This is a genomic window from Kitasatospora sp. NPDC004723, from assembly GCF_040609255.1.
GTDB lineage: Bacteria > Actinomycetota > Actinomycetes > Streptomycetales > Streptomycetaceae > Kitasatospora.
On record NZ_JBEXJT010000024.1, the window covers coordinates 1 to 53620 of the forward strand.

57 protein-coding genes are annotated in these 53620 nt (G+C 74.2%); 23 read left to right on the top strand and 34 right to left on the bottom strand.

Translation table 11 applies throughout. From position 1 onward, the window contains the following. Positions 1-117: 117 nt before the first annotated feature. The 4 genes from ABZW10_RS22320 to ABZW10_RS22335 form a co-directional block, all read right to left on the bottom strand. Positions 118-756 (bottom strand): FMN reductase, encoded by a 639-nt coding sequence (locus ABZW10_RS22320; protein ID WP_355368620.1) that lies wholly within the window; start codon positions 754-756, stop codon positions 118-120. Continuing rightward, positions 753-1877: an LLM class flavin-dependent oxidoreductase gene (locus ABZW10_RS22325; RefSeq protein WP_355368622.1), complete on the bottom strand. Its 1125-nt coding sequence runs from the start codon at positions 1875-1877 to the stop codon at positions 753-755. The genes ABZW10_RS22320 and ABZW10_RS22325 overlap by 4 nt, the downstream gene beginning before the upstream one ends. A gap of 45 nt (positions 1878-1922) precedes the next feature. Next, positions 1923-3185 carry an MFS transporter gene (locus ABZW10_RS22330; RefSeq protein ID WP_355368624.1) on the bottom strand — a complete coding sequence of 421 codons (1263 nt, stop codon included), beginning with the start codon at positions 3183-3185 and terminating at the stop codon, positions 1923-1925. Positions 3186-3298: 113 nt separating this feature from the next. Then, positions 3299-3895, bottom strand: a complete 597-nt coding sequence (locus tag ABZW10_RS22335) for a helix-turn-helix domain-containing protein (protein WP_355368626.1) — start codon at positions 3893-3895, stop codon at positions 3299-3301. A gap of 150 nt (positions 3896-4045) precedes the next feature. Here ABZW10_RS22335 and ABZW10_RS22340 point away from each other — a divergent pair, with 150 nt between their 5' ends. Next, positions 4046-4831 carry a protein phosphatase 2C domain-containing protein gene (locus ABZW10_RS22340; protein ID WP_355368628.1) on the top strand — a complete coding sequence of 262 codons (786 nt, stop codon included), beginning with the start codon at positions 4046-4048 and terminating at the stop codon, positions 4829-4831. Positions 4832-4926: 95 nt separating this feature from the next. Here the strand turns inward: ABZW10_RS22340 and ABZW10_RS22345 are convergent, their stop codons facing one another. Both ABZW10_RS22345 and ABZW10_RS22350 read right to left on the bottom strand, forming a co-directional pair. Beyond that, positions 4927-7479: a collagenase gene (locus ABZW10_RS22345; protein WP_355368630.1), complete on the bottom strand. Its 2553-nt coding sequence runs from the start codon at positions 7477-7479 to the stop codon at positions 4927-4929. Positions 7480-7911: 432 nt separating this feature from the next. Further along, on the bottom strand, positions 7912-8484 hold the full coding sequence (locus ABZW10_RS22350; RefSeq protein ID WP_355368632.1) for a DoxX family membrane protein: 573 nt from the start codon (positions 8482-8484) through the stop codon (positions 7912-7914). A 192-nt stretch (positions 8485-8676) separates the two neighbouring features. Between ABZW10_RS22350 and ABZW10_RS22355 the strand changes: the two genes are divergently transcribed. Then, positions 8677-9273 (top strand): TIGR03086 family metal-binding protein, encoded by a 597-nt coding sequence (locus ABZW10_RS22355; RefSeq protein WP_355368634.1) that lies wholly within the window; start codon positions 8677-8679, stop codon positions 9271-9273. A 133-nt stretch (positions 9274-9406) separates the two neighbouring features. Next, entirely contained in the window at positions 9407-9952 is a 546-nt protein-coding gene (locus ABZW10_RS22360) for a hemerythrin domain-containing protein (protein ID WP_355368636.1), read from the top strand. Positions 9953-9961: 9 nt separating this feature from the next. On the opposite strand, the gene ABZW10_RS22365 is transcribed toward ABZW10_RS22360, so the two are convergent. From ABZW10_RS22365 to ABZW10_RS22395, 7 genes are all read right to left on the bottom strand, one after another. Further along, positions 9962-10687, bottom strand: coding sequence for a VOC family protein (locus tag ABZW10_RS22365; protein ID WP_355368638.1), 726 nt, complete (start codon positions 10685-10687; stop codon positions 9962-9964). Positions 10688-10917: 230 nt separating this feature from the next. Further along, entirely contained in the window at positions 10918-11694 is a 777-nt protein-coding gene (locus ABZW10_RS22370; RefSeq protein ID WP_355368640.1) for a hypothetical protein, read from the bottom strand. Positions 11695-11797: 103 nt separating this feature from the next. After that, positions 11798-12646 carry a class I SAM-dependent methyltransferase gene (locus tag ABZW10_RS22375; protein WP_355368642.1) on the bottom strand — a complete coding sequence of 283 codons (849 nt, stop codon included), beginning with the start codon at positions 12644-12646 and terminating at the stop codon, positions 11798-11800. After that, positions 12643-13737: a dipeptide epimerase gene (locus tag ABZW10_RS22380; protein WP_355368644.1), complete on the bottom strand. Its 1095-nt coding sequence runs from the start codon at positions 13735-13737 to the stop codon at positions 12643-12645. The genes ABZW10_RS22375 and ABZW10_RS22380 overlap by 4 nt, the downstream gene beginning before the upstream one ends. After that, complete coding sequence (locus tag ABZW10_RS22385) at positions 13734-14924, bottom strand: pyridoxal-phosphate dependent enzyme (RefSeq protein ID WP_355368646.1); 1191 nt, start codon at positions 14922-14924, stop codon at positions 13734-13736. The genes ABZW10_RS22380 and ABZW10_RS22385 overlap by 4 nt, the downstream gene beginning before the upstream one ends. Continuing rightward, entirely contained in the window at positions 14921-15817 is an 897-nt protein-coding gene (locus tag ABZW10_RS22390; protein WP_355368648.1) for a DUF364 domain-containing protein, read from the bottom strand. The genes ABZW10_RS22385 and ABZW10_RS22390 overlap by 4 nt, the downstream gene beginning before the upstream one ends. Next, positions 15814-17190 (bottom strand): ATP-grasp domain-containing protein, encoded by a 1377-nt coding sequence (locus tag ABZW10_RS22395; RefSeq protein ID WP_355368650.1) that lies wholly within the window; start codon positions 17188-17190, stop codon positions 15814-15816. Before ABZW10_RS22395 ends, ABZW10_RS22390 begins: the two co-directional genes overlap by 4 nt. A 215-nt stretch (positions 17191-17405) precedes the next feature. Between ABZW10_RS22395 and ABZW10_RS22400 the strand changes: the two genes are divergently transcribed. The 5 genes from ABZW10_RS22400 (at position 17406) to ABZW10_RS22420 (ending at position 22905) form a co-directional block, all read left to right on the top strand. Then, positions 17406-17978, top strand: coding sequence for a GNAT family N-acetyltransferase (locus tag ABZW10_RS22400; RefSeq protein WP_355368652.1), 573 nt, complete (start codon positions 17406-17408; stop codon positions 17976-17978). Between the two features lie 112 nt (positions 17979-18090). Continuing rightward, positions 18091-18756 (top strand): TetR/AcrR family transcriptional regulator, encoded by a 666-nt coding sequence (locus ABZW10_RS22405; protein WP_355368654.1) that lies wholly within the window; start codon positions 18091-18093, stop codon positions 18754-18756. A gap of 215 nt (positions 18757-18971) precedes the next feature. Further along, positions 18972-20495: an MFS transporter gene (locus tag ABZW10_RS22410; protein ID WP_355368656.1), complete on the top strand. Its 1524-nt coding sequence runs from the start codon at positions 18972-18974 to the stop codon at positions 20493-20495. Positions 20496-20726: 231 nt separating this feature from the next. After that, entirely contained in the window at positions 20727-22415 is a 1689-nt protein-coding gene (locus ABZW10_RS22415; protein WP_355368658.1) for a ubiquinol-cytochrome c reductase cytochrome b subunit, read from the top strand. A gap of 49 nt (positions 22416-22464) precedes the next feature. Beyond that, the gene (locus tag ABZW10_RS22420) at positions 22465-22905 is read left to right on the top strand and encodes a PPOX class F420-dependent oxidoreductase (RefSeq protein ID WP_355368660.1); all 441 of its coding nucleotides are present in this window, start codon (positions 22465-22467) and stop codon (positions 22903-22905) included. Between the two features lie 72 nt (positions 22906-22977). Here the strand turns inward: ABZW10_RS22420 and ABZW10_RS22425 are convergent, their stop codons facing one another. The 5 genes from ABZW10_RS22425 to ABZW10_RS22445 form a co-directional block, all read right to left on the bottom strand. Beyond that, the gene (locus ABZW10_RS22425; protein ID WP_355368662.1) at positions 22978-23187 is read right to left on the bottom strand and encodes a hypothetical protein; all 210 of its coding nucleotides are present in this window, start codon (positions 23185-23187) and stop codon (positions 22978-22980) included. Continuing rightward, a complete protein-coding gene (locus ABZW10_RS22430) occupies positions 23184-23453 on the bottom strand; it encodes a DUF1876 domain-containing protein (RefSeq protein ID WP_350545708.1) in 270 nt (89 codons plus the stop codon). The genes ABZW10_RS22425 and ABZW10_RS22430 overlap by 4 nt, the downstream gene beginning before the upstream one ends. Before the next feature lie 116 nt (positions 23454-23569). After that, positions 23570-24298: a hypothetical protein gene (locus tag ABZW10_RS22435; protein ID WP_355368665.1), complete on the bottom strand. Its 729-nt coding sequence runs from the start codon at positions 24296-24298 to the stop codon at positions 23570-23572. Further along, a complete protein-coding gene (locus ABZW10_RS22440; RefSeq protein ID WP_355368837.1) occupies positions 24295-24855 on the bottom strand; it encodes a sigma-70 family RNA polymerase sigma factor in 561 nt (186 codons plus the stop codon). Before ABZW10_RS22440 ends, ABZW10_RS22435 begins: the two co-directional genes overlap by 4 nt. A gap of 106 nt (positions 24856-24961) precedes the next feature. Beyond that, a complete protein-coding gene (locus ABZW10_RS22445) occupies positions 24962-25573 on the bottom strand; it encodes a hypothetical protein (RefSeq protein ID WP_355368667.1) in 612 nt (203 codons plus the stop codon). A 180-nt stretch (positions 25574-25753) separates the two neighbouring features. Here ABZW10_RS22445 and ABZW10_RS22450 point away from each other — a divergent pair, with 180 nt between their 5' ends. Beyond that, a complete protein-coding gene (locus tag ABZW10_RS22450; protein WP_355368669.1) occupies positions 25754-26146 on the top strand; it encodes a thioredoxin domain-containing protein in 393 nt (130 codons plus the stop codon). A 93-nt stretch (positions 26147-26239) separates the two neighbouring features. On the opposite strand, the gene ABZW10_RS22455 is transcribed toward ABZW10_RS22450, so the two are convergent. After that, the gene (locus ABZW10_RS22455) at positions 26240-27196 is read right to left on the bottom strand and encodes a YafY family protein (RefSeq protein ID WP_355368671.1); all 957 of its coding nucleotides are present in this window, start codon (positions 27194-27196) and stop codon (positions 26240-26242) included. Between the two features lie 236 nt (positions 27197-27432). Here ABZW10_RS22455 and ABZW10_RS22460 point away from each other — a divergent pair, with 236 nt between their 5' ends. From ABZW10_RS22460 to ABZW10_RS22470, 3 genes are all read left to right on the top strand, one after another. Further along, on the top strand, positions 27433-28176 hold the full coding sequence (locus ABZW10_RS22460; protein WP_355368673.1) for an alpha/beta hydrolase: 744 nt from the start codon (positions 27433-27435) through the stop codon (positions 28174-28176). A 171-nt stretch (positions 28177-28347) separates the two neighbouring features. Then, complete coding sequence (locus tag ABZW10_RS22465; protein ID WP_355368675.1) at positions 28348-29811, top strand: NAD(P)/FAD-dependent oxidoreductase; 1464 nt, start codon at positions 28348-28350, stop codon at positions 29809-29811. Positions 29812-29987: 176 nt separating this feature from the next. Further along, the gene (locus ABZW10_RS22470) at positions 29988-31112 is read left to right on the top strand and encodes an exo-alpha-sialidase (RefSeq protein WP_355368677.1); all 1125 of its coding nucleotides are present in this window, start codon (positions 29988-29990) and stop codon (positions 31110-31112) included. 39 nt (positions 31113-31151) lie between these two features. Here ABZW10_RS22470 and ABZW10_RS22475 read toward each other — a convergent pair whose 3' ends face one another. Together ABZW10_RS22475 and ABZW10_RS22480 are read right to left on the bottom strand one after the other, a co-directional pair. Then, entirely contained in the window at positions 31152-31601 is a 450-nt protein-coding gene (locus ABZW10_RS22475) for a hypothetical protein (RefSeq protein ID WP_355368679.1), read from the bottom strand. Positions 31602-31641: 40 nt separating this feature from the next. Further along, positions 31642-32793, bottom strand: coding sequence for an epoxide hydrolase family protein (locus ABZW10_RS22480; RefSeq protein ID WP_355368681.1), 1152 nt, complete (start codon positions 32791-32793; stop codon positions 31642-31644). A 180-nt stretch (positions 32794-32973) separates the two neighbouring features. Between ABZW10_RS22480 and ABZW10_RS22485 the strand changes: the two genes are divergently transcribed. Beyond that, positions 32974-33750: a GNAT family N-acetyltransferase gene (locus ABZW10_RS22485; RefSeq protein WP_355368683.1), complete on the top strand. Its 777-nt coding sequence runs from the start codon at positions 32974-32976 to the stop codon at positions 33748-33750. A 79-nt stretch (positions 33751-33829) separates the two neighbouring features. Here the strand turns inward: ABZW10_RS22485 and ABZW10_RS22490 are convergent, their stop codons facing one another. Continuing rightward, positions 33830-34690, bottom strand: coding sequence for a DMT family transporter (locus ABZW10_RS22490; RefSeq protein WP_355368685.1), 861 nt, complete (start codon positions 34688-34690; stop codon positions 33830-33832). An 81-nt stretch (positions 34691-34771) separates the two neighbouring features. On the opposite strand from ABZW10_RS22490, the gene ABZW10_RS22495 reads away from it, so the two are divergent. Together ABZW10_RS22495 and ABZW10_RS22500 are read left to right on the top strand one after the other, a co-directional pair. Further along, positions 34772-35635 (top strand): MurR/RpiR family transcriptional regulator, encoded by an 864-nt coding sequence (locus ABZW10_RS22495; RefSeq protein WP_355368687.1) that lies wholly within the window; start codon positions 34772-34774, stop codon positions 35633-35635. Between the two features lie 182 nt (positions 35636-35817). After that, entirely contained in the window at positions 35818-36846 is a 1029-nt protein-coding gene (locus tag ABZW10_RS22500) for a LacI family DNA-binding transcriptional regulator (protein WP_355368689.1), read from the top strand. 36 nt (positions 36847-36882) lie between these two features. Here the strand turns inward: ABZW10_RS22500 and ABZW10_RS22505 are convergent, their stop codons facing one another. The 5 genes from ABZW10_RS22505 to ABZW10_RS22525 all read right to left on the bottom strand — a co-directional run bounded on the left by ABZW10_RS22505 (position 36883) and on the right by ABZW10_RS22525 (position 42412). After that, on the bottom strand, positions 36883-38205 hold the full coding sequence (locus ABZW10_RS22505) for an NAD(P)/FAD-dependent oxidoreductase (RefSeq protein WP_355368691.1): 1323 nt from the start codon (positions 38203-38205) through the stop codon (positions 36883-36885). 139 nt (positions 38206-38344) lie between these two features. Further along, positions 38345-39385 (bottom strand): ABC transporter permease subunit, encoded by a 1041-nt coding sequence (locus ABZW10_RS22510; protein ID WP_355368693.1) that lies wholly within the window; start codon positions 39383-39385, stop codon positions 38345-38347. Then, on the bottom strand, positions 39382-40311 hold the full coding sequence (locus tag ABZW10_RS22515) for an ABC transporter ATP-binding protein (protein WP_355368695.1): 930 nt from the start codon (positions 40309-40311) through the stop codon (positions 39382-39384). The genes ABZW10_RS22510 and ABZW10_RS22515 overlap by 4 nt, the downstream gene beginning before the upstream one ends. A gap of 18 nt (positions 40312-40329) precedes the next feature. Next, a complete protein-coding gene (locus ABZW10_RS22520; protein ID WP_355368697.1) occupies positions 40330-40770 on the bottom strand; it encodes a GntR family transcriptional regulator in 441 nt (146 codons plus the stop codon). A gap of 106 nt (positions 40771-40876) precedes the next feature. Next, positions 40877-42412 (bottom strand): DUF2079 domain-containing protein, encoded by a 1536-nt coding sequence (locus ABZW10_RS22525; protein ID WP_355368699.1) that lies wholly within the window; start codon positions 42410-42412, stop codon positions 40877-40879. Positions 42413-42610: 198 nt separating this feature from the next. Between ABZW10_RS22525 and ABZW10_RS22530 the strand changes: the two genes are divergently transcribed. After that, positions 42611-43669: an acyl-CoA desaturase gene (locus tag ABZW10_RS22530; RefSeq protein ID WP_355368701.1), complete on the top strand. Its 1059-nt coding sequence runs from the start codon at positions 42611-42613 to the stop codon at positions 43667-43669. 61 nt (positions 43670-43730) lie between these two features. Here ABZW10_RS22530 and ABZW10_RS22535 read toward each other — a convergent pair whose 3' ends face one another. Next, entirely contained in the window at positions 43731-44243 is a 513-nt protein-coding gene (locus ABZW10_RS22535; RefSeq protein ID WP_355368703.1) for a GNAT family protein, read from the bottom strand. Between the two features lie 88 nt (positions 44244-44331). On the opposite strand from ABZW10_RS22535, the gene ABZW10_RS22540 reads away from it, so the two are divergent. Then, positions 44332-45459, top strand: a complete 1128-nt coding sequence (locus ABZW10_RS22540; protein ID WP_355368705.1) for a hypothetical protein — start codon at positions 44332-44334, stop codon at positions 45457-45459. A gap of 106 nt (positions 45460-45565) precedes the next feature. On the opposite strand, the gene ABZW10_RS22545 is transcribed toward ABZW10_RS22540, so the two are convergent. Next, entirely contained in the window at positions 45566-45931 is a 366-nt protein-coding gene (locus ABZW10_RS22545; RefSeq protein WP_355368707.1) for a nuclear transport factor 2 family protein, read from the bottom strand. 239 nt (positions 45932-46170) lie between these two features. Between ABZW10_RS22545 and ABZW10_RS22550 the strand changes: the two genes are divergently transcribed. Both ABZW10_RS22550 and ABZW10_RS22555 read left to right on the top strand, forming a co-directional pair. Then, positions 46171-46545 (top strand): YciI family protein, encoded by a 375-nt coding sequence (locus ABZW10_RS22550; RefSeq protein ID WP_355368709.1) that lies wholly within the window; start codon positions 46171-46173, stop codon positions 46543-46545. Positions 46546-46649: 104 nt separating this feature from the next. Next, positions 46650-47915, top strand: a complete 1266-nt coding sequence (locus ABZW10_RS22555) for a DUF6596 domain-containing protein (protein ID WP_355368839.1) — start codon at positions 46650-46652, stop codon at positions 47913-47915. A 21-nt stretch (positions 47916-47936) separates the two neighbouring features. Here ABZW10_RS22555 and ABZW10_RS22560 read toward each other — a convergent pair whose 3' ends face one another. Further along, the gene (locus tag ABZW10_RS22560) at positions 47937-48452 is read right to left on the bottom strand and encodes a MarR family transcriptional regulator (RefSeq protein WP_355368711.1); all 516 of its coding nucleotides are present in this window, start codon (positions 48450-48452) and stop codon (positions 47937-47939) included. A gap of 133 nt (positions 48453-48585) precedes the next feature. On the opposite strand from ABZW10_RS22560, the gene ABZW10_RS22565 reads away from it, so the two are divergent. Further along, the gene (locus ABZW10_RS22565; protein WP_355368713.1) at positions 48586-49368 is read left to right on the top strand and encodes a class III extradiol ring-cleavage dioxygenase; all 783 of its coding nucleotides are present in this window, start codon (positions 48586-48588) and stop codon (positions 49366-49368) included. A gap of 73 nt (positions 49369-49441) precedes the next feature. On the opposite strand, the gene ABZW10_RS22570 is transcribed toward ABZW10_RS22565, so the two are convergent. Next, on the bottom strand, positions 49442-50101 hold the full coding sequence (locus ABZW10_RS22570) for an NAD(P)H-binding protein (protein ID WP_355368715.1): 660 nt from the start codon (positions 50099-50101) through the stop codon (positions 49442-49444). 126 nt (positions 50102-50227) lie between these two features. Between ABZW10_RS22570 and ABZW10_RS22575 the strand changes: the two genes are divergently transcribed. Beyond that, a complete protein-coding gene (locus ABZW10_RS22575) occupies positions 50228-50818 on the top strand; it encodes a maleylpyruvate isomerase N-terminal domain-containing protein (RefSeq protein ID WP_355368717.1) in 591 nt (196 codons plus the stop codon). A gap of 7 nt (positions 50819-50825) precedes the next feature. Here ABZW10_RS22575 and ABZW10_RS22580 read toward each other — a convergent pair whose 3' ends face one another. From ABZW10_RS22580 to ABZW10_RS22590, 3 genes are read right to left on the bottom strand one after another with little or no spacing between them, the layout of a single operon-like run. Next, complete coding sequence (locus ABZW10_RS22580) at positions 50826-51218, bottom strand: VOC family protein (protein ID WP_355368719.1); 393 nt, start codon at positions 51216-51218, stop codon at positions 50826-50828. A gap of 40 nt (positions 51219-51258) precedes the next feature. Continuing rightward, positions 51259-51795, bottom strand: a complete 537-nt coding sequence (locus ABZW10_RS22585; RefSeq protein ID WP_355368721.1) for a GNAT family N-acetyltransferase — start codon at positions 51793-51795, stop codon at positions 51259-51261. Continuing rightward, a complete protein-coding gene (locus ABZW10_RS22590; protein ID WP_355368723.1) occupies positions 51792-52250 on the bottom strand; it encodes a group II truncated hemoglobin in 459 nt (152 codons plus the stop codon). The genes ABZW10_RS22585 and ABZW10_RS22590 overlap by 4 nt, the downstream gene beginning before the upstream one ends. A gap of 140 nt (positions 52251-52390) precedes the next feature. Between ABZW10_RS22590 and ABZW10_RS22595 the strand changes: the two genes are divergently transcribed. Together ABZW10_RS22595 and ABZW10_RS22600 are read left to right on the top strand one after the other, a co-directional pair. Next, positions 52391-53176, top strand: coding sequence for an SDR family oxidoreductase (locus ABZW10_RS22595; RefSeq protein ID WP_355368725.1), 786 nt, complete (start codon positions 52391-52393; stop codon positions 53174-53176). 43 nt (positions 53177-53219) lie between these two features. Then, entirely contained in the window at positions 53220-53582 is a 363-nt protein-coding gene (locus ABZW10_RS22600; protein WP_355368727.1) for a MerR family transcriptional regulator, read from the top strand. Positions 53583-53620 lie beyond the last annotated feature (38 nt).

Genomic DNA, 53620 nt, shown 5'->3' on the forward strand with positions numbered 1-53620 from the left:
CGCCTGCGAAGACGAGCGGCGGATACGAGGCGAGCTCGGCAAGGGTCTTGCGCAGAGCCTCTTGGTCCGGCCATTCAGGCTGCTGCGCCGCCCCGCCGTGTACCCCCCCCGCCGCCGTCAGACCCGCAGGGCCGCCAGCTGCTCGGCGAACGGCACCACGGTCTCCGCCCGCTCCCCGCCGTCCGCCGCCGGCCCGCTGGGGGCACGGCCGGCGAGCAGCCCGGCGAGTTCGCCGGCGGCCCGGTCGATCCGGCCCGGGAGCCCGTCGGTGAGCCGGTCGCCCGTGCCGCCCCAGTCGTCGGTGGCCGCGTAGACCGAGGTCGGGACGACCACCGAGCGCAGGTAGCCGAACAGCGGCCGGACGGCGTGCTCCAGTGCCAGCGAGTGCCGGGGCGTACCGCCGGTGGCGGCGATCAGCACCGGCTTGCCGGTGAGCGCGTCGGGGTCGAGCACGTCGAAGAACGACTTGAACAGCCCGCTGTAGGACGCGGCGAAGATCGGCGACACGGCGATCAGCCCGTCGGCCCGGGTGACCGCCTCGATCGCCTCGCGCAGCGCGGGGCCGGGGAAGCCGGTGACGAAGTTGTTCGCGATCTCGGTGGCGAGGTCGCGCAGTTCGATCACCGTGACGTCCGCCTCCCGCCCGTCGAGGGCGAGCCGGCGCACCGTCGACTCGGCCAGCCGGTCCGCGAGCAGTCGGGTCGAGGACGGCTTGCTCAGCCCGGCGCTGATCACCACCAGTCGGTACGCGGTCACTTGGTCGCCTCCGTGTTCTCCTCGGTGTTCTGCTCCTGCTCCCGGCGGACGCGGTCGGCCGCGACCAGCGAGGCGTGGGTCGGGGCGTCCGGGACCTCGGCCGGGCGGCCCTTGGCGAACTCCTCGCGCAGCACCGGCACGACCTCCTCGCCGAGCAGGTCCAGCTGCTCCAGCACGGTCTTCAGCGGCAGGCCGGCGTGGTCCATCAGGAACAGCTGGCGCTGGTAGTCGCCGAAGGTGTCGCGGAAGGTCAGGGTCTTCTCGATGACCTCCTGCGGGCTGCCGACGGTGAGCGGGGTCTCCGCGGTGAACTCCTCCAGCGACGGCCCGTGTCCGTACACCGGCGCGTTGTCGAAGTACGGGCGGAACTCGCGCACCGCGTCCTGCGAGTTCTTGCGCATGAACACCTGGCCGCCGAGGCCGACGATGGCCTGCTCGGGGGTGCCGTGCCCGTAGTGGGCGTAGCGCTCGCGGTAGAGGTTGATCAGCTTCTTGAAGTGCTCCTTGGGCCAGAAGATGTTGTTCGCGAAGAAGCCGTCACCGTAGTACGCGGCCTGCTCGGCGATCTCCGGGCTGCGGATCGAGCCGTGCCAGACGAACGGCGGGACGCCGTCGAGCGGGCGCGGGGTGGCGGTGAAGGACTGCAGCGGGGTGCGGAAGCGGCCCGACCAGTCGACCACGTCCTCGCGCCACAGCTGGTGCAGCAGCGCGTAGTTCTCGATCGCGAGCGGGATGCCCTGGCGGATGTCCTTGCCGAACCACGGGTAGACCGGGCCGGTGTTGCCGCGGCCCATCATGAGGTCCACCCGGCCCTCGGCGAGGTGCTGGAGCACCGCGTAGTCCTCGGCGATCTTCACCGGGTCGTTGGTGGTGATCAGCGTGGTCGAGGTGGAGAGGATGATGCGCTCGGTCTGCGCGGCGATGTAGCCGAGCAGGGTGGTCGGCGAGGACGGCACGAACGGCGGGTTGTGGTGCTCGCCGGTCGCGAAGACGTCCAGGCCGACCTCCTCCGCCTTGCGGGCGATGGCCACCGTGGCCTTGATCCGCTCGTGCTCGGTCGGGGTGCGGCCGGTCGTCGGGTCGGGGGTGACATCGCCGACGGTGAAGATTCCGAACTGCATGTTGCTCACCACACTCCAGGTTGAATCCCGCAGGTGAAACCTGGTTCAGGATCCGATCGTCAAAGTTTCAACCACTTTAGCATCCGCCACCCGGGTGTTATTCCCCTCCGCGCCCGGCCCCTGTTCCGAGGCCGCACCGCGCCCCGCGGCCGCGGGAGCCGCGCGAACCGCCCGGCGGGCGCGCAGCGCGTCCGGGAGCAGGGTCAGCAGGCCCGCGACGGCCAGCGCCACCCCCAGCCAGAGGGCGGCGCGCAGGCCCCGGGCCTCGATGGCGAGCCCGCCGAGCAGGGAACTGAGGATGACGCCCAGCGTGATGAAGGAGTTGTGGAGGGTGTTCACCAGCGGACGGGCGTTGCCGATCCGCTGGACCCGCGAGGCCATCGCCGGGTTCATGGTGACGCCGACCAGGCCGACACCGAGCAGCAGGCCGACCGCCGGCACCCGGAGCTGGGCGAAGAGCGCGAGACCGGCCAGGAAGACGGTGTTCAGCGCCAGGCCGACGGCGAGCACCGGCAGCGCGTACCGGTCGGCGAGCCGGCCGACCACGGTGTTGCCGACCACGGTCGCCGCACCGTAGGCGACGAGCAGCAGCGGGACGGAACCGGCCGAGAAGCCGGTGATCTCGGTCAGGACCGGGTTGACGTAGCTGAACAGCGAGAAGGTGGCGCCGATGATCAGGGTGCTGGTGACGAACGCCAGCCAGAGCCTCCCGTTGCGCAGAACGCCGAACTCCGCGCGGAGCGAGCCACCGCCCTCGGCATGGTCGGCGTCCGGCACCCCGGCGAGGGTGGCCAGCGCGACCGCCACGGTGAGCACGGCCACCGCCCAGAACGCCGCCCGCCAGCCGAGGTGCTCCCCGACGACGGTGGCCAGCGGCAGGCCGAGCAGGGTGCCGAGCATCAGGCCGTTCATCAGCACGGCGATCGACCGGCCGCGCACCTCGGGGCGGGCCAGCTGGGCGCAGAGCGAGATCGAGATGCCGAAGAAGGCCTGCGCGGCGATCCCGCTGACCACCCGGGCGACCAGCATCACCGGATAGCCGGAGGCGGTCGCGGCGAGCAGGTTGCCGACCAGGAAGATCGCGAACAGCAGCATCAACGCCCGCTTCTGGCGCATCCGCAGGAGCGAGACGGTGAGGAAGGGGCCGCCGAGGGACATCGCAGCGGAGAAGGCGGTGATCAGGTAGCCGATCTGCGGGACCGTCGCGTCGAGGCCCTCCGCCAGCTGCGGCATCAGCCCGGCGACGGCGAACTCACTGGTCACCATCGCGAAGATGCCGAGGGCGAGGACGTACACGGCAGGTGGCATGGGAGTGCTCCCCCGATAGTTTTGGATTGATCGGTTCAAAATTTGGGCAGGCGAACGCAGGGCAGCAGGGTGGACGAGGGAGCAGGCGGGCGGCGCGGCGGCCGGCTCGCGGGTCAGGGCGTGAGCGCGTCCATCGCGGTGGCGGCGACGGCCTCGACGGCGGCCCGGTCGGCCCCGCCCTTGGCGGCGACCCGCATCCCGGCGATCACCGCGTTCACGAACCGGGCCAGCTCGCCCGCCTCACGGCGCCCGGCGATCTCACCGGCACGCTGCCCGGCGCCGATCGCGGCTCCCAGTGCGGCGAGCCGCACCTCCTGGTCCCGGGCCAGCACCGCGGCCGCCTCCGGATCGCGCCCGGCCGGCTCGACGACGGTGTTCACGGTCAGGCAGCCGACGCTGCGCCCGTCCGGGCGGTACTCGAACTCCCCGTCGACGACCCGGGCGAGCAGCAGCCGGATCCGCTCCAGCGGGGGCAGCGCCACGTCCTCCAGCAACGCGACCTGCGGGACGGTCATCAGCTCGTTGTAGCGGTCCAGCGACCTCTTGAAGAGGTCGCGCTTGCTGCTGAACGTGTTGTAGATGCTGCTCCGCCCGAGACCGGTCGCCTCGCAGAGGTCCTGGGTGGAGGTGGCCTCGTAGCCGTTCGCCCAGAACGCCCGCATCGCCGCGTCCAGCGCCCGGTCCTCGTCGAAGGTGCGTGGTCTCGCCATGGCAGCACCATAGCCGTTTTGGATCGATCGGTGCAATACCGTGCGGCCCCCGCTCCCCCACCCCCGCTCCCCCGGCCGGCGCGGCTGCGGCGCGGGACAATGGGAGGAGCCGGAAGCGGTCGGCCGGAGCAGACGAAGGGCGGCGAACCGATGGCGGCGTACATCGCGGTGAGCGCGCTGAGCCACGAGGGGCTGGTGCGCGAGCAGAACGAGGACAGCCTCACCGTCGGGCCGTGGACGCTCTGCGCGACCGTCACCACCAACCCGCAGACCCTGCTCTTCCCGCTCGGCCCGCCCTGCGTGGTCGCGGTCGCCGACGGGCTCGGCGGGCACCCCGGCGGCGAGATCGCCAGCGCCCTGGTCGCCCGGCGGCTGGCCGCGAGCGGACCGGCGCTCGACGGCGAGGAGAGCGTCCGCGACGCCCTCCAGGGCTGCAACCAGGACGTGTACGCCGCCGCCGGCGGGGATCCCGGGCTGGCCGCGATGGGCACCACGGTGGCGGGCCTGGTACTGCTGGCGGATCAGGCCGTGGTCTTCAACGTCGGCGACAGCCGCGTCTACCGCGTCGGCGAGGGCGGGAGCGAGGACGACGGCGGGGGCGCGCTGCGCCGGGTCAGTGTGGACGACAGCCCGCCGCTGCCGCCCGGACGGCGCACCACCTCGGTGGTCACCCAGACCCTCGGCGGCTCACTCGGCCTGACCTTCGTCGAGCCGCACGTCCGCAGCGCGCCGCTGGCCGTCGGCGACCGGTACCTGGTGTGCAGCGACGGGCTGACCGACCCGGTGCCGGACGAGGAGCTCTCGGCTCTGCTGGCCCGCCCGCCGGAGGAGGCCGAACGGGCCGACGGGCGGGCGGCGTTCGAGCTCTGGAAGGCCGCGATCGAGGCCGGCGGGCCGGACAACATCACACTCGCGCTGGTGCGGATCGTGGCGTAGCCGTGGCGACGCGGGAGGGCCCCGGCGGCGAACCGCCGGGGCCCTCGTTCAGTGCTGGTCGGTCGACTCCTCGGTGCTCGGCCGGTACTCCTCGGTCAGTACTCGGCCTTGATGGTCGCGCCGGAGAACCCTTCCTGGGCGTAGAGGCTCAGGAAGACGTAGCCGGCCGGCGGATTGGTGATGGTCAGGGTCTCGCTGTTGTCGGCGTTGGTGGACTTGGCCGTGTAGGCGTCGGTGTACGCCCAGCCGCCGCCGTTGTAGTAGAGGTCGGCGTTGCCGGTGCCGCCCGTGCTGGTGAGCTTGAGCTGCGTCACCCCGGCCGGCAGGAACAGGTAGAAGTGCGCGTAGTTGCCGGTGGTCGCCGCCACGTTGCCGCGCCCGCAGTTCCGGTCCAGCTGGCGGGTGTCGGCGCCGGTGCAGTCCCCGCCGGAGCCACCGGAGCCGACGGTGACGTCCTGGCGGGTGCTCGCGGTGGCGCCCTTGTCGTCGGTCACCGTGAGCGTGACGGTGAAGGTACCGGCCTTGGCGTACGTCTTGGCCGGGTTGGCCGCGGTGTCGGTGGTGCCGTCACCGAAGTCCCAGGCGCGGGAGGCGATGGTGCCGTCCTGGTCGGTCGAGCGGTCGGTGAAGGTCACCGACTGGCCGGAGACCGCGGTGGTGAAGGCGGCGGTCGGCGGCTGGTTGCCGGGCGGGTTGGTGCTGCCGCCGCAGGCGCCGGCCGCGCAGGCGGTCAGCCAGCTGTCGAAGTCCGCGTCGTAGCGGGTGCCGATGGTGGTCTTGAGGATGGTGCGGGCGCCCTCCCAGTCGCCGGTGCGGTACTTGGCGAGCACCGCGTCCATGTCGGAGCGGTGCTGCTCCAGCATGTAGCGGACGGCCAGGTAGCCCCACCGGTAGACGCGGTCCTGGTCGCCGTACACGGTGTCGAAGAGGTCGGAGAGCCGGTAGGTGTGACGGCCGGCGGCGGCGATCGCGCCGTCGTTGGTCTCCTTGCGGTACGAGTAGGAGACGTACTCGGCGAAGCCCTCGACCCACCAGACGGTCGGGGTGGTCAGACCGGCGTCGAAGTCGCCGTACATGTCGAACCGGCCGTCGAGGTAGTGGGTGTACTCGTGGTTGAGGTTCCAGATCTGGAAGTCCGGGCGGGCCCAGTCGGCCTCGTAGGCCAGGAAGCGCGGCTGGTTGCCGGCCTCGTTGGGCTTGCCCTCCAGGTACATGCCGCCGTTGTTGGTGTCGATCTTGTAGATGCCGGCCGCGAACACCGCGTAGTCGAAGCGCGAGTGGAAGACCACGACCTCGATGGTGGTGTTCTTGTCGTCCGCGACCGGGCCATTGTCCTTGGCCACGGAGTGGAAGTAGGCGTCCTGTCCGGTGAGGCTGGAGCAGGTGGTGGCGAGCTGGGCGGAGTCCAGCGCCTGGGCGAGGATCCGGATGCTCGGGCTGCAGGTGAAGTCGACCGTCAGGACGGCCGCCTTGAGCCGGGCCGGGGCGTCGCAGGTGCCGTAGGAGGAGCAGTTGCCGGCGTCGTAGGCGTCGGCCATCTCGGCGACGGCGGCCCACTCGTAGGAGGTGCGGCCGCTCGGCGAGGACTGGTCGGCCAGGCCCTTCATCAGCGGGCGGACCTTGGGCTGCAGCGCGGTGTACTGCACGAAGCGGCCCAGCTCGCGGGTCGCGTTGTAGACCAGGAAGGTGTAGTCGCCGCCGAGCAGGGCACTGTTGGCGGTGGCGAAGGCGTAGAGCGCGTCGAGCACGCTCGGGTCGGCCTGCACCGCCTCGACGAAGCCCTTCGTCTGGTGGCCGCGCCACAGCACGGTGAACACGCTGTTGAGCGCGTTGCCCATGTTCGCCGGGTTGTGGGTGGCGGCGTCGTAGTCGCCCAACAGGCGCTTGACCAACGGCAGGTAGCGGACGTTCTCCTGCGCGCTGTCGATCAGGGTGATCGCCTCCCCGAGCGTGCCCGCGTTGGCGGCGGAGACGTCACGGGAGTGCGCGCTGTTGAAGAAGGAGTCCAGCGCGCCGCGGATCGAGGTCTGCAGGGCGGTGCCGTAGGTGCCCACGTCGGAGGCGTGGTACCACTGCACGTAGTAGCCGGCCCGCAGGAACAGCACCAGCTGGGCGGTGGAGGTGGAGTTGTCGCCCGGGTAGTTGGCGGCGTTGTCGCGCAGGGCGTCCGCCACCGTGACCATCTGGGACTCGCGGAACGTCGCGCTCGCGTCCCCGCCGGTCAGCAGGAACAGGTCGTTGACGCAGCCGAGGTCGGCCGACTTGACGGCCTGCACCAGGGCGGCGCCGGTCCGGCTGAAGTCCGGGATGTTGCAGGGCTGCTCGCCGAGAGCCATGGGGGCGCTCTCGCCGAACGACTTGGCCAGCTCGGCCTTCTGCTGGGCCTTCTGCTCCGGCTTCGACAGGGTCGCGGTGCGCGAGGGGTCCGCGGTGGAGAAGGGGGCGCGGTCACGGGCCGGCGCCGGGTTCTCCGTGCCGTGGACGTCCGGCGCACCGCCGATCGCGGGCTGCGGGGCCAGGCCGGCGGGTCCGGCCGAGGTGGCGGGCGAGCCCGCGCCGGGCTTCACCGAGACCGGGGCGGGGGCGGCCTGAGCGCGCGGGGCGAACAGTCCGACCGCCACGAACATCGCGAGGACGAGCGTCAACATCCTCGCGAAATACGGGTGTTGATACAAAGGGCGTGCGGCTCTCACGTGGGGGCCTCCGGGCCTTCGTCGGCCGCGTGGGGGCGCGGCCGGTGGGGGTGGTGAGGACCGTTGCAAGGGCACCGTTGGGGCGGTTCCCTCGAGCATCGGTGGGGGTGTGACATGTACAATTGCACGCATCACATGGCCTAGGAAGGCCCAGAACCGACAACTGTCGCTTCCCCACAGGAACTTCACCGAACGACCGCAGAACGGCAGAGGGCGACCACACAATGGCAAAGGCCGCCGGTCGGTCGACCGGCGGCCCTCGCGGACGGCGACTGACGCCGCCTCGACACGCGCATTGCGGCGCGTCGGTGACGGTACGTCAGTTGTGGTGCGTGAGTTGCAGCGTGCAGGTGCAGCACGCAGTCGCGGCATGTCAGCCGCGGCGCGTCAGTTGCGGACGAGGAGCACCGCGCCTGCGGTGACCAGGCCGATCACGACGGCCGCCGCGCCGTACGACAGCCGGTGCGAACGCACCACCGGCAGGTAGCGGTCCACGGCGTACCGGCCGGGGCCGGTCAGTGCGAGCGCCGCCGCGGCGGCGAGCAGGATCAGTTCGTACTCGCTGCCGCCGTCCATCGCGAAGAACTTGCCGCTCCACGTGACGGCGAGGGCATTGAGCATGGTGCCCAGGATCGCGGCGGCCGCCAGCGGAGCCAGCAGGCCGACGGCGAGCGCCAGTCCGCCGCCGGCCTCGGAGAGGCCGGCCACGACGGCCATGGCCTTGGGCGCCGGGTAGCCCTTCATGTCGAAGAAGGCGCCGGTGCCGTCGATCCCGCCGCCGCCGAACCAGCCGAACAGCTTCTGGCTGCCGTGCGCGGCCATGGTCAGGCCGAGGGCCACGCGCAGCAGCAGGAGGCCTGCGTCGTAGGCGTGCGGGGAGGTGATCGCGGATCCGGGAGTTCTCCCGGCCGCAGCGGTGGGGTTGGTGGGGGCGGTCGTGCTCGGGCTGCTGCTCGGCATGCGCGTCTCCAGGAAAAAAGGGGGGTTCGTCGATTTCGGTCCGGATTTGTTCAAATTCGAACCAGTGGGGTGATGAGACCGTACCTGCAAGTTTGAATTTGAACAACTGGCGCGGCATGAAATCTTGGCGTGATCAAGTCAGCAGTGGTGTAGACCGGCGTACGAAGGCACCAGGCGGGGCACGCTCTGGACATGGCACATCGCAACGAACACCGGCGCGCACAGGACAAGGGCACCCCGCACGCCGAGGCCCTCGCAGCCTTCACCGAACGGGTCCGGCTGATCACCCCCGCCCAGTGGGACGCACCCACCCCGTGCGCCGACTGGACCGTCCGCGACCTGGTCAACCACCTCACCGGCGAGCAGCTCTGGGTGCCCGAGCTGCTGATGGGCGCCACCATCGGCGAGGTCGGCGCCCGTTTCGACGGCGACGTCCTCGGTGACGACCCCGTCGCCGCCTGGACCGCCGCCGCGGACGCCGCACGTGACGCCTTCGCCGTCCCCGGCGCCACCGACCTCACCGTGCACCTGTCCTTCGGCGACGTCTCCGGCCAGTACTACCTGGACCAGCTCACCGCCGACGCCGTCGTGCACACCTGGGACCTCGCCGAGGGCACCGGCCGGCTCACCCGGCTGCCGGAGGAACTGGTGGACTTCGCGCTCGCCGAGTACGCCGGCTACGGCGACCTCTCGGGCAGCGGGATGTTCGACCCGCCGCTGCCGGTCCCGGACGACGCCGGGCCGCAGACCCGGATGCTCGCGCTCACCGGACGCCGGGACCGCCCCTGACCTGCGCCTTTCGCCGGCAAGTGGACCTCGCCGACGGCTCCCCTTCCGCCACGCCGCCCGGACAACGGGCACGCCGCCGGATACTGGAGGTGTCGGGGGCGGAACCGCAGCAGACCGGAGAGGCGGGCGCGCCATGAGCCGCAGGCCGGACATCCTCGGCGAGTTCACCGCGGAGCACCGCGCGGTGGAGGAACTGCTCGCCCGGATCGAGGCCGCCGGGCCGAACCCCGGCGCCGACGGCACGGACGGCGGGGCCGGGGTCCGGCCCGGCGCGGCCACGGGCGAGGGGGCCGCCGACGGAGCGGGCCGCGCGGCAGAGCTGGATCAGCTGATCGGGCGGCTCACCGACCTGCTGTTCAGCCACTGCGCGGCGGAGGAGGAGCACCTGTTCCCGGTCGTCCAGCACGATGTGCCGGACGGCGGTGCACTGGTCTTCCGGTGCATCCACGACCACCTCGCGATCGGCCAGTACCTCGCCGACCTGCAGGCGCTGCCGCCCGGCGACCCCGCCCTCGACACCCTGCTGCGCGGACTGGCCGAGCTGCTGCGCCGCCACCTGGCGACCGAGGAGAAGCAGCTGTTCACCGCGGCCCGCAAGGCCCTCCCGGCCGCCACCCGGAACGCACTCGCCGAACGGCTGCGGGCCGACCGGGCGGAGATCGCCGAGGCCGGACCGTGAGCTCGTGGCTCAGGGCTTGGCGCTGATCACCGCGAACCGGCCGCCCTCCGGATCCTGGAGCCGGGCCACCCGCCCGTAGGGCGAGTCGAACGCCGGGCCGATCGCGCTGCCGCCGAGTTCCGCCGCCCTGGCCAGCGCCGCGTCGGTGTCCGGCACCGAGAACGACACCTCCCAGTGCGGCGGCATCCCCGCGGGGCCGCTCGCCTGCTCCCTCGCGAGTGCGGCGACGCTGTGCCCCTCGGCGCGCAGCACCACCCGGTCGTGCTCCCAGCGGACCTCGAACCGCTCCGGGTCCCGGCCGTCCCAGCGGAACACCTCGCCGTAGAAGAGCGCGGCGGCGAACGGGTCCGGGGTGCGCAGTTCGATCCAGACCGGCGCGCCGAGGAGGTTCAGTCGCCGGGCCCGGCCCAGCGGGCCCTCCCAGATGCCGAACACCGCGCCCGCCGGGTCCGCGGCGAAGGCCACCCGGCCCGCGTCGAAGGAGAGCGGGCCGACGGCGAGCGTCGCCCCGCGCTCGCGGACCGCATCGGCGGCGGCGTCGGCGCTCTCGGTGCCGAAGTAGCTGGTCCAGGCGACGGGCATGCCCCAGCCGCCGCTCGCCACCCCCAGCCCGGCGACCGCCTCCCCGCCGGCCACGGCGTGCACGTACGGGCCGAAGCGGTCCGGCCCGGGCTCGAACTCCCAGCCCAGCAAAGGCCCGTAGAAGGCCTTGGCGGCATCGAGGTCGCGTGCCATCAGGCTCACCCAGCACGGGACGGCCGCCACGCAGCGCACCTCGGCCGTTGTCCCACCGCTGACCATCGCGACCACCTCCGAGACCCCGGCCGCCGGGCCCCTCCCGACTCCCACGGCCGTCCGGCCGCCCGGGCGAGTTCAGCCTAGGGTGTGCCGGGCGGTTCGCGGCGGATCAGCGCGCGGGACGGTGGAGATGAGAGGTGTGCGCGGATGCGGCCCCGCTCCGTGGGTCAGAGCACGGGCGCACCCCCGAAGCCTCCGTGGCCGGCGCCCGGGACGGTCAAGGCCAGCCAGCCGTGGCCTCGGACCGGGGTGTCGGCGGTGATCGCGGCGGGGTTCACGGAGAGGCCGGCGGCGGCCCGGCCGATCGACTCGACCAGCGAGGCGTTGGGCTCGACGCCGTCCTCGTCGAACGCGTCGCTCTCCTCCTCGTCGGACTCGCCGTCCGGTCCGTCGGGGAGGGGCAGCGGCTCCCAGGGCAGCGGCTCCCCCGTCCACTCCGGCTCGCCGTAGCGCCAGTAGCCGCGCACCAGGCTGCCGTGCTCGGCGGCGGCCCAGATCACGGAGTCGGCGAACGGGTCCTGGAAGAACACCTGGGCCCGGCCGCAGGCGGCGCTGAGGCGCTCGACCACCTCGTGCGGCCACCACGTCGTCTCCCGCAGCGGGGACTCCGCGTAGATCAGCCGCCACCCCGCGTACTCGGGCGTGACGAACACCCGGTGCACCCGCTCGGGCGCGGACTTCTCGTCCTCCTCCTGGGCGGCCAGCCCATAGCGGACGGTGACGGGGATCCGGTCGTGCAGCCCCAGCGCGGCGAACGCCTCCTCGTACGCCTCGCCCGGGACGGCCAGCCACCAGTGGTCGGGCAGCGGCCCCGGGCGCTCGGCCTCGAACGCCCGGCGGACCGCCCGCTCGTCGACACCGCGCGCCGACGCCTCGGCGCCCAGCACGTCGAGGAGCGCGGTGATCGCCTCGGGGGCGGGGACGGCTGCGGTCACGGAGTTCATGGCGCAGACGCTAGCCGAGGGGTCCGACAGTCCGTCACCCGCACGGGTGAGCCGATGTGGAGTCCCTGACCCGTTCACCCGCGAGGGGGACGGACCCGCCCGGTCAACTTCCCCGTCGACCGGGCGGGTCCAGCCGGGCGACCAGGTGGAGGCGGTCACCGTCTGCGCTGTCGGCGGGCCGGTCGCCGTCCGTCCAGGGCGGTTCGGTGCGCGGGCCGGGCCGGTCGTGGAGGGCGAGCACCGTGAAGCCGTGGACGGCGAGCAGGTGGCGCAGCTCCTGGGGGAAGAGCAGCCGCCAGGCGGAGTGCTGCTCGATCGGCGGGGCGCCGTCGTCACCGGCCCAACTGCGGGTGCGCCGCAGCAGTTGGGCGGCGTGGTCGATCGACAGCACGGTGCGGGAGACGTACGTGACGCCTTCGTGGGTGACGCTGTCGAAGCGTGGGGCGTCGAGGAGTTCGGTGCGGCCGAGGAAGAAGGCCCCGTTGCGCATCTCGGCGACCAGCAAGCCGCCGGGGCGCAGGTGGTGGCGGAGCCGGCCGAACAGGGCGTCGAGGTCGGCGTTGGTGTGGCAGTAGAGCAGCGCGCTGTCCAGGCAGAGCACGGCGTCGAAGCGGTCGGGCAGCGTGAAGTCGCGCATGTCGCCGACGTGGTAGGCCGGTCCGGGGTGGCGGGACCGGGCGTGGGCGATCATCGCCGGGGAGCTGTCCAGGCCGGTGACGGTGAGCCCGGCCGCCCGGTGCAGCCAGCCCGCGTCGCGGCCGGTGCCGCAGCCCAGGTCGAGGACCTGGGGCCCGGCGCCGTGTTCGCGGAGCATCGCCCCGGCCCACCGGGCGGCGGTGAACCCGGGGTCGGGGAAGCGGAGTTCGTAGAGTTCCGGACGGTCGGTGAGCAGGTTGCGGTGGGCGGTGGCGGGGGCCGCGGCTGGGGCGGCGGCCACGGGGCGGTGGTTCATCGGGCCTCGCTGGGGAGGGGACGGGCGTCCGGTCCGGGGAGCGGTGCGGCGGCGGGCGCGGGCAGCACACCGAGACCGGCGCGGTCCGGGGTGCGGACGGTGCCGTCGGCGCCGCCGATGCCCTGCCAGGGGTCGTGGGCGAGCAGCAGGTGGCCGTCGAGGTCGAGCCAGCGGGCCCGGTCGGCGAGGTGGACGGCGGGCGCGATGCCGAGCGAACTGGCCGCCAGGCAGCCGAGCATCAGCTCGGTGCCGCTGCCGCGCAGGGCCTCGGCGATGCGCAGCACCTGGTGGACGCCGCCGCACTTGGCGAGCTTGAGGTTGACGCCCTGTACCCGCCCGGCGAGCCGGCAGGCGTCCTCGTAGCCGACGGCGTCCTCGTCGGCGATCACCGGGACGGGTGAGCGCTCGGCGACGGCGGCCAGCGCGCCGGGGCGGCCCGGTGGGATCGGCTGCTCGACGGCCTCGACGCCGAGGGCGGCGAAGGAGGGCAGCAGCCGCAGGGCCTGTGCGGGAGTCCAGGCGCCGTTGGGGTCGAGCAGCAGCCGGACGTCCGGGGCGGCCTCGCGGACGGCCCGGACGCGGGCCAGGTCGAGGCCGGGGTCCGGGGCGCCGGCCTTGACCTTGAGCACGGTGAACCCGGCGTCGGCGAGCCGGGCGGCCCGGACGGCGGCGTGGGCGGGCGGGTCGATGCCGATGGTGCGGGCGGTGGCGGCGGCGACCGGGTCGGCACGGCCGAGCAGCCGGTGGACGGGCTCGCCGGCCCGTTGGCCGACCAGGTCGAGCAGTGCGGCCTCGACGGCGGCCAGCACCCCGGCCGGCAGCGTCGGGTAGGGGGCCGCGCCGTCGCGGAGGTCGGCGAGCGCCTGCTCCGGGTCCGGGCCGTTCTCCAACGCCGGGCGCAGCGCTTCGAGTTCGCGCCGGATCCGGTCGGCGGGCAGGTCCAGGTAGACGCTGCTGACCGCCTCGCCGTGTCCGGTCGCCCCGTCGTGCCCGAGGGAGAGCTGGACGGCGTCCCGTTGTGTGGTCACCGAGCGGGAGATGCGCAGCGGCTCGGCCAGGCGGAGCCGGACGGTGCGGACGTCGAGTCTCATCGGTCCTTCTCGGTGCGAACGGGGACGGTCCCGACGGTGGTCCCGACGGCGGCGGTGGCGGCGGTGGCGGCGGCAGCGGCAGCGACCACCGGGCCGGCGGCCGGTTCCCCGGACGCGGGCCGGCCGGTCCGGCAGCGCGCCCAGCCGGTGACCTCGACGGCCGCCGGGTACGGGATCTCGACCGGGCGCGACACGGCCCGCCCGGCGTCCAGGCCGTGCAGCCGGCAGAACGCGTCGTCGTACACGGTGCCGAGGTAGCGGTGCGGGCCGTCGGGGAAGACGGTGGCGACGGCCGCGCCCGGATCGGCCCGGGCGGCCCAGGCGGCGACCAGGGCGACCGCGCCGGTGGACCAGCCGCCGCTGACGAAGGCGCCCCGGGCGAGGCGCCGGCAGGCGTCGACCGCCTCGGCCGGGCCGACCCAGTGCACCTCGTCGAAGGCCTGGTGGGCGACGTTGCGCGGGTGGATGGAGCTGCCGAGGCCGCGCATCAGCCGGGGCCGGGCGGGCTGGCCGAAGATGGTGGAGCCGACCGAGTCGACCCCGATGATCCGCAGCCGGGGCCAGCGGCGGCGCAGCGCCTCGGCGAGCCCGGCGCTGTGGCCGCCGGTGCCGACGCTGCAGACCAGCACGTCCAGGTGGTCGAGTTCGGCGGTGATCTCCCGGGCCATCGATCGGTAACCGGCCGCGTTGTCGGGGTTGTTGTACTGGTCGGGCCAGTAGGCGTCGGGCAGCCGGTCGAGCACGTCCCGCAGCCGGGCGAGCCGGGCCGCCTGCCAGCCGCCGCGCCGGGCCGGCCGCTCGACCAGCTCCAGCCGGGCACCGTAGGAGCGCAGCAACTGCCGCATGGACGGTTCGAGTTCGCTGTCGCCGACCAGCACGACGGGGTGGCCGAGGGCCTGTCCGGCGAAGGCCAGGCCGACGCCCATGGTGCCCGAGGTGGACTCCACCACCGTGGCGCCGGGCCGCAGTTCACCGCGCGCGTGGGCGCCGCGGAGCATCGCGACGGCCGATCGGGCCTTCATGCCGCCGGCGCTCAGCCCCTCCAGCTTGGCCCAGAAGCCGGGGTGCGACCGCGGCAGCGGGGTAGTGATCCGGGCCAGCGGGGTGCCGCCGAGCAGCGGCAGCAGGGCCGGGTTGCCCAAGACCGGACGGGCCGGCGCCGCACCGGGGTCGAGCAGGGCGGTCACCGGGCCGCACCCCCGTACAGGTGGAGGATGCTGGGGCCGCCGTCGAGCCAGAAGAAGGGGTAGGGCTCGGCGCTGACGCCGGTGACCCCGTCGCCGAGCAGGCGGGGCAGGATGGAGCTGCCGGTCTGCGCGAACAGCACCAGGGGCTTGCCGGTGGCGCGGGCGTGGGCGAGCAGCGGGTCGAGGGTGCCGTTGCCGAGGGTCATGCCGGAGGCGAGGATCGCGTCGCAGTCGCCGAGGTGGGCGAGGGCGTCGGTGTGCACCGGCTCGTCCCACTCGGTGTGCCCGCCCTTGAGGTCGCACGGCAGGTAGCCGACCTCGTGCGAACGGAGCTGCTCCAGCAGGGAGTTGACGACGCCGACGACCAGGACCCGGCGGACGGCGGCGAGCGGCAGCAGCCCCACCACGGCGGAGGCGCGGACCCGCGACTTGGTGAGCGAGGAGCCCGAGGGCAGGCCGTACCGCCGGGCACCGTAGGCCGGTGCGTGCGGGAGGCAGTGGCCGAGGTAGGCGTCGAGCGCGGCGACCCGGACGGCGCCGCACGGGTGGTCGAGCAGGTCGGCGACGCTGGCGCCGACGCAGTCGGTGACCGTGTCGGCGGGCAGTTCGCCGGGCTCGACGGCGCAGGAGCCGACGGCGGCGCCGAGCCGGAGGCTGAGCACCTCGTTGCGGTACCCGCGGGCCCGGCCGCCGTGCCGCACGGCCTGCACCGTGCTGAAGGCGAGCGCGATCCGCAGCGCGGCCGGGTCGGGCCCGTACGCCCCCGTACGGGCCCGCCCGGTGATCAGGTCGAGCACGGGGAGGGTGGTGATCCCGTGGCTCGTGGTGAGGGTGCCAGCCGGGGCGGGGTCGGCGGCCCAGGTGGGCGGGGCGGTGGCGGCCAGGGTGCTCATGCGGACACCGCCGCGGCTTCGTCCCGGCGGTCGGCGGGCCCGGCCTCGGGACCGGGACCGGACTCGGGACCGGGCGCGGCCTCGGACTCGGCCTCGGACTCGGCCCCGGACGCGGGCGCGAGACGGGGGGCGAGCCCGGTGAGCAGCCGCTCGGCCGTGCGGCGCGCCCCGGCCCCGCCGGTGTCGGCGGTCATGACGTGCCCGAGGTACTCGTTGTTGCTGGTCGCGGGCCGCACCTCGCGGCCGGACCCGGCGAGCGCGAGCTCGACCACCGCCGGGTCGCGGCGCACCGTGTCCTCGCCGTCGAAGCCGTCCAGCAGGCCGGCCTGCCCGCCGCCGGGCACCAGGAAGGCGATGGCGGCGCTGGCGACCCCGGTCGGGCGGACGGCCAGGTCGGGCCGGCGGCCGAGCGCGACGTCGACGGCGGCGGCCGCCAGGTCGACCCCGGTGACCCGCCGGACCAGCTCGGTGATCCGGTTCCCGGCCGGACGCGGATTGACCTCGATCACCCGGGGTCCGGCGGCGGTGAGCTTGATCTCGGTGTGCGCGACGACCTGGTCGAGACCGAGCGCGCCGAGCGCGGCGACGGCGGTGTCGGCAGCCGCCTCGGCCTCGGCCGGGTCGAGCGCGGCCGGGAACATGTGCCCGGTCTCGACGAAGGCGGGCGCACCGCCGATGCTCTTGTCGGTGATCCCGACGACGTGCGCGACCCCGTCCGTGGACACCGTCTCGACGCTGACCTCCGGTCCGGTGAGCAGTTCCTCCAGCAGCACCGCCGGCTCCCGCCGCTGGCCGCGGGCGTTGACCGGGAAGGCGTCCAACGCCCGGATCGCCGCGAGGAGTTCCGTCTCGTCGCGGACCGCGCGGACGAACATGCCGGCGCACAGGTCGACCGGCTTGACGACGAGCGGATACCCGATCGCCCGGGCGGCGGCGCGGGCCCGTCCGGGGTCGGCGCAGAGCGCGTACGCGGGCCCGGGGACGCCGGCCTCGGCCAGCCGGCGGCGGGTGAGGTCCTTGCGGCAGGCGGCGGTGACGGCGTCGGGCGCCGGTCCGGGCAGGCCGAGCCGGCGGGCCACCAGGGCGACCTGCGGAAGGTAGTAGTCGCAGGAGGAGAGCACGCCGTCGAAGCCGAGCAGCGCGTGCAGCCGCCGTGCGTACGGCAGCAGCGCGTCGGGGTCGTTGGTGTCGGCGGTGAGCACGTTCTCGGCGGCGAGCAACGGGTGCGGGCCGTCGGCCGGAGCGCCGGCCCGCAGGTAGTGGTGCAGGTCGCGGGTGAGGAAGGTGAAGCGGTGGCCACCCTCCCCCAGCGCCCGCGGCAACAGCCTGCTCATGGAGCCGACCCAGCTCTCGATCACCAGCAGATGTGCCACGGATCTCCCTTTCGACCTTTCGACGGACTCGACAGGCAGGACCGTAACGGCATTCGTTTTCATTTTCAACGCGCCGGGGCCGCGTTTCCGTCGAAGCGTCAGATGAAAGTGGTTTTCATGTACTCTTGCCCTCGACCGCCACGCCACAGCCCCGCCGGAGTTGCCTGATGGATCGTCAGTTTCCTTACGTCGTCCGCCATGCACTCCCGAAGGACGTGCCCGGAGCGCGCCGGCTGATCCTGGACACCTTCTACCGCGAGTTCGGCTACGGCTACGTACCCGACTGGCACGCCGACGTCGTCGACCTCCAGGGGCACTACCTGGACCACCCCCGGCACGCCCTCCTGGTCGCCGTGCTGGGCGAGGAGGTGGTGGCCACCACCGCGCTGCACTCCACCGGGCCGGCCCATCCGCCGCACCCGCGCGAGCTCGTCCGGCACTTCCCGTCCGGGACCACCGCGCAGCTGGTCCGGGTCTACGTCCGGGCCGAGCACCGGCGGCACGGCCTGGCCCGGGAGCTCGTGCGCCGCGCCTGCGCGTTCGCCGCCGAGGAGGGCGGCTACCGGCGGCTCTACCTGCACACCAACACCGCGATCCCCGGCGCCGAGCCGTTCTGGCGCAGCCTCGCGGAGGAGGTCTACGACGCCCGCCCGACCGGTGAGCACGGCCCGGGGGTGGCCACCGTCCACTTCGAGATCCCGCTGCACCGGCCGGTGGCCGCGGCGGGCACGGCGGGGCACGGCGCGAGCTTCGGCGCGAGCTTCGGCGCGAGCTTCGACCGAATGTGAGGCAGGTCACATCGAGGTGCGAAATTTCCGGGGACGAATTCCCCGTTTAGCCTTCCGTAGGACTTAAGCGGGGAGTGACTCCCCACAATCGCATCCCGGGAGGAGTGCACCCGTGACCACCGTCGCCCCCCGTTCGACCCGCACCGCGGGGCCGGCCCGCGCGCCCAGACTGCGCGCGGACGCCAGCCGCAACCGTGAACGGATCGTCCTGGCGGCCCGGGACGCGTTCGTCGAGCACGGCGCGGACGCGCCGCTGGACGAAATCGCGAAGCGGGCGGGCGTCGGAAACGCTACGCTCTACCGGAACTTCCCCACCAGGACGGCGCTGATCCGCGAGGTGGCACTGCTCGTCAAGAACCGCATCGTGGCGATCGCCGAACGGGCGGCCGCCGAGGCCGCCGGCCCGTTCGACGCCCTGGAGCGGTTCGCCCACGAGACCGTCGACGAGAAGGTCGGCGCGCTCTGCCCGATGCTCACCAACCACGTCGACCCGCACGACCCCGAGCTGGCGGAGGCGCGCGAGCGTCTGCTGTCCGTCGCCGGCGGTCTGCTGGAGCGGGCACAGGCGGCGGGCGAGGCCCGGGCGGACGTCGGCCACGGCGACCTCTTCATCGCCCTCAGCCAGCTCACGCGTCCGCTGCCGGGCACCTCGTGCCACCTCCTGGACGAGTTCGTCCACCGGCACCTGCAACTGTTCCTGGACGGCATGCGGGCGCCCGCCCCTTCCGTCCTGCCCGGCCGGGCAGCGATCTTCGAGGACTTCCACGACGACCACTGACCCACCGCCACCGCGCCGGCCGACCGGCGTGACCTGACCTCCGATACGCCCTTCACCGCGGGGACACGGCTCGGCCGCCGCGGCGTGCCCACCGCTGCTGCCCGTGACCGGGCCGCGCCTCCGGCACGCCCGCACGTTCCGCCCGCACCCGCGCCCCGCGCACCTTCCGCACGCCCAGCACCTTCCGCACCTCTCGCACCGAAGTGAGTACCTCCATGCCGCAAACCGACGCCCAACCCGCCCTCCAGCCTGATCCGAGGCGCTGGAAGGCCCTCATATTCATCGGCCTCGCGCAGCTGATGGTCGTCCTCGACGCCACCATCGTGAACATCGCGCTGCCGTCCGCGCAGAAGGACCTCGGCATCACCGACGGCAACCGCCAGTGGGTGATCACCGCGTACGCGCTCGCCTTCGGCGGTCTGCTGCTCTTCGGCGGCCGGGTGGCCGACCTGTGGGGGCGCAAGCGGGCCTTCGTGGTCGGCCTGACCGGCTTCGCGCTGGCCTCCGCGCTGGGCGGCGCCGCCGCCAACACCGCGATGCTGCTCGGCGCGCGCGCCCTGCAGGGCGTCTTCGGTGCGCTGCTGGCCCCCGCCGCGCTCTCGCTGCTGGCCGTGATGTTCACCGAGGCCAAGGAGCGCGCCAAGGCGTTCGGCATCTACGGTGCGATCGCCGGCGGTGGCGGTGCGATCGGTCTGATCCTCGGCGGCCTGCTGACCGAGTACATGAACTGGCGCTGGACCTTCTTCGTCAACATCCCGTTCGCCGTGATCGCCGCCGTCGGCGCGGTCATGGTGATCCGCGAGCCGGCCGTCGGCCGCAACCGCAACCGCCTCGACATCCCGGGCGTGCTGCTGGTCACCACCGGTCTGGTCTCGCTGGTCTACGCCTTCACCCGGGCCGAGTCGGACGGCTGGAGCTCGGGCGTGACCATCGGCCTGTTCGTCGCCGCCGCCGTGCTGCTGGCCGCGTTCGTCGTGGTCGAGCAGAAGGTCAAGGCGCCGCTGCTGCCGCTGCGCGTCGTGCTGGACCGCAACCGCGGTGGCGTCTACCTTGCGCTGGGCATGGCCGTGATCGGCATGTTCGGTCTCTTCCTGTTCCTGACCTACTACCTGCAGATCGTGCTCGACTACAGCCCGGTCCTGACCGGCGTGGCCTTCCTGCCCATGGTGGCGGGCATGATCACCGGCTCGACCCAGATCGGCGCCCGGCTGATGACCCGCGTCCCGGCGCGGTTCCTGATGGCGCCCGGCTTCCTGGTCGCCTCGCTCGGCATGCTCATCCTGACCCAGATCGACCTGGACAGCTCCTACCCGGCGCTGATCCTGCCCGGCCTGGTCCTGATGGGCCTGGGCATGGGCACCGCGTTCATGCCGGCCATGAGCCTGGCCACGCACGGCGTCCAGCCGCGCGACGCGGGTGTGGCGTCCGCCATGGTCAACACCTCGCAGCAGGTCGGCGGCGCCATCGGCACCGCGCTGCTGAACACCATCGCGGCCAGCGCCACCACCACCTGGCTGGCGGCCCACGCGGCTTCCGCCACCACCCCGGCCGCCGCGCAGGCGGTGCAGTTCCAGGGCATGGTGCACGGCTTCTCCACCGCGATCTGGTGGTCCTTCGGCATCCTGGTGCTGGCGTCCGTGGCCGCGTTCACCCTGGTCAACGCCGGTCGCCCCGGCTCCGGCGAGGGCGCGGCGGCCGACGCGTCGGCCGCCGACGAGGTCCCGGTGCTGGTGCACTGACCCCTGCGGAGTGCGCGACGGTGCGCCACGGCCCGTCCGGTGTCTTCACGACACCGGGCGGGCCGTTCGCCGTTTCCGGGACCGGTAAGAACCGCGGCGGGAACGCGGCGGGAACGCGGCGAGGACCCCGGTGAGCACCCCCGATGGAAATGGGGAATGATCCCCGCTTATTCTGGTCGGGCTTCGAAGCGGGGACGACTCCCCGCTTCACTCCGACCGAGGTGCGTGGACATGACCCGGAATCAGGGAACCGGCGGCGGACGCGGGCAACGCGCCGCCGACTGGACCGACGGCCGGCTGGGGATCTACACCCTGGCCAGGGCCAACCTGCGGAAGATCTTCCCGGACCACTGGTCCTTCATGCTGGGCGAGATCTGCCTCTACACCTTCCTCATCATCATCCTGACCGGCGTCTGGCTGACGCTGTTCTTCAAGCCGAGCATGGGCGAGATCGTCTACGACGGCTCGTACGTGCCGCTCAAGGGCGTGCCGATGTCCGAGGCCTACGCCTCGACGGTCGACATCAGCTTCGAGGTGCGCGGCGGCCTGCTGATCCGCCAGATCCACCACTGGGCGGCGCTCGTCTTCATCGCGGCGATGTTCGTCCACATGATGCGGGTCTTCTTCACCGGCGCGTTCCGCAAGCCCCGCGAGATCAACTGGCTGTTCGGCTTCCTGCTGCTCTTCCTCGGCATGCTGGACGGCTTCTTCGGCTACTCGCTGCCGGACGACCTGCTGTCGGGCACCGGCATCCGCTTCGTCGAGGGCGCGATCCTCGCCGTCCCGCTGGTCGGCACCTACATCCAGATGTTCCTGTTCGGGGGCGAGTTCCCCGGCACCGACATCGTGCCGCGGTTCTTCACCATCCACGTACTGCTGATCCCGGGCATCATGCTCGGCCTGCTGGTGGCGCACCTGATCCTGGTCTTCCACCACAAGCACACCCAGTGGGCGGGACCCGGCCGGACGGAGAAGAACGTCGTCGGCATGCCGCTGATGCCGGTCTACATGGCCAAGGCCGGTGGCTTCTTCTTCCTGGTGTTCGGCCTGATCGCCACCGTCTCGGCGCTCGCCACGATCAATCCGATCTGGGCGTACGGCCCGTACCGCCCCGACCAGGTGTCCACCGACGCCCAGCCCGACTGGTACATGGGCTTCGCCGAAGGGCTCGTCCGGGTGATGCCCGGCTGGGAGGTCGGTCTGTGGGGCCACACCCTGAACCTCGGCGTGCTGGTCCCGTTCACGCTCTTCCCGCTCGTCCTCGGCGCGATCGCCGTCCACCCCTTCGTGGAGGCCTGGGCGACGAACGACCGGCGCGAACGCCACCTGCTGGACCGCCCGCGCAACGCCCCCGTCCGCACGGCACTCGGCGCGGCCTGGATCTCGCTCTACCTGGTGACGCTGGCCGGCGGCGGCAACGACCTCATCGCCACCCATCTGCACCTGTCGCTCAACACCATCACCTACGCCGTCCGGGTGGGATTCTTCGTCGTGCCGGTGGCCGTCTTCGTGATCACCAAGCGCTGGTGCCTGGGCCTGCAGCGGCGGGACAAGGAGAAGGTGCTGCACGGCCGTGAGACCGGCGTCATCAAGCGGCTGCCGCACGGCGAGTTCGTGGAGGTGCACGCCCCGCTCGCGCCGGCCGAACTGCACCGGCTCACCGCGCACGAGCAACCGCGAGCCCTCGAACTGCCCGCCGCCGTGGACGACAATGGAGTGGCCCACCCGGCCGGGGTCCTTGACCGCGCCCGTGCGAGGCTGTCCCGTGGGTTCCACGGAGAGGGCGCCGGGATCGCCAAGGCGACCGCCGAGGAGTTCCACCGGGCCACCGCGCACCACCCGACTGCCGCACAGCACCCGTCCGCCGTACAGCACGCCGTCACCGAGCACCACGAGAACGGCGGCGGGCGCGGCCACTGAGGCCGCGCGCCGCCCGCGACCACCCGCCGCAACGGAGAGGGAGGACACCGTGCACGACCGTACCGACCAGCTGGCCGACAGCAGATACCTCCTGCTCACCACCTTCGGCGAGGACGGCCGCCAGGTCCGCTCGCAGAGCTGGGTCGTGGCCGACGGCACGGCGCTCGGCATCTGGACGCCCGCCCACTCCGGCGAGGCCGAGCGGATCCGCCGCCACCCCAAGGTCCTGGTCGGCCCGTGCGACGCACACGGGCGGCCGACCGGGCGTCAGCTCCCGGCCCGGGCCGCCGTCTGCGACGCGGACGACACCGCCCGCTACCGCGCCTCGCTGATCAACAAGTACGGGCTGACGGCGTTCCTGGCGCTGGCCCGCAGCCGGATGCGGCTCGGGCTGGCCGGGACGATCGGCATCCGGATCACGCTCAACGAGCTGGAGCAGCGGCTGATCGGGCCGGAGTGGCCGGTGCCGACCACGTACTGCCCGAACTGAGCCGCCCTGAGCTGCCCCGGGCAGCCCCGACTCACCGGGCCGGGGGCCTCGCCGTCCCGCGCCGCGGCCGGCTCAGGCGGCGTCGCCGCCCGCGTCGTCGTCCGGCGCCCGGGCCAGGTCCCCCGGCTCGCAGGCCTCCCGGCCGGTCCCGGCGTGCACCACCTTGACCGCGCGGCCGGGACCGCCCGGCACCACCCGCTGCTCCCGGCCGCAGCGCGGGCAGATCAGCGGGATGCGCGACCGGGGGGCGCCCGGGCCGGCGGCGGCGTCCGGCTGGTTCACGACAGCGGGTGGGTCGGGACCGGGCTGACCTCCTGGATCTCGCCGTGGGCCTTGGTGAGCAGCTGCGAGGCGAGGTCGTTGAGCGCCCGTGCGGCCGCGATCTCCTCGCCCACCCTCAGCTGTTCCGGGTCGGAGGGGTGGCGGCTGGTGTAGCCGTGGGCGCGCAGCTCGGTCCCGTCCCCCAGACGCAGCAGGGCGGCGGCGGCCGTCCGCGGCCCCTCCTCGCGGAATTCCATCTCGATGTGCCAACCGACAAGAGTCTGCATGGCGGATCACCTCCGGCGGTCGCTTCTCGTCCGGTTACTCCTCCAGGGTGCGCCGTCCCCCCGGTGAACACCAGAGCAGACGGCCGGGGCGGCGCCCGGGGGACCGTTGAACGCGTTCAAGGAGCCACCGGCGGGGTGGGTCGGGCAGGGACGGTGAGGAGGAGGGTGCCGGTGTCGAGGGTGCGGACCTCGAAGTGGGCGATGGTGGTGGGCGGGTAGGCGGTGCCGCCGGTGGTGTGGAGCGGGGCGGCGGGGGCGTAGCCGGTGGCGGGGACGTTCCAGGTGGTCACCGTCTGGTGGCCGCCGGTGGCGGAGACCGCGACCAGGTCACAGGTCAACGGGCCCTGGACGCCGGACAGTTCGAGCGTGACCCGGCTGCCCCAAGGCGCGGGGTCCACACCGACCACGGCCTGGGCGCCGGTCGCCGGGTCCGTCGCGGTGAACCGGTGGGCGGCCGCGGTGGCGACCACGCCGGGCGCGGAGTCGGCGGTGATCACGGCGGCGGTCACCGCGGGGCCGGCGATCGTCAGCGCCGCCGCCGCGGCGACCAGCGCCAGCCTCCGGACGCGCCCGCGCCGCCGACGCGCCCGGACCTCCTCCATCAGCCGGTCGAGCAGCGCCGGGCCGGGCTGCGGCGCGGGGTCGACCGGGTCGGCGGCGGCCGCGTAGTCGCCGAGCAGCGCCTCGACCGGGCCCAGTTCGGCCAGTTGCCCGGCGCACTGCGGGCAGCCGGCGGCCAGGTGGGCGGCGAAGGCGGCACGTTCGGCCGGGTCCAGGACGCCGAGGACGTAGGCGCCGACGTCGAGGTGCACGGTCCGCGCGGGATCGGGTTCGGACGGTGTCACGATGTCACTCCCCGTTCCTCCAGCGCGAGCCTGAGCGCGCGCAGCGCGTAGAAGACCCGCGAGCGCACGGTGCCCGCGGGGATGCCGAGTTCGACGGCCGCCTCGTTGGCGGTGCGGCCCTTGAAGTAGGTCTCGACGATGACCGCACGGTGCGCGGCCGAGAGGTCGCCGAGTGCGTCGGCGACCGTCATCATCCGCAGCGCCCGGTCGAGTTCGTCCTCGGCCGGCAGCAACTCCAGGGGGCCGGCGTCGACTTCGCGCGGGCGGGCGAGTTCGGCACGGTGCTCGTCGATGACGATCCGGCGGGCGACGGTGGCGAGCCAGGGCCGCAGCGACCCGGCCGCCGGGTCCAGCCGGTGGAGGTTCCGCCAGGCGCGCAGCAGCGTCTCCTGCACGACGTCCTCGGCGCGCCGGCGGTCGCCGGCGACGAGGTGGAGGACGAAGCCGAACAGCGGCCCGGCGTGCTCCTGGTAGAGCGCGCGCATCAGCTCCTCGTCCGGTGCCGGCGCGCCCCGGACGACCGGGCGGCCGTCACCGGGAGGCTCCTCGGTCACCATCACATCCTCGCGCACGCGTGCCTCCGGGTCGAGCGCCGTCGTCGAGCGCCGACCGGCGCCAACGGGCGTCATCGGACATCATCGGACGTCGTCACGGACGGCCGGCTCAGTAGCCGGAGCCGCCGCTGCCGCCACTGCCGCTCATGCCGGCCCGGTCGCCGGTGGGGGTCGCCGCGAACCAGATGCCGTCGACGCCCTGCCCCTTGGTGTCACCGGGCTTCTGGTCGGGCGCGTAGCGGTAGAGCGGCCGGCCGGCCAGGGTGACCTGCTTGCTGCCGTCGGCGCGGGTGACGGTGCCGACCAGCTTGGCGTCGATGCCGCTGACCGGCACCGTGGTGCCGGTGGCCGGGACGGGCGGCCACAGCGCCGCGCAGCTGCCGTTGCAGGTGGCGGTGGGCGGGTTGGCGCTGTCGTGGTCGAAGCGGTAGAGCGTGAAGCCGGCGCTGTCGGTGACGATGGTGCCGAGGTGTGGGTCGTCGGTGGTCTTCAGGGTGGTCGCGGTCGTGCCCGGCGAGGCCGGGGCGCTGGACGCGGCGGGCGGGCTGGCGGGCGCCGAGCTGCTGCTGGAGCCGGACGAGCCGCAGCCCGCCACCAGGGCGGCCGCGGCCAGCCCGCCCGCGGCGAGCACGGCGAGCCGTCCCTGACGGCGGCCGAGTCGCCGACCCCGTCCGCTGGTGTGATCATCGGTCGAGCCGTCGGTGCGGTGGGTGGTGCGCATGGTGACCGCTCCCCGGTCGATGGGGGTGCACGTCGGTGCCGGACACCCTCCGGTACGGACGGGAGCCGCCGTCCGCTCAACGGGCGACCCGGTCGGGTCCCCGGAATAGCGCGCGGGCAGCAGCCGTTGTGGGGGGCACATGGCCTTGACCGCCACCACCGGAAGGGCAGGAACCGCGACATGAGCAGCACGGTCGAGCTGACCAAGGAGAACTTCGACGAGATCGTCCCCGGACCGGACGGCAAGGATTTCGTCTTCATCGACTTCTGGGCGGGCTGGTGCGGCCCGTGCCGCCAGTTCGCGCCGGTCTACGAGAAGGCCGCCGAGCGCCACCCCGACCTGGTCTTCGCCAAGGTGGACACCGAGGCGCAGCAGGAGCTGGCGGCGGCCTTCGGCATCCAGTCGATCCCCACGCTGGCGATCATCCGTGAGGGCGTGCTCGTCTTCTCCCAGGCGGGCGCGCTGCCCGAGCCGGTGTTCGAGGACCTGATCGGCCAGGCCCGCGGGCTGGACATGGCCGAGGTCAAGCGGAAGGTCGCGGCGGAGCAGGACGGCGGCCCCCGGGAGGCGTGACGCCCGGCCGCTCGACCGGCCCGTCCGTCACGGCGAGCCCCGGGGTGGTTCCTCCACCCGCGGGGCTCGCCGCCGTGCGTTCGGGCGCGGCGGTCAGTCCTCGCTCCAGGCGGTGAGACGGGCCGCGAGCGCACGCAGTTCGTCCCGCAGGGCGTCGGGGCGGCGCACGGTGAAGGGCCAGCCGAGGCCGGCCAGCATCACGGCCATGCCGTCGAGCCGCTCGGCCCGCGCGTGGAACAGGACGCGCCCGTCCTCGGTCCCGGTGAGCGTGCCGGCGGTGGGCGGGATGCGGTGCCGGGCCTCGGCGAGGGTGGTCGTGAGGACCACCTCGACCTCGTGCGTCCACGGCACCGAGGCGAGCGACTCCAGCACCCGCTGCACCGGGTCGACACCGGCCGGCGGTTCGAAGCCGGTCTCCCGCTGGTCGACCGAACGGATCCGGTCCAGCCGGAAGGTCCGCTGCTCGCCGCTGCGGTGGTCCAGACCCGTGGTGTACCAGCGGCCCGAGTGGAAGACCAGCCCGTACGGGTCGAACTCGCGCTCGCTGGGCGCGCCCGCGCGGTCCCGGTAGTCGAGCCGGACGCGGCGCCGGCGGCGGGCCGCCTCGGCGAGCGCGAAGAGCGCGGCGGCGGCCGGGCTGGGGCCGGCGGTGGGCGCGGCGGTCAGGCCGAGGGTCTGCTCGACGGCCTCGACCCGCTCGCGCAGCTGCGGCGGCAGCACCCGCTGGATCTTGGCGAGCGCCGACTCGCCGGCCTGCTCCCCCACCGACAGCCCGGACCGCCGGCCGGCCAGCAGACCGAGGACGACGGAGGCGGCCTCGTCCCCGGTGAGCATCAGCGGCGGCAGCCGGTACCCCGGCATCAGCCGGTAGCCGCCGTAGCGGCCCCGCTCGGCCCGGACGGGGATGCCGAGTTCGGCGAGCCGGGCCGCGTACCGGCGCACGGTGCGGACGTCGACCTCCAGCCGCGCGGCGAGTTCGGCGCCGGTCAGGCCGGGTCGGGCCTGGAGCAGTTCGAGCAGGGCGAGGACACGGCTGACCGGGTGTTCCACGGGTCCTGTGCTCCTCGGGGCGGCTGGGGTTCGCCCGGAAGAGGGTCGACCGCATCGATGGATCGGTCGACGAGCCGATTAATCCGGTCGAGTTCTGTCCTGATGCGATTCTAGGCTCGGAGTCGACGACGGGCAGCCGGGCGTGGCTCCCGGTCGCTCCGTTCCCGGTTCGCCCCGTCCCCGACCGCGCGGCCCGGTACCCAGGACACGAAACTCCAGGAGAGGACCCTCCCCCCATGAGCACCTTCGTACTCGTTCCCGGTTTCTGGCTCGGCGGCTGGGCGTGGGACGCGGTGGCCGAACCGCTGCGCGCCGCCGGCCACACCGTGCACGCGGTGACCCTGCCCGGGCTCGCCGAACGGGCCGACGAGGCCTCGCCCGAGACCGGTGTGTCGGCCCACGTCGACGACCTGGTCGACCTGCTGGTCCGCGAGGACCTCCGGGACGTGGTCCTGGTCGCGCACAGCGGCGGCACCCTCGCCGTGAGCGGCGCGGCCGACCGGGTACCGGAGCGGATCCGCCGGGTGGTGTGGGTCGACTCCGGCCCGATGGCCGGCGGCGTCGCGATCGCCGACCTCTGGGACCCGGCCTACCGCGCCGCGCTGGAGGCCTCACTGGTCGACGGCTGGCGGGTGCCGCTGCCCTCCTGGGAGGTGCTGGCCTCGGGCGGCGCCGACGTGGCCGGGGTGGACGAGGCCGGTCTCGCCCGGTTCCGCGCGCTGGCGACCGACCAGCCGGGCCGTACGCTCCGCGAGCCGTTGCGGCTGACCGGCGGTGCCGACAAGCTGCCGAAGGCCCTGGTCTCCTGCTCGATCCCGCTGGCGCAGGTCCGGGAGATGATCGCCGCCGGGCACCCGTACTTCGCGGCGCTCGGCGGGGCGGAGTGGGAGCTGCGCGAGCTGCCGACCGGGCACTGGCCGATGTTCTCCCGGCCGGCCGAAACGGCGGCGGTGCTGGCGGAGTTGGCGCAGGCCGAGTAGCGCGGGCCACGGCCGGGGCAACGGGCGGGCACCCGGCGGACGACGGACGGGGCGACGGTACGGTGATGCCGGCCGCCGCCTCGCCCGCGTGTTCGGCCGCGCACCGCGGGCGGGGCGGCGCAGGATGGGCACGGCACCACGGCACACCCGCGAGAGCACGGAGGAACACGGATGACCGCCCCCCAGTCCACCGCCCCCGAGGAGTACGACGTCATTGTGATCGGCGCGGGTCCGACCGGCGAGAACGTCGCCGACCGGACGGCCGCCGCCGGGCTGCGCACCGTGATCGTGGAGAGCGAACTGGTCGGCGGCGAGTGCTCCTACTGGGCCTGCATGCCGAGCAAGGCACTACTGCGCCCGGTGGCCGCGCTGGCCGACGCCCGCGCGGTGGCCGGCTCCCGGGAGGCGGTCGGCAAGGGTGCCCTGGACCCGGCCGCGGTGCTCGCCCGGCGTGACGCGTTCACCTCGCACTGGCAGGACGACGGCCAGGTGCGGTGGCTCCGCGACACCGGCATCGACCTGGTCCGCGGCCACGGCCGGCTGGCCGGCGAGCGGCAGGTGACGGTCGAGGCGGAGGACGGCAGCGAACGGGTCCTGGTGGCCCGGCACGCGGTGGCGGTCTGCACCGGCAGCCGGCCGGTGCTGCCGCAGGGCGTCCCCGGGCTGGCCGACGCGCGCCCGTGGACCAACCGGGAGGCGACCGGCTCGCCGACGGTCCCCGGGCGGCTGGCGGTGGTCGGCGGCGGCGTGGTCGGCGTGGAGCTGGCCACCGCCTGGCGGGCGCTCGGCTCGGAGGTGGTGCTGCTGGTCCGCGGGAGCGGACTGCTGCCCCGGATGGAGCCGTTCGCCGGCGAGCTGGTGGCGGAGGGCCTGCGGGCGGCCGGGGTGGACCTCCGGTTCGGGACGGAGGTCGCCGCGCTGGAGCGACCGGCGGCGGACGGCGGGCCCTCCGAGGTCACCCTGGTGCTGGGCGACGGCGAGCGGCTGACCGTGGACGAGGTGCTGTACGCCACCGGGCGCGCCCCGCGCACCGCGGACATCGGCCTGGAGCAGGTCGGCCTGCACCCCGGCGGCTGGCTCGACGTGGACGACAGCTGCACCGTGCTCGGGGTCGACGGTGGCTGGCTGTACGCGGCCGGGGACGTCAACCACCGGGCGCTGCTCACCCACCAGGGCAAGTACCAGGCGCGGATCACCGGCGCGGCGATCGTCGCGCGCGCCCAGGGGCGTTCGCTGGACACCGCTCGCTGGGGCACGCACGCCGCGTCCGCCGACAGCGCGGGTGCGCCCCAGGTGGTCTTCACGCACCCGGAGGTCGCGGCCGTCGGCCTGACCCTGGACGCCGCCGAGCGGGCCGGACTTCGGGTCAAGGCCATCGACCACGATCTCGGCGCGGTCGCCGGTGCCTCGCTCTACGGCGACGACTACCGGGGCCGGGCCCGGGCGGTGTTCGACCTGGACCGGGAGGTGCTGGTCGGCGTGTCGTTCGTCGGGCCGGGCGTCTCCGAGCTGCTGCACTCGGCGACCGTCGCGGTGGTCGGCGAGGTGCCGATCGACCGGCTCTGGCACGCGGTGCCCGCCTATCCGACGATCAGCGAGGTCTGGCTGCGGCTGCTGGAGGGCTGCCGGGGCTGACCGCCGCCAGGGCGGGGCCGCCCCCGGCCCCGCCCTGCTCGCCCTGCTCACCCGCACCGGCCCGGCGGCCCGGCGCGACCCGGCGCGGCGAGATGTGGCGGACGTCCGACGGCGGGACACTGGCCCGGGGAGGGTGTCCGGGCGGGGCCGTTTCGCCGAGCAGGTGGTGTGTGGCAATGAGCGAAGTGCTGTTGGCCGTCGGAACCGAGAAGGGCCTCTTCCTCGGACGCAGCCGCGACCGGTTGGACTGGGAGTTCAGCGGGCCGCACTTCCGGATGAACGCGATCTACTCCGTCGCGATCGACCGCCGGGACCGCGCGGACGGCGGGCCCCGGCAGGACGGCGGTGTCCGGCTGTTGGTGGGCGCCGACAGCAGCCACTGGGGGCCGTCGGTCTGGCGCTCGGACGACCTCGGCGCGAGCTGGTTCGAGCCGTCCACACCCGCGATCCGCTTCCCCGAGCACACCGGCGCCGCGCTCACCCGGGTCTGGCAGCTCCAGCCGGCCGGACCCGAGGCCCCCGGTGTGGTCTACGCGGGCACCGAGCCCGCCGCGCTGTTCCGCTCCGAGGACGGCGGCGAGAACTTCGCGCTGGTGGAAGCCCTCTGGGAGCACCCGCAGCGCAGCGAGTGGGGCGCCGGGTACGGCGGCCAGGGCCTGCACACGATCCTCACCGACCCGCGCGACCCTCAGCGGCTGCTGATCGCCGTCTCCAGCGGCGGCGTCTACCGCAGCAAGGACGGCGGCGGCAGCTGGCAGCCGTCCAACTCCGGCCTGCGGGCCGAGTTCCTGCCGGAGGAGAGCCAGTACCCCGAGTTCGGCCAGTGCGTGCACAAGATCGCCCGGGACGCCGTCAACCCGGACCGGCTCTACCTGCAGAACCACGGCGGCGTCTACCGCAGCGACGACGGCGGCGCGAGCTGGCGCTCGATCGCCGACGGGCTGCCCGCCGACTTCGGCTTCGCGATCGCCGCCCACCCGCGCCGCGCCGACACCGCGTACGTGTTCCCGCTCGGCGGCGCCGACGACCGGATCCCGCCCGGGCGCCGCTGCCGGGTCTTCCGCACCAACGACGCCGGGGAGAGCTGGCAGGCGCTCGCCGAGGGCCTGCCGGGCGAGGACCACTACGGCATCGTGCTGCGCGACGCGCTGCGCACCGACGACGTCGAGCCGGCCGGCATCTACTTCGGCAACCGGACCGGTGACGTCTACGCGAGCCACGACGAGGGCGAGCACTGGGCGTTGCTGGTCTCCCACCTGCCGGACGTGCTCTGCGTCCGGGCAGCCGTGATCGCGGACTGACGCGCCGTCGGGGGCGGGGGGCGGACCGGGCCGTCGGGATCAGGTGTCGTACTCGCCGTCCCACGGGGCGTGGAAGCCGAGGTTGTCGGGGTAGAGCTCGGCCCAGTCGTCCTCCGTCGCGTCCTCGCCGTGCCGTTCGACGACCAGGCCGAAGAGGCAGCCGTCGACGTGCAGCGCGAAGGGCGCGACCGCGATGTCCCCGAACTCCCGCTCCGGCAGGGCCGCCAGCCACTCCCCCAGCAGCTCGGCGGCGGCGTTGGCGACACCGGGGACCTCGCCGGGCACCGCCTCGATCCGGGAGTCCAGGTGGCGCCCGGCGTCGTCGAACCGGTGCAGTACGGCGAAGCAGCCGCCGCCCTCGCGGTTCACCGCCCCCTCCGGGACGGCGTAGGTGACGGAGGCGAAGAACTGGCCGCCCCGGAAGCGGCCGATGGTGTCGGTGCGGTAGCCGGGCTCGTGGACGATCGGGATGACCTCGGGGACGCTCATACCGGAACGGTAGGCGCCGCCACCGACACCCCGGGCCGGCTCAGCGCAGGGTGCGGAAGAACGCCCGGACATCCGCCACCAGGGCCTCCGGTGCCTGGAGCGAGGCGAAGTGGCCGCCGGTGTCGTGGACGGTCCAGCGGGTCACCCGGTTGGACAGCTCGGCCAGGGTGCGGATCGCCCGGTCACCGTGGAACAGCGCCACCCCGGTGGGCACGCCCGAGGGCGCCGGGCGGCCCCAGCCGTCGGCCGCGATCTCGCGGTAGAGGCGGGCGGCCGAGCCGGCGGTACCGGTCAGCCAGAAGGCGGTGACGTCGGTCAGCACGGCGTCCCACGAGGGCAGGGTCTGGCCGGTCGCCTCCGGGTCGTGGTCGACGAAGAATTCGAGGTTCCAGGCGAGTTGGCCGACCGGCGAGTCGTTGAGCGCGTAGGCCACCGTCTGCGGCCGGGTGGACATCTGCGTCGCGTAGCCGGAGTGCGCCTGCCACCACCGGGCGTTGGCCTCGGCCTTGGCCCGCTCGTCGGCGGAGAGCAGGGCGGACTCGGCGGCGGAGAGCGGGGCCGAGGCGCTCGGCGGCGCGTTGAGGTGGACGCCGATCACCTCCTCGGGCGCCACCCGGCCGAGTTCGGGCGAGACGATGGCGCCGAAGTCGCCGCCCTGCGCGCCGAACCGGCGGTAGCCGAGCCGGCGCATCAGTTCGGCCCAGGCGGCGGCGGTCCGACGGGTGCCCCAGCCCGGTGCGGTGGTCGGCCCGGAGTGGGCGAAGCCGGGCAGCGAGGGCGCGACGACGTGGAAGGCGTCGGCCGGATCGCCGCCGTGCGCCCGGGGGTCGGTGAGCGGGCCGAGGACGGGGGCGAAGTCGTGGACGGTGCTGGGCCAGCCGTGGGTGAGGATCAGCGGGACGGCGTCCGGCTCGGGCGAGCGGACGTGCAGGAAGTGCACGTTCTGCCCGTCGATCGTGGTGGTGAACTGGGGGAAGGCGTTGAGTGCCGCCTCGTGCGCGCGCCAGTCGTAGCCGTCCGCCCAGTACCCGGCCAGCTCGCGCAGGTACGGTGCGGCGACCCCGTAGGACCAGCCGGCCCCCGGCAGTTCGTCCGGCCAGCGGGTGCGGGCGATCCGCAGGCGCAGCTCGTCCAGTTCGCCCTGCGGAACGGCGAGCCGGAAGGGGAGGACGGCTTCCTCGTCGTTGATCATGCGGCGACGGTAGGCGGCGACTAGGTCAGCCGGCGTCCTACATGGTCCTGGTCGGTCCTGCTCCGTCCTGCTCGGTCCTGTGCGGCCAAACCGGTTGATCGGAACGGATCGTTCACCGAGCATGACAGGTGAAGAGGCACACCGAGGGGCGTGCCGACGGGCGAGGATCGGACGAGCGGCGTGGCGGAGACGGAGACCGACTGGCAGTACGGCTACGGGGCGGACGGCGTCGTCCTGGTGCGGTACGGGCTCGGGGAGCGGGAGGGGCGCCCCTGGGCCGACCAGCTGGAGGTGGTCGACCCGCGCGGCGACCTGGCCGCCCAGGTCGGGTACGTGCGGGCGGAGATGGCGGGCTGGGTGGTCTCCGGACCGGTCGAGCTCGGTCAGGAGCTGGTGCGGCAGGGCGCCTCGGTGCTGCGCCACGGCCACACCATGCACCGCGGGCTCACCGGCACCCCGCCCGCCGAGGGCTGGGAGGCCTGGGCCCGGACACCGCTGCGGGACGGGTTCCGGAGCGTGCCGTGCGACCGCCCGGCCGAGGCGCTGGTCGCGGCCTCACTGGCCGCCTTCGGCCCCGGCCACCCCGACCACCGCCCGGCGGAGGCGGACAGCGACCAGCCCGCGGTGCAGCGGCTCGCCGAACTGCTCGCCGGCGAGATCATAGGGTCGCTGCTGCCCGTCAGCGCCCTGGTCGTGGACGAGGCCGACCGGGTGGTGGCCGGAGCCGTCCTGACCGACTGGGACGGGCTGCCCTGGATCGCCCATGTGTTCCGCGATCCGGCGCTCGGCTACCCCGGCCTCGGCCGCGACCTGCTGCGGCGTGTCCTCGCGGACCTCGTCGCCGAGGGCCGGACCGAGATCGGGCTGGCGGTGACCGAGGGCAACCGGGCCCGGCGGCTCTACGAGGAGATGGGTTTCACGGTGACCCGCAGCTCGCTGACGGTCATCGTCCCCTGAATCCTGCGGCCCGAGGCCCGGGGCCCGCAGCCCGGCCCGAGCCACGCGGTGTCGGCCGCCGCCGTCCTGGAGCCGGCCCTCAGGGGTGGGCCAGCTCCAGGACGGCTATCCCGGCCAGGACGGTCGCGCTCGCCGCCATCCGCAGCCGCCCGAGGCGTTCGCGGAAGACCACGGTGGCGATCAGCGCGGCGATCACGATGCTGGTCTCGCGCAGCGCGGCGATCGTCGCGAGGTTCCCCCGGGACTGCGCCCAGACCACCAGCCCGTAGGCGGTCAGCGACAGCACCCCGCCGACCAGCCCCAACGGGACCGCCGGACCGGCCCCGGCCAGCAGGCCCCGGCCCCGGCGCGCCCAGGCGATCAGCGCCAGCACCGGCCCCTGGAGCAGGAACAGCCAGGCGACGTAACCGCCGACCGTGCCCGCGTGCCGCACGCCGCCGCCGTCCGCCACGGTGTACGCGGCGATCATCACCCCGGTGCCGGCCGCCGCCATGAGCGCGGGCAGCTGGGCCCGGCCCGGTATCCCGCGGGCGAAGGCCAGTCCGGCCAGTCCGCAGGAGATCACGGCCACGCCGAGCAGTTCCCCGGTGCCGAGCCGGTCGCCGAGGAGGGTGACCGACAGCACCGCCACCAGCAGGGGCGCCGAACCGCGGGCGATCGGGTACATCTGCCCGAAGTCCCCCAGCTGGTAGGCGCGCAGCAGGAGCAGCTGGGAGACCACCTGGAGCACCACCGAGGTGATCAGGTACGGCCAGGCCGCGGCCGCCGGGAGCGGATTGAGCACCACCAGGACCAGCGCGCAGGCGGTGTACGCGAGGTTGATCAGCGCGAAGCCGACCAGCTTGTCCTGGATCCGGTGCGCCAGCCCGTTCCAGACCGCGTGCAGCACGGCGGCGGTCAGGACGGCCACGGGGACGGCGGCGGGGACGGCGGCAGGCATGACGGGACTCCCCTCCGATGGGCGGCCGAGGGACCGGCGGATCGCCACCCTCGGAATCGGATTCCACGATACACTCCATCCATGGAAGAGCATTCCGATTTTTCCCCGCTGGAGTCCCAGCTGGCCGCGCACATCCGCGCCCGGCTCGGCGACCTGCGCGGCAGCGAGGCGCGGGTCGCCCAGGTGGTCCTGGCCCGGGGCGCCGACCTGGTCGGCCTCAGCGTGAGCGACGTCGCCGAACTGGCCGGGACGGCGCCCTCCTCGGTGGTCCGCGCCTGCCAGCGGCTCGGCTTCCGGGGCTACCAGGAGCTGAAGATCGCCGCCGTCCGGCAGGCCCCGGCCCCCGGGCCCGACCCCGCCGACACCCGGGACCCGGCCGCCCGGGCGCTCGCCGAAACCGTGCGCGCCGCCCGCGAGGCGCTCGACGGGATCGCCACCACGCTCACCCCCGACCGGCTGCGGGCCGCGGCCGAGGCGCTGAACACCGCCGACCACGTGCTGGTCCTCGGCGCGGGCCTGTCCGGCGCGGTGGTCGTGGACGCCGCGTACCGGCTGAGCGCGCTGGGCCTGCGCACCGACTCCCCCGCCGACCCGATCACCGCCCAGCTGGCCGCCGCCCAACTGCCGCCCACCGCCGCCTGCCTGGCCGTCAGCCACACCGGCGCCACCCGCACCGTGGTCGACGCGGTCCGCCTCGCCCGGGACAACGGCGCCACCGTGATCGCCCTCACCAGCTACGCCCGCTCCCCGCTCGCCGACGCCGCCACCCACACCCTGGTCGCCGGCGGCCAGGACCTCGTCTTCGGCCTGGAGACCACCGCCAGCCGGATCGCCCACCTGACGGTGGTGGACGCCCTCACCCAGACCCTGCTCGCCCTGCGCGGCGAACCGGCCGAACGCGCCCTGCGGTTGTCCGCGGACGTGACGGCCGACCACGCGTACTGACGGAGCGTCAACGTGGCCGGAAGGCCGGAAGCACCCTTCCCTTCCGCCGCGACACCCCACCGTGCGGCCACTGTGCGGCCATCGCACCGGCGCCGCACCGCCACCGCACCGGCGCCGCGCCACCCGTCCATCCGGTGAAATGGCCGTGAGGACGGTCGGTGGCGGTGTGTAGGCTCGCGGTCATGGCAAGGGTGACGCGGGACGACGTGGCGAGGGCGGCGGGAACGTCGACTGCGGTCGTGAGTTATGTGATCAACGATGGGCCGCGCCCGGTGGCGGCCGCGACGCGGGCCCGGGTGCTCGCCGTCGTCGAGGAGCTGGGGTACCGGCCGAACCGGGTCGCGCAGGCGATGGCCAGGCGGCGCACCGACCTCATCGGCATGGTCGTGCCGGACGCCCGCCAGCCCTTCTTCGCCGAACTCGCGCACACCGTGGAGCGCGCGGCCGCCGAGCGCGGGCGGCTGCTGCTGATCGGCAACTCCGACTACGCGGACGAGCGCGAGGCCCACTACATCCGCGCGTTCCTCGGCATGCAGGTGGACGGCCTGATCCTGGTGACCCAGGACCCCTCCGCCCCCGGTGTCACCGGCGTGGACGCCACCGAGGGGACGCCGGTCGTGCTGCTGCACCACCGCGCCGAGACCGAACGCGGGATCGCGGTGGTCGCGGACGACGAGGGCGGCGCCCGGGACGTCGTGCGCCACCTGCTCGGCCACGGACACGCCGAAGTGCACTGCTTCGGCGGCACCTTCGCTCTCAGCCCGACCGACCCGGTGACCTTCCGCACCGCGGGCTGGGCCGCCGCGCTCGCCGAGGCCGGGCTGTCCGCCGAGGGCCGGCTGACAGCGGCGCCGTTCGACCGCGTGCGGGCTCACCGGGAGGCGCTCGCGCTGCTGGCGCGCGCCGACCGGCCGGCCGCCGTGTTCTGCGCGACCGACGACCAGGCGATCGGCCTGCTGCGGGCCGCCGACGACCTGGGCATCCGGGTGCCGGAGGACCTCGCGGTGGCGGGCTTCGACGACATCGCCGAGGCGGTGATCGCCGGACCGCCGCTGACCAGCGTGGCCACCGCCCAGGCGGAGATGGCACGCGCCGCCGTCGACCTGGTGCTGAGTGCGGGCGCGGACGGCGCGACGCCGCCGGCCCCCGGGGCCCGAATGTTCCCGGCCCGGATGGTGGTTCGCCGCTCCTGTGGCTGCACCGGGGCCTGAACCGCCGCCGGCAGCGCCCGGCGGCGGTTCGGACGGTCATCCGCGGTCCGGTCGGCCGCCGTCCGCTCGGCCGCCCTGCGGCGGGCCCGCCATGAGGTGCAGGTTCTCGTGGCCGTCGGGAGCGAGCACCCGGTCGTGGTGGAACGCGGAGATCCCGGCCCAGAACGCGCCCCGCTCGAACATCGCCTTCTCGTAGCCGGCGACGGCTGCCTCGAGGGCGTCGGCCGCGTCCACGGCATCGGCGCCCTCCGCGGCGAGCCGCCCGAGCACCGGGGCCACCGCAAGGGCGAGTTCGGCCGCGTCCCACATCGCGAGGTTGACGCCCTGGCCCGCGAACGGCGACATCAGGTGCGCCGCGTCCCCGACCAGGGTGACGCCCGGGCGGCGCGGCCAGGTCAGGCCGACCGGCAGCTTCTCCAGCCGCTGGGTGCGCAGGGTGTCGTCGCAGGCGTCCAGCGCGGCACGGAACTCCGGCGCCCAGTCGGCGAAGTGGCGGGCGACGGCGGCCCGGGTGCGGTCCGGGTCGTGCGCGGTGAGGCCGGCCGCCGTCAGCCAGTCCTCGGGACACCGGAAGAACGCGTAGATCCGGATCCGGCCGTCGCTGTTGCGCTGGAGGACCAGGCCCTTGTTGTCGTGGAAGGCGAACAGGCTGCCGTGGCCGACCGCGGCGGCCGTCCCCGGGGCGGTGCGGTCGGCGTCGGGGATGCCGAGTTCGACCAGGCTGACGCCGGTGTAGTGGGGTTCGGCGGAGGTGAGCAGCGGGCGGACCCGCGAGTGGGCGCCCTCCGCGCCGACGAGCAGGTCGCAGGTCTCCACCGCGCCGTCGGCGAAGTGCAGCCGGTGCCGGCCCGCGCCGAGCGGCTCGGCGCGTTCGAGGCGGTGGCCCCAGCGGACGGCGGCCGGGTCGAGCGAGTCGAGGAGGAGGTCGCGCAGGTCGCCGCGGTCGATCTCGGGGCGCCCGGGCCGGCCGCCGCCCGTGACAGCCGCGGTGTCCGCGACGTCCGCGCCCGGGGCGGGGCGGCTCTCGAAGGCGAGGTGCGCGGTGCCGTGCTTGTCGACGACCCGGAAGTCCTCGCCCTCCGGCCGGGCCTTCGCCCGGAACTCCTCGGTCAACCGCGCCTCCCGCAGGGCCCGTTGGCCGGTGTCGCCGTGCAGGTCGAGGGTGCCGCCCTGGCCCCGGACGTCCCGGGCGGGCTCGCGCTCGTACACGGTGGCGGCGATGCCGTGGACCCGCAGGATCCGGGCGAGGGTGAGGCCGGCGGGCCCGGCGCCGATGACGGCGATCCGCGGGCTGCCCGCCGTTCCGTCCGGCCCGCCGTCCTGCGTGCTGTCCGTGGGGTCGGTCGTCGCTTCGGTCATGCTGCGCCGTGCTCCTTCCACGCCTTCGGGGGCTTCCGTCACGGCGGACGACACGTCCGGTCGTGACGCCGTCCCAGTCTGGTCGGCCGGGCACGTGGGCAGTAGACCGGAATCGGACGGCGCGCGGCCGCCGGTCCGGTCAGACCCCGGCCCGGGTGAGCCGGCGGAACACGGTGGTCACCACGAGGGCGGTGAGGACCAGCAGCAGACCGGTCTCGACGAGCTGTATCGGGACGAAGTGCGACACCGGGTGGTACTGCCCCCAGGAGGTCGGCGCGGCCGCACAGACGTCGGACGAGATCGCGCATTCGGCGTTCGTCAGCCTGGTGCCGTCCGCGAGCACCACCCCGTGCTCCACCAGCCAGGCGTTGGTGGGCTGGGCGAAGCCGCCCAGCCGGTTGTTGTACCCCTGCTCCTCCTCGACCAGAGGCCAGAAGAACGGCCGTACCGCGAGCATCACCGCGTGGGCGAGCACCACCGCCGCACCGCTCACCAGCACCGCGATGACGGTGCGCCGCACCAGTTGGCCGACCAGCACCCCCAGCGCCGTGCCGAACAGCGCCCAGGCGACCGGGACCGTGCCGAGCACGGGATAGGTGAACCCCTGGAACGGCGGGTCGAAGCTCCACGTCCCCCTCACCATGTCCGACCGCCACACCCAGCTGGTGAGCGCCGACAGCACGGCGGACAGCAGCAGCACGACGGCGCCCGGGACGGCGAGCCGGGCCGCCAGCCAGCGGTGCGGGGCGACGGACTGCGCCAGCACCACCCGCAGGGTGCCGCTCTCGTACTCCTGGGCGAGCAGGGGCCCGCCCAGGAACATGCCGAGCAGGACCGGGACGGCGGTGACGGCGGGCTGCACGATGTTCATGAACATCCAGCTCAGCATCCCGATCCGCCCGCTCTGCACCTGACACGTGAGGTCCCACACCCCCGTTTCGAGGCAGCCGATCCGGCGCATGGTCTCGACCCGGTCCTGGATCAGGACGTGCATGGTGATCAGGACGAGCGCGGCGAGGAGCGCCGGGATGACCATCGTCCGCACCGCCACCCTGCTCTGTCGCCAGGCCAGCCAGAGCACGCCGCCCGGTCCGCGGGAGGTGCCCCGGGAGGGACCGCGGCCGGGACCGTGCGCGGGGCGGACTTCGGCGGACGGGCCGGTCAGGGCGCTGGTGCTCATGCGACGGCCTCGCGATCGGGGGCGGTGACGGCAGTGGGGAGCGGGGTGCGGAGGTAGGCCAGCAGCAGTTCCTCCAGGCTCGGCCGGGTCGACTCCCACGGCCCGTCGACCGGTTCACCGGTGTGCAGCAGCGCGGTGACCTGGCGGCCCCGGACCCGCCGTTCCACCGCGGTCCCGGCGGGCAGTTCGGCCCCGTCGGCGACGCCGGTGAGCAGCTGGTGGCCGTCCAGGATCTCCTCCAGGTCGCCGGCCAGCCGGATCCGGCCCGCCTGGACCAGCAGCAAGTGGTCGATGACGCCGTCGAGTTCGGGCAGGATGTGCGAGGAGACGAGGATGGTGGTGCCGCGTTCGGCGGCCTCGGCCATCAGCACGCCCATCAGCTCGTGGCGGGCGAGCGGATCGAGGTCGGACATCGGCTCGTCGAGCAGCAGCAGTTCGGCGCGCTTGCCGAGGGCGAGCGCGAGCGCGACCCGGGTGCGCTGGCCGCCGGAGAGCGCACCGATGCGCGCGCGGCCCGGCAGCTCCCCCATGTCGATGACCCGTTGAGCGGTCTCCTCGTCCCACCCGGGGTTGAGTTCGCGCCCGACGCGCAGGGTCTCCGCCACCGTGAAGGAGGGGTAGAGCGGCTTCTCCTGGGTGACGTAGGCGACCCGGGCTCGCGACTCCGGGGTGCTCAACGCCTCGCCGAAAACCCGCAGTTCACCCTCGGTCGGCTCGATCAGCCGGGCCGCCAGGGTCAGCAGGGTGCTCTTGCCCGCCCCGTTCGCCCCGACCACGCCGCAGATCCGGCCGGCCGGGACGGTGAAGGTGCAGTCGTGCAACGCCCACAGGTCGCGCCGGTACCGCTTGCCCAGCCCCACCGCCTCGACGGCCGGCCGGTCCTCGGCCGGTATCGCGGCCCCCGGTACGGATGTCGTGTCCGCCATGCGGTCCCCCCGCCCTCCCTAGTCCGTTGCGGCCGGACCCTCCGGCCCGGTCGACCCGTGCGGCGCCGCCGGGACGCCCGTCTCGAAGCGCTGCTCCAGTACGGAGGCCATCAGCGCGGCGATGTCCTCGCGGTCGAGTCCGGCCGCGCGGGCCTCGTCGACCCACCCCACCAGCCCGGCCCGCAGCGGCCCGTCGGCGGCCGCCCCGGGCCGGGCGAGCGACCGGCGGACGAAGGTGCCGAGCCCCGGCCGGGGCTCGACCAGCCCCTCGCGCTCCAGCTCGCGGTAGGCCTTCAGTACGGTGTTCGGGTTGATCGCGGTCTGCTCGACCACCTCCCGCGCGGTCGGCAGCTTGTCCCCGGGCTGGAGCACACCGAGCCGCAGCGCCTGCTTGGTCTGCTGCACGATCTGCTGGTAGGTGGAGACGCCGCTACGCCGCTCGATGCGGTATTCGATCACACCCGCATCACCCTTTCACTAGTTTATTAGTGGAATCGTGCCAAGCCGCAAGGTCGTGGTCAAGTCGAAGCGGGGGTCCCCGGACCTTCCGAGCCGCCCTGGCCGGCTACGGGCGGCGCAGCAGCCGCAGATCGCCGTCGGCCACGACCGGCCGGTAGCCGAACGATTCGTACCGGCCGAGCATCCGGCGGGTGTCCTCGATCGCGCAGGGGGCGTGCACGCTCGGGTCGGCCAGGTCGACGGCCACCCACTGCGGGCCGTCCGACAGGTCGTCGGCCGGCGACGGCACCGGCTCGCGGCAGACCAGGCCGACCGTGGTGCGCCCGGCCAGTTGCGCGGCGAGGCGGTTGGACGCGGCGACGGTGGCCCCGTCGGGTATCCGGGCGAGCAGCGCCTTGGTCGCCGCGAGGCGGGGCGAGGTGGCCCAGGCCCCGGGGGCGGCGAGCTCGTGCAGCGGGTAGACCGGGAGCGTCACGGCGGCGACCAGCCCGGCGACCACCAGCGCCCGCCGGGCCGGGCGAACGGCGGCGGCGTCCGGCGCGGCGGGAACGGCGGCGGCGTCCGGCGCGGCGGGAACGGCGGCGGCGTCCGGCGCGGCGGGAACGGCGGCGGCGTCCAAGGGGGCGGGACCGGAGGCGTCGGGCCGGCGGGCGAAGGCGCCGGTCCGGTCCAGGGCATCCACGAGGGCAGCGATCAGCAGTGGCATCAACACCGCGCTGTAGTGGTAACCCACGCCCCAGTAGTGCGGGTTGTCGGCGATCAGCCGCCACCCCACGGTCGGCACGCAGAGCAGCGCCAGCGGCGACCGCAGCCCGAGGAACCCGGCGGTCGCGGCGGCCAGCCCGAGCAGCAGCCACTTCAGCGGCGGCCAGAACAGCCGGCCCGCCAGCTCCCACGGCGCTCCGACGGCCTTCCCGGCTCCCAGCTGCCCCCAGTAGGCGAAGTCGCCGCCGGGGTTGAACGACGGCAGCACCACCAGCATGGTCAGCGCCGTCGCCGCCAGCCCGAAGAGCGCCGTCCCGAAGCCCAGCGCCCGGATCCCGCTGCCCCGCGCGGCCCGCCGGAAGACCAGCACCCCGACGGCGGCCACCGTCAGCCCGAGGTCCTCCTTCACCAGCACCAGCGGCAGCGCCCAGAGCACCGCCGCGGCCGACCGCCCCCGCCCGAGCGCGGTGGCCGCGCAGGCCAGCAGCGGCACGGCGAACGCGATCTCGTGGAAGTCGTCGGCGACTGCCTCGACGATCCCCCAGGACAGCCCGATCAGGCAGCCGACGGTGCCCGCGAGGCGCGGGCCGCCGACCTCGTGGGCCCACCGGCTCAGCGGCACCACGGCCAGTGCCATCAGCACCGCCTGGGCGAGCAGCAGCGTCACGGCGCCGGGGAACACCCGGTAGAGCGGGGCGAGGGTGACCAGCACCGGGTGGAAGTGGTCCCCGAGCAGGTGGTAGCCGGGGCCCTTGAGCAGCACGATCGGCGCCCGGCCGTCCGCGTAGGCGCGCACCGCCTGTTCGAAGATCCCCAGGTCGTAGGCCTGGGTCAGGACGCGCCGGTGCCGGTTGACGGCGACGCAGGAGTAGAGCGCCGCGAACAGCGCGGCCAGCCCCCAGGACAGGACCCAGGGCCGCCGGAGGCGGCGGAGCACCCTGCGGAGCACCCACATGAACGAACCACCCTTTCACTATTTGATTAGTGGAAGGGTGGTGGAACCCCGGCGCGGACGTCAACCCCGGGCGGGCCGCGCCAGGGGGGTGGCCCACCCCGGACAGGGGGGTTAACTCCCCCCTCGGGAAGGGGGTTTCTCCGGTTCCGGAACGGCGACCCGGCCACCAGACTTCCTGCCATGAGCCCAGAGCCCACGACCCTTCTGCCCCCGGTGCCGGCCGCACCCCCGCGCCGCGCCCCGGACGGCAGCGATTTCGCCCAGCTCACCCGCCGGATAGCCGAGGAGGGGCTGCTCGACCGCCGCCCCGGCTACTACGCGGTCCGCTTCGGCGTCACGCTGGCCGCGTTCACGGGCGGCTGGTACGCCCTGTTCGCACTGGGCGACACCTGGCAGCAGCTCGCCGTGGCCGCCGCGATGGCCATCGTCTTCGGCCAACTCGGCCTGCTGGCCCATGACCTCGCGCACCGTCAGGTCATGGGCGGACGTCGCGGAAGCGAGTTCGGCGGGCGGATCGTCGCCAACCTGCTGATGGGCATGAGCTACGGCTGGTGGATGAACAAGCACACCCGCCACCACGCCAACCCCAACCACGAGGGCCGGGACCCGGACGTCGCGCCCGACATCGTGGTGTGGTCGCAGGACCAGGCCCGGCAGGCACGCGGGGTCGCCCGGTTCATCGGCAGGCGGCTGGCCTTCCTGTTCGTCCCGCTGCTCCTGCTGGAGGGCCTCAACCTCAGCTACAACAGCTTCCGGGCGCTGCGCAGCCCGTACCTGAAGCGCCCCGGGCTGGAGGGCGCCCTGCTCGTCCTGCACTTCGCGGCCTACTTCGGGGCCGTCTTCACCGCTTTGCCGGCCGGCAAGGCGGTCGCCTTCCTCGCCGTCCACCAGGCCCTGCTCGGCGTCTACCTGGGCTGCGTCTTCGCGCCGAACCACAAGGGCATGCTGATGGTGACGCCGCAGATGCGGCTGGACTTCCTCCGCCGCCAGGTGCTGACCTCGCGCAACGTCCGCGGCAACCCCGTCCTCGACACGCTGATGGGCGGCCTCAACTACCAGGTGGAGCACCACCTCTTCCCCAGCATGCCGACCCCGGCGCTCCCGCGTGCCGCCCGGATCACCCGCCGGTTCTGCGCGGAGAAGGGCATCCCGTACCACGAGACCGGGCTGCTCCGCTCCTACCGCGAGATCTTCGCCCACCTCCATCGCACCGGCGAGCCGCTGCGCGCGGACCACTGACCGGCGGCGGCCGAGCGCGCCCCGCCGAGCGACCCCTGCCGAGCGCGCCGGCCGCCGCCGCTCAGACGAGTTCCTCGGCGAGCAGGTCCATCAGGAGGTTGTCGTGCCAGCCGCCGTCGGCGTCGCGCTCGTACCGGCGCATCACGCCCACCGGGCGGAAGCCGACCTTCTCGTAGCAGCGGATCGCCGGCAGGTTGTCGACCGCCGGGTCGATGACCAGCCGGTGGAAGCGGTGGTGGCCGACCAGGTGGCGGGCCAGGGTGCGCACGGCGTCGGTTCCGTGACCGCGGCCGTGGCAGGCCGGGTCGAGGTAGATGTCCAGACCGGCGTGGCGGTACTCGTCGTCGTCGTTGGCGTACCACTGGACGGCGCCGACGAGCCGGCCCTCGGCCTCGATGGCGAAGGTCTCGGTGCCGGACTCGGCGAGATCGGTGGTGACGGCGTCGGTGAGGTCCTCACCGCCGCGCCAGCGGGCGTAGACCTCGGGGGTGCGGCGGATCGCGACCAGGGCCGGGATGTCCCCGGCGACCGCCGGACGGAGCGTGACGTGCGTGCCGTGCAGAATCGTCCCCATACGCGCGGATGCTTCCATGAAACGCCGCATTCGGCGAACCGTTTTCGACTTTGCACGCACCACCTCCCACCGGGGATGATTCGCCGTCGTGATACGTGTGCTGATCCTCGTCATCTTCCTGGTGGGCTACGTCGTCTACCGGATCGTCCGCCGCAAGCGCCATCTGAAGTGGGCCCGGGACGGCTTCGACCCGGCGGCGTACGGCATGGCCCCGCGCGAGCGGCTGGACCCGACCCGGTCCGGACCGCCCGCCCCGCTGGAGCGGCGGAAGCGCTCGCAGGCGATCGCCGACGCGGCCTGGGCCGGGGACTGGCGCCCGGCGGCCGGCTACGTCGCCGAGGCGGGCGACAACTGGGACGAGCGGTGGGAGCGGCTGGGCCTGCTGGCCGCGATCGCCGGCGACGGGGACGGCTGGCTGGGCGCCTGGCGCTCCGCCGAGCCCGGCAACTGCGACGCCGCCACCCTGGAGGCGAAGCTGATGGTGCACCGCGCCTGGGAGGTGCGCGGCTCCGGCTACCGCGGCGAGGTCGGCGACGACGCGATCAACGCCTTCCGCGAGCTGCTGCCGGCCGCGATCGAGGCGGCCCGCCGGGCGGCCCTGCTGGACCCGGCGAACCCGGGTCCGTGGGTGGTGATCGTGACGGCGGCGCGCGGGGCGCAGTTCACCCCGGAGCAGTTCCAGGAGGCCTGGGACGAGCTGATGAAGCGCGCCTGGTACCACTACGACGGCCACTGGCAGGCCATGCAGTACTGGTGCGAGAAGTGGTTCGGCTCCGACAAGCAGATGCTGGCCTTCGCGGAGCGCGCCATGGACGCGGCCCCGCCGGGGAGCCCGCTGGGCGGGATCTACCTGCACGCCCTCGCGGAGCTGGAGGAGCGGCGCAGCATCGCCGGCACGATCACGGCGGACAAGACCAAGTGGCGCATCGAGAACCTCGCCGCCCAGCTCCGGCAGGTCCGGCCGGACGACGAGCGGCTGCCGCAGCTGCGGCACCTGCTGGCGCACTTCGCCGGCGAGGCGGACGTCTACGGGGTCGCGCTGGAGCAGTTCCGGGCGGTCGGGCCGTGGTGCGGCGCGCGGCCGTGGAACGAGCAGGAGGATCCGGTGGCGGCCTTCGACCTGGCCCGCGCGCTGGCGGTGAAGCGGGCCAAGGCGGAGCCGCTGGCGGCCGAGCTGCGGCCGGCGAAGAACTCCGGGGCGGGGCAGGGGCTGTAGCGGCCGCGGGGAGGGGCGCTTCCCACGCGCCCCTCCCCGTTCCGTGCGGGCGGCCCGGACGGCCCGAACGGCCCGGGCAGCCCGGTCGACCTGGGACCGCCCGGGGTCAGCTCTCCGGCCCGTAGGCGCCGAAGCCGCGGCAGACCAGGCCGTCGCGGAAGGTCAGCGCCTCCGCGACGGCCACGCCGCGCTCGTTGCGGTAGTCGAGCACGATCGTGTCGACCGAGACCCGCACCGAGTCCAGGGTGAAGTGCAGGTCGGGCAGCAGCGCCAGGGCCTTGCTCCAGTACGCCCGCAGCGCGTCCTTGCCGCGCACCTCCCCCGACGGGTCCCCGAGGAAGCTGACGACCCGGGGCGAGACGAAGACGACGTCGTCGGCGTAGTGCGCGAGGACGCCCTCCAGGTCGCGGGCGTTCCACACCGCCACCCACTCCTCGGCGAACCGCTGCGCGAAAGCATGATCGATGGTCATGCCCCCATCCTCCCCGTCACGGCGCGGACGCGGGGCGGGATTCGGCGGAGCGATCGTCGGCTCGGAGCGCGGACGGCCACGGAGCGCGGACGGCCACGGAGTAACGGGCCGCGGTGGCCGGCCCGGAGATCCCCCGCGAGAATTTTCCGGCCGGCTGTCGAAAGGCCCCCCGCCCGTTCGACGCAGGGGTGAGAGGCGGGGAGAGGCCCCGCCCGCACACCGACGAGGAGTGAGCCACCATGCCGCGTTTCCTGTCACTGATCCGCATCGACGAGCAGCAGGCCTCCGAATTCCGCTCCGACCCCGGCTTCGAGCAGCGGATGGGCGCCCTGTTCAAGGAGATCACCAAGGCCGGGGTGATGCTGGACACCGCCGGGCTGCTGCCCACCAAGGAGGGCACCCGGCTGCTCTGGGACGGCGGGAAGGTGAGCTGCACCGACGGCCCGTTCACCGAGACCAAGGAGGTCGTGGGCGGCTACGCGCTGCTCCAGTGCAAGGACAAGGCCGAGGCCGTCGAGTGGACCCGGCGCTTCCTGGAGACGCACCCGGCGCACTGGCACGTCGGCGCCGAGCTGCGCCAGATCGACGAGGGCACCGCGTCCCCGGAGGCGTGACCGACGGGGCGGTGGTTTGCCGCGGTGGGCGGCGGCTGCTCTGATGGGTGATCGTGACGGAGCGCAACGCGGGAACGGCTGAGCCGGCGCGGACGGCGGGGGCGGTGGAGACGGCCAGGACGGTCGAGACCGTCTTCAGGATCGAGTCCGCGCGGATCATCGCGGGGGTCACCCGGATCGTGCGCGACGTCGGCATCGCCGAGGAGCTGGCGCAGGACGCGCTGGTCGCCGCCCTGGAGCAGTGGCCCGAGTCGGGCGTCCCGGACCGTCCGGGCGCCTGGCTCATGGCCACCGCCAAGCACCGCGCGATCGACCTGGTCCGCCGCCGGGAGACCTACGCGCGCAAGCTCGCCGAGGTCGGGCGGGCGCTGGAGGACGTCCCGCCGCCCGAGCCGTCCGGGCCGGACGACATCGACGACGACCTGCTGCGGCTGATCTTCACCGTCTGCCACCCGGTGCTGTCGGCGCCGGCCCGGATCGCGCTCACCCTGCGGCTGCTCGGCGGGCTGACCACGGCGGAGATCGCCCGGGCCTTCCTCACCACCGAGCCGACCGTGGCCCAGCGGATCGTGCGCGCCAAGCGGACGCTGGCGCGGGCCGGGATACCGTTCGAGGTCCCGTACGGGGACGAGCGGGCGGCCCGGCTCTCCTCCGTGCTGGAGGTCGTCTACCTGGTCTTCAACGAGGGCTACTCGGCGACCGCCGGGGACGACCTGCTGCGGCCCGCGCTCTGCGAGGACGCGCTGCGGCTGGCCCGGCTGCTGGCCGCGCTGATGCCCGCGGAGCCGGAGGCGCACGGGCTGGCGGCGCTGCTGGAGTTCCAGGCCTCCCGCACGGCCACCCGCACCGGGCCGGGCGGTGAGCCCGTGCTGCTCGCCGACCAGAACCGCGCCCGCTGGGACCGGCTGCTGATCCGGCGCGGGCTCACCGCCCTGGGGCGGGCGGGCGGCGGGCCGTACTCCGTGCAGGCCGCGATCGCCGCCTGCCACGCCCGGGCCGCGCGCTACGAGGACACCGACTGGGCGACCATCGCCGCGCTCTACGGCCGGCTGATGGCGCTGACGCCGTCCCCGGTGGTGGAGCTGAACCGGGCGGTGGCGCTGTCGATGGCCGAGGGACCGGCGGTGGCGCTGGAGGTGGTGGACGCGCTGGCGGCCGAGCCGGCGCTGCACGCGTACCACCTGCTGCCCAGCGTCCGGGGCGACCTGTTGGCGCGGCTGGGGCGGGGCGCCGAGGCGCGGGCGGAGTTCGAGCGGGCGGCGGGGCTCACCCGCAACGTCCGGGAGCGGGAGCTGCTGCTCGCCAAGGCGGCGGAGGCGGCCGAGGCGGCAGCAGCCCGAGCGGACGAGGGTGGAGGGTTCGAGGGCTGAGGGTTTCCGGGGGTTCGGGGGTCAGAGGGCGTCGTCGAGCCGCAGCCGGGCGCTGACCTGGCCGAGGCCGTCGGCGAGCACGGCCAGCTGCTCCCGGGTGAGCACGTCGATGAGCAGTTCGCGGACCAGGGCGACATGGCCGGGGGCGGCCTCGCGCAGCATCTCGCTCCCCTGCTCGGTGAGCTCGGCGAAGACGCCGCGCACGTCGCTGGGACAGGAGCGGCGGCCGACCAGACCCATCTTCTCCAGCTGGGTGACCTGGTAGGTCAGCCCGCTCTTGGAGGTGACCAGGATGTCCGCCAGCTCGGTCATGCGCAACGAGCCGGCCGGGGCGGCGGAGAGGTGGACGAGGATCTCGTACTGGGTGTGGGAGAGGCCCGATTCCTCCTTGAGCTGGCGTTCCAGGCGACGGTTGAGCAGGTTGCTCGCGGTGACGAAGCTCCGCCAGGCGGCCATCTCCTCCTCGTCGAGCCACCGGGGCTCGTACGGGGAGGCGGCGGAGGGGGGCGCCGAAGGTGCGGACGAGGTGGAGGGCATGGGGTGATCGTACTCCTATTGTTCAAATTCGAACGAAGGTGTACGGTCTACCTTGTCAGGTTCAAATTTGAACTACCGACCCGTATCCAGCCGCTGAGCACCACACCCCGAGCGTCAGAGGAGAACAGTCGCCATGAGCACCGCCGCCCCCGAGCGCATGCCCGCCCTCTACCTGTCGCACGGCGCGCCGCCGCTCGCCGACGACCCGGTCTGGCCCGGTGAGCTGGCCGCCTGGTCCGCCGGCCTGCCCCGGCCCAAGGCGATCCTGATGGTCTCCGCGCACTGGGAGGAGGCCCCGCTCGCGCTCGGCGCCGTCACCACCGTGCCGCTGGTCTACGACTTCTGGGGCTTCCCCGAGCACTACTACCGCGTCCAGTACGCCGCCCCCGGCGCACCGGAGCTCGCCGAGCGCGTGCGCAAGCTGCTGCGCGCCCCCGGGACGCCCGTCCAGGACATCCCGGACCGGGGCCTCGACCACGGCGCGTACGTCCCGCTGGTGGAGATGTTCCCGGAGGCGGACATCCCGGTCCTCCAGGTCTCCATGCCGACCCTGGACCCGCAGCGGCTGCTGGAGATCGGCCGCCGGCTCGCCCCGCTGCGCGACGAGGGCGTGCTGATCGTCGGCAGCGGCTTCTTCACCCACAACCTGCGGGCGCTCAGCCGCGACGGCCGGGTCACCTCGGTGATGGCCGAGTTCGACGACTGGGGCCGGCGCGCGCTGGAGGCCCAGGACCTCGACGCGCTGCTCGACTTCGAGCAGAAGGCCCCGGCCGGGCGGCTCGCCCACCCGCGCACCGAGCACTTCGCCCCGCTGTTCGTCACGCTCGGCGCGGCGGAGGACGAACTGGCGGGCCAGCGCACGGTGATCGACGGGTTCTGGATGGGCCTGGCGAAGCGCTCGATCCAGCTCGGCTGACGGCCCGGCCCGCCCGACGGCCCGCCCGACGGTCGACCGCGCCGGCCGGCGAATGCCGGCCGGCGCGCGCCGGTCAGAGCGCGCCGCAGGTGAAGCGCTCGCCGATGTGCTCGGGCTGCTCGATCTCGTCGACCAGCGCCACCGCGTAGTCCGGCACCGAGATCCGGCTCTCCCCCGCCGCGTCGGTGAGCAGCTGCTCCAGCGCGGTGCGGTAGCGGCCGGTGCGCTCCCCCGGGCCGATCCGGGCGGCCGGACTGAGCACCGTCCAGCGCACGTCCGAAACCGTCCGGAAGTACTCCAGCGCGTCGCCGTGCGCGTGCATGATCTCCAGCACCGCCTCCGGCAGGCCCGGGGCGTCCCAGACCCGGGTGCCGGGCGCGGTCTCCAGGCTGCCCGCGCCGCCGACCGAGATCAGCCTGGGCGCCTCGCCGCCGAGCCGGCGCAGCCCCTCGACCAGCGCCCGGGCGGCCGGTTCGATCAACGCCCGGTGGCCCGGGCCGTCGCCGCCGCCGACCGCGCTCACCAGGGCGTCCCGTCCGGCCGCGACCCGGGCCACGTCCGCCGGGTCCAGCACGTCGCCGCGCTCGACGGACACCTCCGCCGGGTAGCGCGCGGTGTCGAAGCGGGACGGGGTGCGGACGACCGCCGTCACCCGGTGGCCGCGCGCGGCGGCCTCCGCGACGACGGCGCTGCCGATGGTGCCGTTGGCGCCGAACACGGCGATGCTGGCCATGGGGGTACCTACCTGTTCTCCGGGGGGCGGCGGGAAGGCGGCCGGGTGGGGATCCGGAGCCAGCAGTAGCACCCGGGGCGGGCGGGCCCCTGGCGGACACGCGGGAACGGGTGAGACGGTGGGCCGATGACTGATCGTCCGTTGAACGGTGATGACGTCCGGGCGGCGCTCGGCGAGCTGACGGCCGTCCTGGGGCCCGCCGCCGAGGCCGGCGGCGCCCGCTGGGAGGCGCCCGCCGGACTGCTGGAGTGGAGCTGCTGGGAGACCGCCGCCCACATCGCGCACGACCTGCTCGCCTACGCCGGCCAGCTCGCCGCCCGGCCCGCCGACCGCTATCTGCCGCTGGACCTGACGGTGCGCCCGGAGGCCGGGCCGGCCGAGGTGCTCACCGTGGTCACGGCCTGCGCGCAGCTGCTGGCCACCGCCCTGGACGCGGCCCCGCCCACCCTGCGGGCGTACCACCACGGGCCGTGCGACCCGGCCGGCTTCGCCGCGATGGGCGTCACCGAGACCCTGCTGCACACCCATGACATCGCCCTCGGGCTCGGCCTGGAGTGGCGGCCCCCGCAGCGGCTCGCCACGGCCGTACTGGCCCGGCTCTTCCCCGACGCGCCCGCCGGGGATCCGGTGGACGTGCTGCTCTGGTGCACCGGCCGCGGGGAGCTCGACGGCCGCCCGCGCCGGACCTCGTGGAGCTGGCGGGCGGCCGTCGAGTAGAACGGGGTCAGCCGGTCGCGGCCTCGGTGGCGATCCGCTCGGCGGCACTGCGCTCGACGCAGAACTCGTTCCCCTCGATGTCGGTGAGGGTCGCCCAGCCCTTACCGTCCGGGGTGCGGTGGTCCTCGAACAGCGTCGCACCCAGGGCGAGGAGGCGCTCCACCTCCTCGTCCCGGGTGCGGTCCTGCGGCTGGACGTCCAGGTGGACGCGGTTCTTGACGGACTTGCCGTCGGGCACCCGGATGAAGAGCAACGAGGCGCCCGCCGACTCGACCACGGCCTCCGGGTCACCGGGGTTGTCGTCCGCGCCCAGGGTGCCGTCCAGGACCTCCGCCCAGAACCGGGCCAGGGCGTAGGGGTCGGCGCAGTCGATCGTCACATGTCTCACCAAAGAAGCCATGGGGGCCACTCTGGCTCGGATCACGACGGCGGTCCAGTCCTTATCCGGCGGGCCTGCTGTGCCAGTGGCCGTCGAGCGGGTACTGCGGCGGGGCGGCCGGTACGAGGGCCTCGAACGGGTAGCCGGCCTTCTCGGCGACCCGGCAGGACGCGGCGTTGTCCCCCTCGTGGAAGAGGTCCAGCCGGACCAGCCCGTCGGCGGCGAAGGTCTCCCACGCCCAGCCGGTGAGCGCCGCCAGCGCGCGCGGGGCCACGCCCCGGCCGCGCGCGGCGGCGGCCGTCCAGTAGCCCACCTCGGATCCGGCGCTGCCCGGCGCGCCGCGCTTGAGCACGACGTTGCCGATCAGCACGCCCCGTTCCAGGACGGCGAAGGAGTAGCGGCTGCCCTCGGCGCGGCCGCGGTCCTGGGTCTCCAGCCAGCCGGCGGCCTCGTCGAGGTCGGTCACCTGGTTGCGGATGTAGCGGCGCAGCGTCGGGTCGCGGTGGATGTCGAGCAGGGCGGGCGCGTCCTCCGGCCGGAAGGGGCGCAGCAGCAGTCCCTCGGCGCGCGGCGCGGCGGCGGCGAGCGCGTTCGTCACCGCAGGCCCTCCCAGCCCCAGCGCGGGGTGGGTCCCGGTTCGCCGAGGTCGGTGCCGGCCGGGGAGGCGGAGACGTCCTCGGCGATCCGGGTGCCCCAGTCGAAGTACTCCAGGACGCGGCGGCGCAGCAGCTCGTCCTCGGGCAGCTCCGCGTTCACCGCCTCGGCCATCAGCTCCATCCAGCGCAGCCGCTGCTCCTCGGTGATGGCGAGGCCGAGGTGGGCGCGGAGCAGTTCCCGGTGGCCGCCGAGGTCGGTGGTGAAGCGGTCCGGGCCGCCGAACACCTCGGCCAGCCAGACGGCGACGTGCTCGATGTGGGTGGGTGTGAACCGGGCGAAGACCGGCGCGAGCAGCGGATCGGCGAGCACGCCCTCGTAGAAGGTGCTGCTCAGCCTCCGCAGGGCGTCCAGACCCCCGATCGCGTCGTACAGGCTGTCGGAGCGGTGGTCGGTCATCGGTGCGTCTCTCCCCCGTGGACGGTTCTTCTCCCACCCTTCCTAGCAGCGGAACGCCGACGGGCCAACCGGAGGAGGCTCCTCCGATCCGGGGCGGCGCTTGACCTTGACGCTGGCGGCAGGGTCCGAGGGTGGCGGGCATGAGCGACACGAAGCGGATGAACGAGTCGGTGGGGCAGGCACTCCGGGTGGTGGTGGTCACCGGGGCGGGGACCGGGATCGGGCGGGCCACGGCGCGGGCCTTCGCCGACCAGGGGGCGGGGGTGCGGGTGCTGGCCGTCGGACGCCGGGCGCAGCCGCTGGCGGGGACGGCGGAGCGGGCGCCGGAGCGGATCGTGCCGGTGGTCGCGGACGTCACCGCGCCGGACGGGCCGGAGCTGATCGTCCGGGCGGCGCTGGAGCGGTTCGGGCGGCTGGACGTCCTGGTCAACAACGCGGGGATCGCCCCGCACGCGACGCTCGGCGGCTACACCCGGGAGGGCGTCGGCGCGCTGCTGGCGACCAATCTGACGGCTCCCGTCCTGCTCGCCCAGGCCGCGCTGCCCGCGCTCACCGCGAGCCGGGGCGTGATCGTCAACGTCAGCACCGCCGTCGGACAGCGCGGCTGGCCGACGAACTCGGCCTACGCGGCGAGCAAGGCCGCGGTGGACTCGCTGACCCGCAGCTGGGCGGTGGAGCTGGCACCGCTCGGCATCCGGGTGGTGGCGGTGGCCCCGGGCGCGATCGGGACGCCGATCGCCGCGCATGCCGGGATCGGCCCCGAACGGCGGGCGGCGCTGCGGGCGTGGCAGCTGGCGCACACCCCGCTCGGCCGGATCGGCGAGGCGGCCGAGGTGGCCTGGGCCGTCGCCCAACTGGCTTCGCCGCAGGCCTCCTTCGTGACCGGAGTAGTCTTGCCGGTGGACGGGGGCGCCGTGGTGAGCTGAGCACAGCAGGCGGCCGGCCGGGACGGATCGGGGGGCGGCGCGGGTGCGGATCGGCGAGCTGGCGCGGGCGACGGGGACGACCGCCCGGGCGCTGCGGCACTACGAGCAGGCCGGGCTGATCGGCTCCGGGCGCGCGCCCAACGGGTACCGGGTGTACGACGAGGCGGCGGTGGTGCGGGTGCGCAACATCCGCGCGCTGCTGGAGGCCGGGTTCACCCTGGAGGACGTCCGGCCGTTCCTGGGGTGCCTGGACCGCGACACGCTGGGGCCGCCGTCGGCCGGCGCGCTACGGATCGCCCGGGAGCGGCTGGCGGTGCTGGAGCGCCGGATCGCCGCCCAGACCGAGGCCCGGGACCGGCTGGCGGCGGCGATCACCGCCGCGGAGGCCACCGCGTCCCGGGCGTGAGACCCGGCTGCGGGACCCGGACGGGTGACACCCCCGAT

What these genes read in the sequence shown, in the direction of transcription:
- ABZW10_RS22325 (WP_355368622.1), bottom strand. Translation starts at nt 1,877, where the DNA reads ATGCAGTTCGGAATCTTCACCGTCGGCGATGTCACCCCCGACCCGACG.
- ABZW10_RS22330 (WP_355368624.1), bottom strand. Translation starts at nt 3,185, where the DNA reads ATGCCACCTGCCGTGTACGTCCTCGCCCTCGGCATCTTCGCGATGGTG.
- ABZW10_RS22335 (WP_355368626.1), bottom strand. Translation starts at nt 3,895, where the DNA reads ATGGCGAGACCACGCACCTTCGACGAGGACCGGGCGCTGGACGCGGCG.
- ABZW10_RS22340 (WP_355368628.1), top strand. Translation starts at nt 4,046, where the DNA reads ATGGCGGCGTACATCGCGGTGAGCGCGCTGAGCCACGAGGGGCTGGTG.
- ABZW10_RS22345 (WP_355368630.1), bottom strand. Translation starts at nt 7,479, where the DNA reads ATGTTGACGCTCGTCCTCGCGATGTTCGTGGCGGTCGGACTGTTCGCC.
- ABZW10_RS22350 (WP_355368632.1), bottom strand. Translation starts at nt 8,484, where the DNA reads ATGCCGAGCAGCAGCCCGAGCACGACCGCCCCCACCAACCCCACCGCT.
- ABZW10_RS22355 (WP_355368634.1), top strand. Translation starts at nt 8,677, where the DNA reads ATGGCACATCGCAACGAACACCGGCGCGCACAGGACAAGGGCACCCCG.
- ABZW10_RS22360 (WP_355368636.1), top strand. Translation starts at nt 9,407, where the DNA reads ATGAGCCGCAGGCCGGACATCCTCGGCGAGTTCACCGCGGAGCACCGC.
- ABZW10_RS22365 (WP_355368638.1), bottom strand. Translation starts at nt 10,687, where the DNA reads ATGGCACGCGACCTCGATGCCGCCAAGGCCTTCTACGGGCCTTTGCTG.
- ABZW10_RS22370 (WP_355368640.1), bottom strand. Translation starts at nt 11,694, where the DNA reads ATGAACTCCGTGACCGCAGCCGTCCCCGCCCCCGAGGCGATCACCGCG.
- ABZW10_RS22375 (WP_355368642.1), bottom strand. Translation starts at nt 12,646, where the DNA reads ATGAACCACCGCCCCGTGGCCGCCGCCCCAGCCGCGGCCCCCGCCACC.
- ABZW10_RS22380 (WP_355368644.1), bottom strand. Translation starts at nt 13,737, where the DNA reads ATGAGACTCGACGTCCGCACCGTCCGGCTCCGCCTGGCCGAGCCGCTG.
- ABZW10_RS22390 (WP_355368648.1), bottom strand. Translation starts at nt 15,817, where the DNA reads ATGAGCACCCTGGCCGCCACCGCCCCGCCCACCTGGGCCGCCGACCCC.
- ABZW10_RS22410 (WP_355368656.1), top strand. Translation starts at nt 18,972, where the DNA reads ATGCCGCAAACCGACGCCCAACCCGCCCTCCAGCCTGATCCGAGGCGC.
- ABZW10_RS22415 (WP_355368658.1), top strand. Translation starts at nt 20,727, where the DNA reads ATGACCCGGAATCAGGGAACCGGCGGCGGACGCGGGCAACGCGCCGCC.
- ABZW10_RS22430 (WP_350545708.1), bottom strand. Translation starts at nt 23,453, where the DNA reads ATGCAGACTCTTGTCGGTTGGCACATCGAGATGGAATTCCGCGAGGAG.
- ABZW10_RS22440 (WP_355368837.1), bottom strand. Translation starts at nt 24,855, where the DNA reads ATGGTGACCGAGGAGCCTCCCGGTGACGGCCGCCCGGTCGTCCGGGGC.
- ABZW10_RS22445 (WP_355368667.1), bottom strand. Translation starts at nt 25,573, where the DNA reads ATGCGCACCACCCACCGCACCGACGGCTCGACCGATGATCACACCAGC.
- ABZW10_RS22450 (WP_355368669.1), top strand. Translation starts at nt 25,754, where the DNA reads ATGAGCAGCACGGTCGAGCTGACCAAGGAGAACTTCGACGAGATCGTC.
- ABZW10_RS22460 (WP_355368673.1), top strand. Translation starts at nt 27,433, where the DNA reads ATGAGCACCTTCGTACTCGTTCCCGGTTTCTGGCTCGGCGGCTGGGCG.
- ABZW10_RS22465 (WP_355368675.1), top strand. Translation starts at nt 28,348, where the DNA reads ATGACCGCCCCCCAGTCCACCGCCCCCGAGGAGTACGACGTCATTGTG.
- ABZW10_RS22470 (WP_355368677.1), top strand. Translation starts at nt 29,988, where the DNA reads ATGAGCGAAGTGCTGTTGGCCGTCGGAACCGAGAAGGGCCTCTTCCTC.
- ABZW10_RS22475 (WP_355368679.1), bottom strand. Translation starts at nt 31,601, where the DNA reads ATGAGCGTCCCCGAGGTCATCCCGATCGTCCACGAGCCCGGCTACCGC.
- ABZW10_RS22480 (WP_355368681.1), bottom strand. Translation starts at nt 32,793, where the DNA reads ATGATCAACGACGAGGAAGCCGTCCTCCCCTTCCGGCTCGCCGTTCCG.
- ABZW10_RS22490 (WP_355368685.1), bottom strand. Translation starts at nt 34,690, where the DNA reads ATGCCTGCCGCCGTCCCCGCCGCCGTCCCCGTGGCCGTCCTGACCGCC.
- ABZW10_RS22495 (WP_355368687.1), top strand. Translation starts at nt 34,772, where the DNA reads ATGGAAGAGCATTCCGATTTTTCCCCGCTGGAGTCCCAGCTGGCCGCG.
- ABZW10_RS22500 (WP_355368689.1), top strand. Translation starts at nt 35,818, where the DNA reads ATGGCAAGGGTGACGCGGGACGACGTGGCGAGGGCGGCGGGAACGTCG.
- ABZW10_RS22505 (WP_355368691.1), bottom strand. Translation starts at nt 38,205, where the DNA reads ATGACCGAAGCGACGACCGACCCCACGGACAGCACGCAGGACGGCGGG.
- ABZW10_RS22510 (WP_355368693.1), bottom strand. Translation starts at nt 39,385, where the DNA reads ATGAGCACCAGCGCCCTGACCGGCCCGTCCGCCGAAGTCCGCCCCGCG.
- ABZW10_RS22515 (WP_355368695.1), bottom strand. Translation starts at nt 40,311, where the DNA reads ATGGCGGACACGACATCCGTACCGGGGGCCGCGATACCGGCCGAGGAC.
- ABZW10_RS22530 (WP_355368701.1), top strand. Translation starts at nt 42,611, where the DNA reads ATGAGCCCAGAGCCCACGACCCTTCTGCCCCCGGTGCCGGCCGCACCC.
- ABZW10_RS22535 (WP_355368703.1), bottom strand. Translation starts at nt 44,243, where the DNA reads ATGGGGACGATTCTGCACGGCACGCACGTCACGCTCCGTCCGGCGGTC.
- ABZW10_RS22545 (WP_355368707.1), bottom strand. Translation starts at nt 45,931, where the DNA reads ATGACCATCGATCATGCTTTCGCGCAGCGGTTCGCCGAGGAGTGGGTG.
- ABZW10_RS22550 (WP_355368709.1), top strand. Translation starts at nt 46,171, where the DNA reads ATGCCGCGTTTCCTGTCACTGATCCGCATCGACGAGCAGCAGGCCTCC.
- ABZW10_RS22560 (WP_355368711.1), bottom strand. Translation starts at nt 48,452, where the DNA reads ATGCCCTCCACCTCGTCCGCACCTTCGGCGCCCCCCTCCGCCGCCTCC.
- ABZW10_RS22565 (WP_355368713.1), top strand. Translation starts at nt 48,586, where the DNA reads ATGAGCACCGCCGCCCCCGAGCGCATGCCCGCCCTCTACCTGTCGCAC.
- ABZW10_RS22570 (WP_355368715.1), bottom strand. Translation starts at nt 50,101, where the DNA reads ATGGCCAGCATCGCCGTGTTCGGCGCCAACGGCACCATCGGCAGCGCC.
- ABZW10_RS22575 (WP_355368717.1), top strand. Translation starts at nt 50,228, where the DNA reads ATGACTGATCGTCCGTTGAACGGTGATGACGTCCGGGCGGCGCTCGGC.
- ABZW10_RS22580 (WP_355368719.1), bottom strand. Translation starts at nt 51,218, where the DNA reads ATGGCTTCTTTGGTGAGACATGTGACGATCGACTGCGCCGACCCCTAC.
- ABZW10_RS22590 (WP_355368723.1), bottom strand. Translation starts at nt 52,250, where the DNA reads ATGACCGACCACCGCTCCGACAGCCTGTACGACGCGATCGGGGGTCTG.
- ABZW10_RS22595 (WP_355368725.1), top strand. Translation starts at nt 52,391, where the DNA reads ATGAGCGACACGAAGCGGATGAACGAGTCGGTGGGGCAGGCACTCCGG.